The sequence below is a fragment of the Azospirillum picis genome (genome assembly GCF_017876115.1).
GTDB lineage: Bacteria > Pseudomonadota > Alphaproteobacteria > Azospirillales > Azospirillaceae > Azospirillum > Azospirillum picis.
The window spans coordinates 1-57,242 of sequence record NZ_JAGINO010000033.1; the positions used below are offsets into that span (position 1 = coordinate 1).

Below are 57,242 nucleotides of genomic sequence, written 5' to 3' on the forward strand. Positions count from 1 at the left end.
CGATCAACAAGGACGAGGAGGCGCCGATCTTCCAGGTCGCCGACTACGGCCTCGTCGCCGACCTGTTCAAGGCCGTGCCCGAGCTGCGGCAGGCGCTCTGATCGCTCCAGCCCCGCCGTCCCCGCCTCCGATCGCCGCCCCTCCCCCGCCGTCCGGCGGCGCGCGGGAGAAAGGGGAGCGATCGGAGGCAGCGGAGATCGGGCCTTGCCCGATCGACCCGCCTGTTCTATCGCTGGCGGCGAGGCAACCCGACAGCAGCAGGACGGCCATGAGCATCGACGGCACAACCGGACTCGACCATCTGGTCATCGCCACCCGCGACCTTGACGCGGCGCGCGACGCCTATGTCCGGCTCGGCTTCACGGTGACGCCGCGTGGACACCACACGGAACTGAAGTCGGCCAACCACACCGTGATGTTCGCCGACGGCACCTATCTGGAACTGCTGGGCATCGAGGAGCAGCGGCCGGCCAACGCCCATTACTCCGCCTTCCTGCGCGAGCGCCAGGGAATCGCCGCCATCGCGCTGAAGACCGCCGACGCTCATGCCGCCCGTGAGCCGTTGGCGGCGGCCGGCTTCCCGACCGAGCCGCCGGTCGACTTCGGCCGGCCGGTGGAGACGCCGGAGGGCAACCGCGACGCCCGCTTCACCATCACGCAGATCGATCCGGCCACCACCCCCGGCGGCCGGGTCTTCCTGTGCCGGCATCACACGCCGGACCTCGTGTGGCGCAAGGACAGCCTGAACCACCCCAATGGGGCAACCGGATTGGAGGCGTTGGTGATTGCCGCCGACGATCCCGCCGCGGTGGCCGCGACCTATGCCCGCCTGCTGGGCGGGTCGGTGTCGCAGCATGGCGCGGCGCTCCTTGTCGAACCCTCCGGCGGGGAGCAGGTTCGCCTGCTGGTCGCGACCCCCGACCGCCTGCATTGGGCCTGGACCAGCGACCCCGCCTTTGCCGCCCCCCTTCCCTTCTTCGCCGGCTTCGTCGTCCGCGTCGCAGATTTGGAGAAGACGCAGCAGACCCTGCAGAAGAGCAAATTCCCCACGGTGGTCGGCGGCGGCGTGTTGCGGGTCGGGTCGGCCAGCGCCTGCGGCGCCATGGTCGCCTTCGCCCGTGATTTCGACCTGAACGCCCTGATCCCCTGAGCCGGACTCCCGGATTGGATTTCCCGCCCTGATGCCAGCGGGAGCCGGCCCGCGCCTATGGGCGCGGGCCGGACATCACGCCACCGTCCGGCAGTCGCTCCACACGGGAGCCATCACCTCGGACACCGCCCGGCGCAGGTCGGCGGCCCGTACAGGCTTGTGGATGACCCGGAAATTCCCTGCCTCCGCCTCCTGCGCCCTGGCGGGCGCCGTATCGCCGGTGACGAGGAGCCCCGGAAGGATGCGGCCGAGGGCGAGGCGGACCTCGCGGATCGCTTCGGTGCCGGTTCGGCCGTCGCGCAGACGGTAGTCGGCGATGATCAGGTCGGGAACGGGCCCGCGGTGGGCGAGGTCGAGCGCCTCGGCGCAGGATCCGGCCGCCGACACGGTGCAGCCCCACTCCACCAGCATCGCGCGCAGCCCCTCTCGCACGATCTCGTCGTCCTCGATGACCAGCACGGTGGTGGGAACCGCCGGCCGGGCTGCGGCCGCGGTCGCGGGCGGATGGGCCGCCGGGGCCAGGGCGAGCGGCACCTCCACCGCGAAGACCGATCCCCGGCCCGGGCTGGAGCGCACCGTCACCGGATGGCCCATCATTTCCGACAGCCGGCGGACGACGGCCAGCCCCAGGCCGAGCCCCTGGTCGCGGTTGCGGCTGGCATTGCCGACCTGCACGAACTCCTGGAAGATGTCCGCCTGCTGGTCGGCCGGAATGCCGATGCCGGTATCCCACACCTCGATCCGTACCCGGTCGCGCAGGCGGCGGCAACCGATCAGCACGCGCCCCTGGGCGGTATAGCGCAGGGCGTTCTCCACAAGGTTCTGCAGGATGCGGCCCAGCAGCATAGGGTCGCTGTACACGTTGGCACGGCTGGGAACGATGTGCAGCAGCAGCCCTTTCTGAAGGGCGACGGGACGGCTGCTCGCGGCAACCCGTTCAAGCACCTCCCCCAGGGGAAAGGCCGTCATGTCGGGCACCACCGCCCCGGCATCCAGCCGGGAGACGTCGAGCAGGCCGTCCAGCAGCATCTTCAACGCACCGAGCGACCGGTCCATGGTCCCCAGCACATTGCGCGTCGGCCCGTCGGCGATGCGGCTGGACAGGACCTCCATCAGCAGCATCAGCGACTGCACCGGCTGGCGCAGGTCGTGGCTGGCCGCCGCCAGGAACTTCGACTTCGCGATGTTGGCGCGGTCGGCCTCGCGGCGCGCGGCGGCCAGTTCCGCCTGAGCGCGCTTGTGGTCGGAGATGTCCCGCACGATGGCGATCAGGCTGACCAGACGGCCGTCGCGATCGCGTACGGGCGACGCGCTCAGCTCCAGATGGCGGTCGCGCCCCTCCGCCGCGTCCGGGCGGCTCAACTCGATCCGGGCATCGCGGCCGACGACGATGGCGTCGCGCAGCGGCTGCAGCGCCCCGCGGTCACTGATCGCCCGCTCCAGCGACGCCAAGGCGCCGGACTCCATCAGCCCGGACGCCGGGGCGCCGAGCAACTGCTCGAGCGCCGGGTTGGCATAGACGATCGGCATCCCCGGCCGGCTGGCGTCGGCGATCATGATGCCGTCCTTGCTCCAGGCCAGCGCCCGGTTGCGGACCCGCAGCGCCCGTTCGGTGCGGCGGCGCCACTGCAGCTCGATGACGAAGGCGACCACGAACAGCAGGACGACCGCCGTCGTCACGCCGGCCCAGCCGATGTAGATGCGGGCGTTCTCGCGCCATGGGCCGAACACCGTCTCCACCGATTCCCCGACGACAGCCACCACCGGCAGGTCGTAGGCCGCGCGGTAGGCGGTGATCCGCTCGACCCCATCGACCGGGCTGACCATCCGCATGTGGCCTGCGGCATGCTGACGCATCACCCGCCAAAGCTCGCTGTCGGCGGTGACGCGGCTCGCCGCCGCGGTCTCGACGTTGCGGGCCAGGACGGTCCCGTCGGCCCGCAGCAGCGTCGCGACCGCATCCGTCGGCAGCCCGAGCACACGGTAGTAGCGCACGAAGGAATCGACCGGCACGTCGGCGACCGCGATGCCGGCGAAGGTGCCGTCGGATGTCTCCAGCCGCCGCGAAACCGGGATCAGCAGCTCCCCGGTCTGGGAGGAGGTATAGGGCTTGCCGATCACCGCGCCGCGGACCGACGAGTCGCGGGCGATGCCGAACTCGTCGCGATCGACGACCGCACCCTGGAAGGTGGCACGCCCGGCCCCGAGCGTGGGGACGCCCTGGCTGTCGTAGGCGCGCACGCCGACCACCAGCCCTTCCTCGAAGGCGCGGCGGGAGTCGATGCGCATCGGCTGGCCGCGTTGCGTGTTGGCGACCAGATCCAGCAGCAGGTCGTCGACCCGGCGGAAGGTCGACACCGCATGCTCCTCCACCAGTCGGGAGAGGACCGTGGTCTTCTCGTAGGCGGTCTGGTCGAGCAGATGCTCTTCCCGCTGCAGCCGGTCGAGCAGCACCCACCACAGGGCGGCGATCGCCACCGCCACGGCCAGTGCCGGCAGGACGAGGCGTCCGCCGAAACCTGAGAAAAGCCGGAGCGCCCGTTTCACGTGTTCTCCGAACGCTGTGAACCCGTTCCATAGCCTTGGACCGCCCTGGAACCGCGGCGGAATGGCAGTGGCAAGAATGCCGCAACGCAAATGGCGACGCAACGACGTTAGCGGCAAGGTGGAAACGCAATGACCTTGCTCCACCGGGGCGTACAGCCCTCCCCGTCGGCGCTGCCGCTGCGGAACCGCCTTACTGCGGTTGCTCCCCTCCCCCATCCGGCGGTTACCGGAACGTCCGATGCCGGCATTCCGGCCAAGCCTCCGCCGAAAGCGGCTTTCCGCCCGACCTGCCGCCCGCTATACCGCGGGCATGAACTTCGCCCGCGCCATCGCCACCGTCGGTGGCCTCACCCTGCTGAGCCGGCTGGCCGGCTTCGCCCGCGACATCCTGACCGCGGCGGTGCTGGGGGCAGGCCCGGTGGCGGATGCCTTCTTCGTGGCGCTCAAGCTGCCAAACCTGTTCCGCCGCCTTTTCGCCGAGGGCGCGTTCGGCGTCGCCTTCGTCCCGCTGTTCGCGGCCGAACTGCAGACCCGCGGCCGCGCCGCCGCCATCCGCTTCGCGGAGGAGGCCCTGGCGCTGCTGCTGACGATGCTGCTGCCCTTCACGGTGGCGGCCATCGTCGCCATGCCCTGGCTGATGCACGGGCTGGCGCCGGGATTCGTCGACGACCCGGCGAAGTTCGGACTGGCCGTCGACATGGCGCGGCTCACCTTCCCGTATCTGGCGCTCGTGTCGCTGGTGGCGCTGCTCGGCGGCGTCCTGAACGCGCTCGACCGTTTCGGCCCCTTCGCCGCCGCTCCGATCGCCTTCAACCTGACCCTGGTCGCCGCCCTGCTGATCGCTCCGCGCCTGGGGCTGGAACCGGGACGCGCGATGGCGGCCGCGGTCACCCTGTCCGGCGCGGTCCAGGTCGGCTGGATGGCATGGGCCTGCCGGCGCGCCGGCGTGACCCTGCGCCTGCGGATGCCGCGGATGACCGAGGGGATGCGCAGACTGTTCCGGCTGATCGGGCCCGGAGCACTGGGTGCCGGCGTCATGCAGATCAACCTGTTCGTCAATATCCTGCTGGCATCCCTGCTGCCGTCCGGATCGGTGTCCTTCCTCTATTACGCCGACCGGCTGAACCAGATGCCGCTCGGCGTCATCGGCATCGCCATCGGCACCGCCCTGCTGCCGGTGCTGGCGCGCCACGCCGCCGCCGGCGACGACCGGATGGTGCGTCATTACCTGAGCCGCGCCCTGGAGTTCAGCCTGCTTCTCGGGCTGCCGGCGGCGGTGGCGCTGGGGGTGGCGGGGGAACCGATCGTCGCCGTGCTGTTCCAGCGCGGCGCCTTCGGCCCGGCGGAAGCGCAGGCCACCGCGATGGCGCTCGCCGCCTACGCCGTCGGCATCCCCGCCTATGTGATCGTCAAGTCCCTGAACGCCGCCTTCTTTGCCCGCCACGACACCACGACGCCCGTGCGGGTCGCCGTGGTGGTGACGGTGGCGACGGCGGTGCTCGCGTTGGCGCTGATGCCCTGGCTGGAACATGTCGGCATCGCGCTGTCCACCGGGCTGACGGCCTGGCTCGACGTGGCGCTGCTGGTGGTGGCGATGCGCCGGCGCGGCCTGTTCGACCTGGACGAGCGGCTGAAGCGCCGCGCGCCGCGCATCGCCGTCGCGGCGGCCGGCATGGGAGCGGCGCTCCTGCTCGGATGCTGGTTGCTGGCGCCCTGGCTGGCGGCGCCGGCGACGGCGGTGCGCTTCGCCGCGCTGGCGCTCCTGGTCGGCGGCGGTGCGGCAGCCTTCGGCCTGCTGGCGGTGTTACTCGGCGGCGCCAGCGTCGGCGACCTCAAGGCGATGCTCAAATCCTCCCCGTCCGCCGGGCCGCGGGCCGAGGGGGGGCTTGGATGACCGGCCAGGGGCATCGCATATGGCGATAATTGCCCTCTCCCGCCCCGGGAGAGGGAGGGGACCCACGAAGTGGGGAGGGTGAGGGGTGGCCCAAGACGCTAGAACTGCAAGGTTTCTTGGATCACCCCTCACCCTTCCCATGCCCCGCATGGGCCCCTTCCCTCTCCCGGGGCGGGAGAGGGAGCCATATGCGATGCCCCTGGATGACCGGCTTACCCCTCTTGACTGGCGTCATAGACGGTCGTACAAGCGGATCCACGTGGTGATTTGGTCGACCGGCTTGCGGGCCACGTAAAACAACCCGCTAAAAAGGTCCGAGCCGCGCCTGCGCCTCGACCCGATCGGTCGGGGCTTTTTTGTTTGCGGCCGGCCTTGCCCCACCGGCGTACCATAGGGGAGAGCCGCGCAATGCCGCGCACCGACCATCGCAATCCGAACGTCTCGGGGCTGCGCCCCCGCTCCAAGCTGGTCCATGGCGGCATCCGCCGCTCGCAGTTCGACGAGACCTGCGAGGCGCTGTACCAGACCTCCGGCTACGTCTACGGCTCGGCCGAGGAGGCGGAGAGCGCCTTCGCCAACGACGGTTCGCGCCACGTCTATTCGCGGTTCCGCAACCCGACCTCGGCGATGTTCGAGGACCGGCTGGCCGAGTATGAAGGGGCGGAGTGGGCCTACGCCACCTCCAGCGGCATGGCGGCGGTGCATGGCGCGCTGCTCAGCGGCCTGCGCGCCGGCGACCGCATCGTGGCGCCGCGCTCGCTCTTCATCTCCTGCTACTGGATCATCAAGGAGCTGTGCACCCGCTTCGGCATGGAGTCGGTGTTCGTCGACGGCACCAGCCTGGCCGAATGGCAGGAGGCCCTGTCCAGGCCGACCAAGGCGGTCTTCGTCGAAAGCCCGTCGAATCCGGGCCTGGAGGTGGTCGACCTGGAAGCGGTCTGCGCGCTGGCCCACAAGGCCGGCGCGGTGGTGGTCGCCGACAACGCCTTCGCCACCCCCGTTCTCCAGCGTCCGTTCGAGTTCGGTGCCGACGTCGTCATCTATTCGGCGACCAAGCACATCGACGGCCAGGGCCGCTGCCTGGGCGGGGTGATCCTGGCCAAGGACAGGAAGTACGGCTCCGACGTGATCCATCCCTTCCTGCGCCACACCGGCCCGGCGATCTCGCCCTTCAACGCCTGGCTGCTGCTGAAGGGCATGGAGACGCTGGAACTGCGCGTCCAGGCCCAGTCGGCAGCCGCGTTCCAGGTGGCGCAGTTCCTGGAAAGCCACCCGAAGGTCGCCCAGGTGCTCTACCCGCTGGTGCCCAGCCACCCGCAGTACGACTTGGTGCGCAAGCAGATGAGCGGCGGCGGCAACATGCTGTCGATCTTCCTGAAGGGCGGCAAGTCCGAGGCGTTCAACACGCTGAACGGCCTGCGCATGGTGATGATCTCCAACAATCTCGGCGATTCGAAGAGCCTGATCACCCATCCCGCGACCACCACCCACTCCAAGCTGACCGACGAGGAGAAGGCGGCTGCCCGCATCGAACCCGGATTGCTGCGACTGTCCGTTGGTCTAGAGGACCCCCAGGACATCATCGAAGATCTCGACCGCGCGCTCGCCGAGGCGTAAAGATCGTGCCGGAACCTTATGCTGCAGTGCAGCGTTGACTGCGCGCCGAGGTTCCGGCACCGACACCAGAGCGAGGCGAAGCCAATGGCAACGAACGGCAACGGCAACAGCCACCCCACCGACAGGCTCATGGCCGTTGCCGGTCAGATGGCCAAGACGGGCATGCGCGGCAACGAGATGGGCGTCGCCGCCGCCCAGACGATCGGCTACCGCACCGCCATGATGGCGGCGGCCATGTCCAACCCCATCGACTTCGCCAATCCGGAATTCATCCGCATGGGCTCCGAGAAGGTCGAGGCCGCCGTGGAGGCATTCCACGCCGTTGCCACTGGCATCGGGGAGTTCGGGCAGGCCTGGTTCACCATGGTGACCAAGCAGACCCAGGCCGCCGCCGTCACCATCGGCGGCTTGGCGACCTGCAAGAATCCGGTCGAGATCGTCGACGTGCAGCAGCGGCTGCTGGCGGACGCGATGGATGCCGGCATTCACGCCAACCTGCGCCTGATCGAGGCGACGGCGGCCTTGACCGCCGCCAGCCTCATGCCGGCCTACCGCAAGGTCCGTGCGAACGCCCGCCGCCTCGCCCGCGCGCAGGGCTGAGCCCATCCGGGGCGCAGCCGCTACACCACATCGGCGGGGGCGAGTTCGCAGCAGCTCCCGTCCTGTTCGATCTGGACGGTCGCATGGCGGATGCCGAAACGCTCCCTCAGCGTTCCGGCGATCTCGCGCAGCAATCCGTCGTCCTGCCCCATGCCCGGACGCACGAGATGGGCGGTCAGCGCCGTCTCGGTCGTGCTGATCGGCCAGATGTGCAGGTCGTGCACCGCCGCGACACCGGGCAGACCGGCCAGGTAACGCTCGACGCCCGCCCGGTCGATGCCGTCGGGTACGGCATCCATCGCCATCCGCGCCGAATCCCGCAGCAGCCCCCAGGTCCCGACGACGATCACCAGGGCGATGACGATGCTGGTGGCGGGGTCCAGCCACAGCCAGCCGGTGAAGCGGATCGCCAGCGCAGCCACCACCACCCCCACCGACACCGCGGTGTCGGCGGCCATGTGCAGGTAGGCGCCGCGCAGGTTGATGTCGTGCTTCTGCCCGCCCATGAACAGCCATGCCGTCCAGGCGTTGATGACGATGCCGATGATCGCCACCACCATCACCGTGGTTTCGGCCACCGGTTCGGGAGAGAACAGGCGGTCCGTCGCCTCCAGCAGGATGGCCCCCACGGCGATCAGCAGGATCATCGCGTTCAGCAGCGATGCCAGGACCGAGGCATTGCCGAATCCGTAGGTGTAGCGCCCCTGCGGCAGCCGGCGGCCCAGCCATGCCGCTCCCCAGGCCAGCAGCAGCCCCATCACGTCGCTCAGGTTGTGCCCGGCATCCGCCAGCAGTGCGGTCGAGTTGGCGACCAGCCCGTAGCCCGCCTCCACCGCCACGAAGCCGATGTTCAGCAGCGCGCCCAGCGCGAAGGACCGGTCGTAGCTCACCGGCCCATGGTGATGGCCCCCGTGCGTGTGGCCGCCGGCATGCCCGCCATGGGAGTGGGAGCCATGGGGATGGGAGCCGTGGGAATGGACCCCATGGCCGTGCCCGTCCTCCCCGTCGCCCCTCCGTTCATGCGGGTCATGCCCGTGTCCATTACCGAACGCTGTGTCGGGGGCGCTTCGGTCGCCTTGCGGCATGATTGGAGACCTCGTCTCTGCACGATGGGATCGGATGCGCCGAATTCTGGGCAGCTCGGCCGGGCGGCGCAAGCCCGGCGCCCTTCCATCGCCGCCCTTGCGCCAGGTGGCTGCCGCGCCTAGCTTCGCGCGGTCTGCACATCAACCGCAAACGAAGGAAAATATCATGAAGGCGCGCGTCACCTGGGTGGACGGCAAGATGTTCGTCGGCGAATCCGGCAGCGGCCACGCCGTGGTGATGGATGGTGCGCCCGAGTCCGGCGGTCGCAACGCCGGCATCCGCCCGATGGAGATGCTGCTGATCGGCATGGGCGGCTGTACCTGCTTCGATGTGGTGATGATCCTGGAGAAGGGGCGCCAGCAGATCATCGACTGCGTTGCCGCCATCGAAGCCGAACGCGCGGACACCGATCCCAAGGTCTTCACCAAAATCCATGTTCATTTCACGGTCAGCGGCCGCAAGCTGGACCCGGCGAAGGTCGAACGCGCAATCGCCCTGTCAGCCGAGAAATACTGCTCCGCGTCGATCATGCTCGGCCAGACCGCGACCATCACCCATGATTTCGAGGTGCTGGAAGCGCCGTAAAAGCCGCTTTCAGCGGCGTCACCTCCGCCCGGAACGCCCGATACCGGCGGCATCCAGGTTGCGGAAAAGACCGGCCTCCCTTATGAGGTTGCATACGAGCGCATGAATCGCGTAAATCGGTTCATACCGGATTATCTGCGATCAAAGCGTGCGGCGGCTGATCTTCCTTCTTGGCATCCTCCCTGCCGCATCCGCGCTGGCCGAGGAGCCGACGGCGAGCCTGTCGGACTGGGGCGGCATCGGGCTGCTGCAGATGCCCAACGCACGGATGGCTCCGGACGGCTCAATGAGCGGCGGGCTGGCCGCGCTCGGCACCCTGCACCGCCATGTCGCCATCTCCGCACAGCCTCTGCCGTGGTTTGAGCTCACCGCGCGCAACAGCGCCTATCCCGGCTATTTCGGACTGAGCGAGCCGGGCCTCGACCTGAAGGTCCGCCTGCGGCGGGAAGACGAAGCCGGGCCGGCCCTCGTTGTCGGCGGCCGCGACGTCACCGGCTCGGGCTTGGACCTTCCGGGCAAGGGCCGCTTCGCCGGCGAATATCTGGCGCTGTCGCGCCGCTGGCGGGATTTCGACCTGACGCTCGGGTTCGGCTGGGGAGCCTTCGGCGAGGCGGGTCAGCTCCGCAATCCGCTGCGCGTCCTTGGCGGACGCTTCAAGCGTGACCGCGATCCCTCGGCGGTGCCGACCGTCCGCGGCCCCAAGGCATGGTTCGGAGGCGAGCGCATCGCCCTGTTCGGCGGCGTCGAATGGCACACACCGTTGGACGGGCTGAGCCTGAAGCTGGAGTCCTCCGGCGACCGCTTCCGTGCGCAACGGCAGGACGAACCCGGCTTCGAGCCCGGCAGCCGCTACAGCCTCGGCCTTTCCTGGCGTCCCGTGTCCTGGATCGACCTGGGAGCGGCCTACGAACAGCGCCGGCGCGTCATGCTTCGCCTGTCCATCCGCTACGATCCGGCCGTGGACGCCGACCTGCCGAACCGGCCACCGCCCGCCATCGGACCTCGCCCCGCCCCGGGAGTGGCGCTGTCGCCGGACGCCGTGCGGATCGTGGCCCGGTCCCGCGGCCTTCCGGCCCGCGCGGTGGCCATCGGGGGAGATACCGCGACGCTGTGGCTCGATCCGGCCGGCACCGGCCGGCAGCCGCTGGCGCGCGAAGCCGGCGACGCTGCCCGGCTGCTCGCCGACCTCGCCCCGGCGCAGGTGGAGCGGCTGCGGGTGGTCACCGGTGCCGGCGGACTGGAGGGTGCCAGCATGACGCTGCTGCGCCGGGACCTTGAGCGTGCTGTCATCGGCCGCGGCAGCATCGAGGAGATCTGGCGGACCGCGGAGTTCACGTCACCGGCAGCCCACCCGCCGGGATGGCGCCCCCGCCTCGACCTCTCGACCCGGCTGGTCGCTGCCTTCGACCTTGCGGAGTTGGGATCGCCGCTGGTCGAGCGCACCTACACGGACCTCCTGCTGCAGGCCGAACCCTTGCGCGGGCTGGTGGCGGGAGCGGGATTGCGGGTGAATGCCGGCGATACCGTCAGCCTGCTCGACACCAATGCCCTCCCGCCGGGCCGGCCGGTCCGCAGCGACCTGCCGCGCTACACCCGGCGGCGCCTTTCCCCGGACCACCTCTATGCCGCGTGGCTCGCCAGCCCGGCGACCGGGGTGACCACCCGCCTGTCGGCCGGATATCTGGAGGAGATGTATGCCGGCATCGGGATGGAGGCGCTCTACCAGCCGCAGGCCGCGCGATGGGCGATGGGCCTCGACGTGAACCGTGCATGGAAGCGGCGGCCCGATGACCTGTTCCGCATCGACCCCGCCGACGGGCATGCCACCGGACAGGCAAGCCTGTATTGGGAAGCGCCGGGCGCCGGCACCACCACGGCGCTGCGGCTTGGCCGCTATCTGGGCGGCGACTGGGGCGGGACGCTGGAGGTCATGCGCCGCTTCGACGGTGGGATCGGGCTGTCGGCTCACGGCACCTGGACCGAAGCTCCTGACCGTACGCGGAGCCGGTTCGGCGGGCGGCTGGACTGGGGCGTGTCGCTGGTCGTGCCGATCGCCGCGTCGGCCTGGATGCCGGTCGGCGGCACGGTCGAGACGGCGGTGCGGACGCTGGGGCGCGATGCCGGGCAACGGCTGTCGCAGCCGCTGCCGCTCTACGACCTGCGGGTGCCGGGCGGTTACGGGCGCCTCGCCGGCACATGGCGGCGCCTCCTGGAGTGACGGAGTACGGCAGGACCGCAGCCGGCGCCGGCTGTGGCCCGGAGCGCCTTTCGGTGTGATCGTTTCAGGCGGTACAGCTTGAAACGATCACACCGAAAGCCTGTCCGGGCAGGTTAGCGGCGCTGCGAGATGTCGCCGGTGTGCGGGTTCAGCACCACGGTGGACCACTGGCCCTGCGGGTCCATCGCGCTGGCAACATACATGTCGCCGTCCTTGCGGAAGTCACGGACCATGCTGTAGCCGGACGCGCTGAGGCGGTTCAGCAGGGTGGTCTGGGCCAGTTCGATCGGGCGCTGGCCGGGGCCACGGCGTCCGGCGAGGTCGGCCTGCGACATCCCCTGGCCAGCATCGCGCCCAGTCATGCGGTCGCTGCTCCGGGAATAAGCCGAGCCGGTGGCCGTGCGGTCCATCGCGCTGCCGGTGCTGCCGGACATGCCGGCCTGGTTATGATGGCTGCGGGCACGGGCGCCGTCCTTGTAGCCGCCATGGCCATAGTCATTCCGGTTGTGCATGGTGCCGTCGGCGGACGAGCCGCTGGTGGCGGCCGTACCGGTCCAGGGATCGTTCTGGACGCCGGGCAGGCTGTTGACCACGGGGGCTTCGCTGTTGCCGGCGGAGTTGGTCGATTTCTCGTAGTTGAGGTCGTCCGAGCGGCTGGCGCCCTGGGCCATCGCGGCCGGGGCGGTGACGAGGGAAGCGGCGAGAACCGCAAGGCAAAGCTTGGTCTTCATCTTTTCCTCCTGTCGTCCTGTCTGGTCCCCGTCTTGGGGAAGTCCCCCAGGACGGAATGCCGGCGGCTGGACCGCCGGCCTCTCGGACAAGCACAACACGCGATAGCGGACCTTGTTGCCCGAAAACCTCAAGGTCACCCCATCTGCGGGATGTCGGTGCAAGGTGCCGGGAACAACGTGCCGGTTAGGCTGTTCTGCACTTACGAATGCCGCCGCACCGGCTGCGCTTCCTCACCTTGGCCATACTTGGTAACGGGTACGGACCGGAGTCTCGAAGACAGTGTCATTGGTGAGGACGGTACCATCTTGTCTCATGCGCGACGCCCGAAATCCTTAACCAGGTCTTCGGCGAGCGAGGGAGGGTATGATGCTCTATTGGGCTCTCGTTTTCTTCGTCATCGCGCTGATCGCCGGCGCGCTGGGGTTCGGCGGAATCGCGTCGGCCACATCCGGCATCGCGCAGATCCTGTTCTTCCTCTTCCTGGTGCTGTTCGCCATCAGCCTGATCATGGGCCTGGTGCGGCGCCGATAGCCGTTCCGCCGGGTCTGGCAAGCCGTTCGTCGGTTTGCCAGGCCCGGCAGGGAACCATCACCGGCCCGTCCGGTTGGTGATGGCATCACCTTGATGCTGCAACACTCTCTTCTCCCCCCGATGTGACGCCGGGGTTGCCCCGACGGCGCTTCGATTGTCCCCGCCTATGGCGGCGTCCTCCCCCGGACGCCGCCATTCTTTTTTCCGGCCATCGGCGCCGATGGCGGACAGGTGCTCCGGAAAAAGCGAAGGGGGCGCCCGCGATCTGGACACCCCCTCGTTTCAGTCGCGTTCCACTCGGGCTTCCCCCAGCGCCCACTCGACGGATTTCAGCCAACCCCGAGCCGACCCCGCAGGGGCGATCCTGCTTGCGGACCCGCCAGCCGCCCGGCGGCATGGCGCGGTGGGCCTCAGGCGTCGCTGTCGTCGTCCGGGCTTTCCCCTTCCATCAGCAGGCGGAGTGCGCGGCGCCCGCGGGACAGGCGCGATTTCACGGTGCCGATCGAGATGCCGAGAATGTCGGCCGCCTCGTTGTAGGAGATGCCCTCCAGCCCGATCAGAAGCACGACCTCACGCTGCTCGTTCGGCAGCAGCCCCAACGCACGGCGCAGGTCGCGCAGTTCCATCCGCACGAACTGCGACCCGGGTGCGGCCCCGATCGCCGCCTGGGCCTCCGCGTCGATGTCGACCACCGGCTGGCGGCGACGGACGCCGTTGATGTGCAGGTTGCGCAGGATCGTGAACAGCCAGGCCCGCAGATTCGTCCCCGGACGCCAGAGATGCAGGCGCGACAGCGCCCGCTCCAGGCATTCCTGGACAAGATCGTCGGCAAGGGTGGCGTCGCGGACCATGGCGCGGGCGAAGCGGCGGAGCCGCGGAATTTCCTCTTCTATCTGGCGGATCACCGCCGGGTCGGGCGGTGCGTTCGGATCGGGGCGGTATTCGTCCTCGGCAACCGCAGCGCCATCCCGGTCCGCGGACGCATCCAGATCCTGTTCGCCGTCGAAATCGGCATCACCGCTGCTGCCGTTCGCGCTGGGCCGGCCAGCATTCGGGTCGGTGTCTTGTTCCGTGAAGTCCGGCGCACTGTCCGAGCGGGTCCGGCCGACGGCCTCTGCTCCGAAAGCTGCCGGCTCGATCGGAGCCGGGCTGCGCATTCGGTGGCTCACGGTGGTCGCGACGTGGTTCGCCATCGGTAAAACGATGCCTCCTTCAATGCCGTACGCCGCAGCGGCGCAGGTGGTTTTGCGCCGCCGGAGCCTCCGGCGCGACAGCCCCGGTACGAAGATTTGCCCTTCATACCGGGGTGTCGAATTTGCAGCCGATTATCTGGCCCGATCCGTACGTAATGAGCGGACAAAGCACCCGCCAGTTGGGAAAAAGGCTAGTGCGCTATTCAATGTGGCCAGAGTACCCCTTGTATCCCACCGCTGTCGCCGTTCGGGTGTTGGCACAAAACTTGTTCATTCGTTATGTCTCCAGCACCACTGGAGGACGCATGAACGAGATGAAAATAAAAAGACCGAACGGCAATCACCGGTCGGCCTGCGGATTTTCTATTGGCTGCGCCACATCAAGCACTTCCAGCGATGTATTACGGCGCCTTCCACTCGGCGGTTCAGCCTATACCGCATTCGACCGTCTCGTCTGTCGGTCAATCGCCGGGAAGTCGGCGGCTGTCCTTTCGATGTTCTCCGATCGCATCAATAAAATGATACAGGGGGGTCGCGTGGACCACCACATGAACCTTTGCGGTACGCCGTCCGCACCGCAGGCCGGCCGGGCCGGCACCCGGACCAGGGCGCGCACTTTCCGTTCGACGTGCATCGCAATGCTGGCGGCGGGCCTTCTGCTCCCAGGCCTTCTGGCGACGACACCGGCCCAGGCCGGCGTCGCCGAGCGGACGGTTGCGGCGTTACAGGCCCTGGCGGGCAAGGGAAGCGCGCGGGCACAATTTGAACTGGCGCAGCATTACGAGCGTGGCGACGGCGTCCAGAACGATTCAAGGATGGCGCTGGCGCTCTATTGCCGCGCCGCCCGGCAGGATTACGCCGACGCCGCGCTAATGGCCGGGCGCATGCACATCGGCGGGGTGGGAGGCGTCGGCAAGGACGCCGAACTCGGACGGGCATGGCTGCGCAAGGCCGCCGCGCTGGGCAGCGAGCAGGCCGTCCAGCTCGTCGGCCAGCCGAAGGCGAATGCGAAGGCACCGGACCGCTGCGAACCTCCCAGCATCCGCTGGGGCGTGATCCGCAAGCCTCCTGCGGAGATCCAGGCGATGGTGCAGAAGATGGCGCCGACCTACGGCCTCGACCCGGAGCTCGTGCTGGCGGTGATCGCGGTGGAATCCGGCTACCGCGTCGACGCGGTGTCAGAGAAGAGCGCCATGGGCCTGATGCAGTTGATCCCGGAAACCGCCGAGCGGTTCGGCGTCACCAAGCCCTACGACCCGGAACAGAACCTGCGTGGCGGCATGAAGTACCTGCGCTGGCTGCTGGCCTATTTCGACGGGAACGTGACCTTTGCGCTGGCCGGCTACAATGCGGGCGAAGGGGCGGTGCTCCAGTACAAGGGGGTCCCTCCCTACCGCGAGACGCAGGATTACGTGGCCAAGCTACACACCCTGTACGCGCGCAACTACCACCCCTTCAACCGTGACATCACGCAGTCGGCCGGGCTGGTCAGCAGCACGCGAGAGGAGGTGGCGGAACTGTCGCTTACCCCCAAAGCGCGCGGCGGCGGAAAGCGTTGAGAACGCAGGATTGCGAATCGGAAAAAAGCGACTCGGGGCGACTCGGAGGATGGTTGGTTAACACTTTGGTCATAAAGTGACCATTACCCTCGGGACTCGACGGATTTCGCGGGTGCCGGACGCCCCACGCAGTCCGGCGACACCCGCAGCGTTTCACTCGAACGTTCCCCGAGGACCCGCCCGATGCCCATGGCCGCCGACGTCGATACCATCGAACGCACCTCCATCGTCGCCCACACCCTTCTGAACGAACTGCACGACATCCTGGCCCTGCCCAAGGCGCCGGACGACGTCACCCTGGGCATCCTCATGGGCATGGCCATGTTCCTCGACGACAAGGTCGGGCCGATGCGCGCCAAGCGCCTGATGAGCGAGGCGCCCACCATCGTCCTCAAGACCGACGCCCACGTCACCGGCGACCAGGCCCAGCGCATCCTTCCCGTGCTCCGGGCTTTCGGCGACCACCTGAAGGAACTGCGCCTGAAGGTCGAGCGCCCCGTGAACGGCGCCGTGGGCTGACCCGCAGGTTCCGGCCCCCTCCACGCCCTCCGGCGTCAGGCGATCCGATGTCATGAAGGGCCCGGCGCCGCAAGGTGCCGGGCCTTTTTGCCGTCCGGGCCGGCCGATCAGGCAGCCGCGGGCGTTTGCCCGGCGCGCGGGGACCCGTTTGGCGGCTTGACCCGCCGGCGGATTGGGCGGAAGCTTCCGTTCCATGGACTGGTTTACAGGCCTCAGCATCGTCGCCATCGTGGCCGGCGTGACCATCAGCCTCGTGGTGCTGGCGGCGTTCGGCTCCATGCGCCACAGCCTGAACCAGACCGTGGCCCGCCAGTCGCAGCAGATCGGCCGCCTGTCCGACACCATGGCGGCCCTGTCGGCACAGCATCAGGCGGCACAAACCCGCATCCAGCAACTGACCGACGCGAACCGCAAGTTGTCGGACGAGATGACGGCGCTTGGCGAGCGCCTGAACGACAGCGACAGCGCACGACGTCCGGCAGGCACGGCAAGGCTCCTCCATTGACCGTCCACCCACAGCCCGGCGCCGCTCCTTCCGGGAGTCCCCCCGATCCGGATGGTCCGGACGCCACCCGCGAGCGAGAGCGCTGGACCGCCAGCGCCGATGCCTGGGACCGCTGGGCCGACCCGATGGCCGATCTCGCCGACAAGCTCAACCGGCCATTGCTGGATGCCGTCGGCCTCGTCGAGGGGGAGAGGCTGCTCGATCTGGCTTCCGGCGCCGGCGAACCGGCGCTGAGCGCCGCCCGTCGGGCAGGACCGGCCGGGCTCGTGGTGGGCAGCGACCTCGTGCCGGGCATGATGACCGGCGCCATCCGCCGTGTCCGCGGCACCGACGGTCCGGCGCCCTCCTTCGCGGCGGCGGACATGACGGCGCTGCCCTTCGCCGACGCGGCCTTCGACCGAGTCACCTGCCGCTTCGGCATCATGTTCGTGCCGCCGGTCGAAGCCGCACTGCGCGAGGTGCGCCGCGTGCTCCGCCCCGGCGGCAAGGCCGCCTTCATGGTGTGGGGACCGCGGTCGGGAAACGGCCTCTTCGCCGAGATCGGCGCCGTGGTGGCCGGTCACCTGGGCGAGGACGGCAGCCTCGATCCGCTGTTCCGGTTTGCCGGGCCGGGGCGGCTGTCGGCGCTCCTCCAGGCCGCCGGCTTCACCAGCACGGCGGAAAGCGACCTCACCCCGGTCCGGAAGGCCCCGGCGGACCAGCCCTTCTGGCGTGCCGCGCTGGAGATGAGCTTCGGCCATCGGCTCGACGGCCTGCCCCCGGACCGCCGGGCGGCGATCGAGGCCGACATCGCCCGCCGGTTTGCGGCGCAGGCGGTCGACGGAATCGTACCGGTGCCGTCGCACGCCCGCATTGTCGTCGGCGGGTAGCCGCCACCCGCCGCCTCAGTAGTCCCGTTCGAACGTGACGCCGAACTGGGTTTCGGAGTTGGCGCCGACCGTCGCCTGACCCTTGATGCTCTTGGTGATGTCGACCTCCACCTTGGCCCGGGTCTGGTTCGCGCCGATCCCCTGCTCGACGCCGACATAGACGCGGTCGCTGACATAGCGGCCGGCCTGCACCGCACCGCCCTTGCCGTTCTCGCCTGCGGTGAAATCGAGGCGATCGACGCCGAGGCCGCGGCGCACCTTGTCCAGGATGCCGCCGCCACCGCCGAAGCCGGCCAGCGCCGCTGCCGATTGGGCGAGCTGCACCGCTTCCCCGGCGCTCAGATCGCCGACCGACTTGCCGAACAGCACGCCGGCCAGTACCTCGTCCTGCGGCAATCCCTGGGGCGACGTCAGTTCGATCTTGGGGCGGCGGGAGGTGCCGCTCACCACCACGTCGGCGGTTATGCCGTTGGCCGTCGCCTCCGCCAGCAGGTCGAGGCGCGGGTCGATCGGCGTGGTGCCGTCGAAGTCGAAGATGCCGCGCTTGAACTCGAAGTCATGAGCGAGCAGGTTCAGGCTGCCCTTGAGGATGGAGAAGCGGCCGGTGACCGCCGGAGCGTTGGCGGTGCCGGCGATCTTCAGGTTGCCGCCCAATTCGGCATCCACCCCGCGCCCGCGCACGAAGATCTGGTTCGGTGCGTTCACCGTCATGTCGAGCGCCAGCACGAAGGGCGACGGCGGCGCCTCGGCCGCATCGGGGCGCGGCGCTTGCCGCGTGCCGTTGGCCGTGGCCACCTGGGTGGTGCCGCGCGGCCGTCCCTTGCCCACCTCCTTCACCTCCAGGGTCGCGATGTTGGCGGGCATGCGGTTGGGAATCTGGATCTCGGCGCGGCGGATGACCACCGGCCCGGCGAGCCGGGCATTGGTAAAGCCGCCGGTCAGCCTCAGGTCGGCACCGACTTCCGCCGTCGCCAGATCGATTTCCGCCAAGCGGGCGTTGTCGGCCTTCAGCGCGATGTCAAGCTGCTGGTCCGCGGCCGCGGCCGGACGGATCACGCCGCTGGCGCTGATGGCGCCGCCGTTGCGGGTGCGTCCGCGGAAGGACTGGATGGTGAAGACGTCCCCGTCTCCGACAAGCCGCGCCTCGATGTCGGTGATGACGGCGCCCGAGGCCCTGTTCTCGTAGCGTCCGCCGGCCAGCGTCACCGAACCGCCGAGCGAGGGTTTGGCGACCGTACCGCCGGCCCGCACGTCGAGCCGCAGGGTGCCGCGCGCCCGGTCGCCGGAGGAGGCGAGCAGGTCGTTGGCGAGAGACAGGTCGAGGGTGCCGTTCACGGCGGCTTCCACGGCGCCGTTCGGCGGCACGCCGACCGCGTAGTTGTCCGGGTTCATCACCAGCGGCAGGGCGGCATTGGCCGTCAGCACACCGGCGTTCCGCGGCATCCCCACCCGCCCGTTCACCACCAGCCGCCGATCGCGCCATTGCGCATCCACCGTCGCATCGATGCCCGGCAGCCCGGCCCGCGTGGTCTGCTGCGCCTTCAGGCCGCTGACGCGCAGCGTCGCGTCGGCGCGCGGGTTGCGCACCGTCCCCCCCAGCGTCGCCCGTGCGTTGGCGACGCCGTCGAGCAGAAGCGTCGGGCTCGCCAGCTTCGCCAGCGCCAGCGGAAGCCGGTCTACCGTCACCTCGCCATTCAACCGCTCGCCGTTCAGGCCGAGGTCGGCGGCCAGGCGGGCATTGCCCGAAGACAGCCGCAGCCCCTGCACTTCATAGCGGCGCTCGGCCAGCAGGACGGTGGCCGGGCCGGTCATCCGCAGGTCCTCGCCCGCATAGCGCGCCTGCAACCGCTCCAGCCGGATGCGCGTCGCGGCGCTCTCCTGCGCGAGGTTGCCGGCGAGGTCGAGACCGATCGGACGGTCGCCGGCGCCGGCGACATTGGCTTGGAAGGTCGCCTTGGACAGCGATCCCTCGGCCGAGGCGGTGACCGAGCGCAGCGGGTTTCCGGCCGCCGATCCGTCGCCCATCTCCAGCCGCGCCCGGCCGCTGGGGACCCCGAGCGCATCCGCGACCTCGGCCCGGGCGGCAAGGCGGCCGGCGGTCAGCAGCGGGCCGCCCTCCCCCTCCACCCGAAGGTTGCTGGCATCGGCGTTGAGCGACGCCGCCTGCTTTCCACTCTTGCCGTCCAACGCCAGGGTGAACTTGGCGCCGCCGCCGAGCGGTACGCCGGCCAGCTCCGACAGCCCCTTGAGATTCGGCAGGCTGCCCTCCAGGCGGCCCGTCGCCAGCAGGGTGTCGAGCGCCACCTGCGCCTCGCCGGTGATGCGGTTGTTGCCGTTGGCCACCGACAGCCCGTCGAGCCGCAGTTCCTGGTCGCGCAGGGCATAGCGTCCGTCCAGGGTCAGCGGCGTGTTGTCCAGATGCGTGCGCGCCGCCACCGTGCCGTTGGGCGTACCGGGCAGTCCGGCGGCGGTCGCCTTGACCTCGGTGGCGCCCAGCCGGCGGCCCTGCACCACGAGATCGCGGGCGTTGAGCGTCGCCTGCGCCTCGATGGCGTCGAGCGGACCACGGGCGGCGGCCTCCAGCGTCGCCGATCCCGCCATCGGGGTGCCGAGCGCGCCGCCCAGCGGCTCCAGCCTGGTCACGGTCAGGTTGGTCCGGGCATCGACCCGGTTGTCCGCCAGCGCCGCCGTCCCGATCAGCCGGCCGTTGCGGCCGTCCACCGTCAGGTCGGTCAGGCGCATCGCGCCATTCGGCTCCATCTGCGCCGCCAGCGACAGCGACGCCTTGTCGCCCAGCACGCCGTCGGCGGGCGTGCCGGTGGCAAGCCGCTCGGCGTCCCCCTTCAACTCGGCGGTCACGGTTCCGTCGGCGCCGCGCCGCACCGGCCCCGCCAGCGTCACCGCGCCGGCGAGCGGCCGCCCGGCAAGGCCGGACAATGCCGACAGGTCGTCGGCGGAGGCGGACAGCGTCAGGTCCGCCGTCTGGCCCCAGCCGCCGACGCGTCCTTCCGCCGACGCGCGGGCGGCGGCGGCGGTCAGGGTCAGCGTCTGCAACCCGATGCTGCCGCTGCCGGTATCGACCTGGGCACGGGCGGTCAGCACCGTTTCCGGACCGGTCAGCCGGGACAGCGCAGGGTCGTCGCCGGCGAGGTCGCGGAGCGTCGCGTTGACCGCCACCGTCAGCGCGTTCAGCGCGCCCTCGGCCGACCCCTCGATCACGCCCTCCCGCCAGGACACCGGCACCAGCGGGTGCAGCGTCGACTCCGGCCCGGCCTCGACGGTCCAGCGGAGGGCCATGCGGCTGAAGTCCGCGGCGATGTCGCCGCTCACCGTGGCGGTCGCCGCGGCGGCGGTGAGCGCCAGCGGCGACACGGTGATGGCGCCCGACGGCGAGCGGACGATGGTGGCGTTCAGCGCCGGACTGGGACCGACCAGGGGGACCACGGTCTCGCCCGCCAGCCCGGCGAGCAGCGGGGCGATGTTGCCGCCCGCGGTCAGCGTCAGCGCGTGGCCGTCGGGACCCTTCCGGATGGTGGCGTCGGCCGCGAGATTGCCGGTCGGATTGCCGGCATCGCCGGCCGCGGCGGTCAGGGTGCCCCTCCAGTCGTCGAGCGTGCCGTCCCCCTTCAGCACGATGTCGACCGGCGGCAGGCCGGGGAGCGCGAGCGCCCGGGCCATGACGCCGCCGGCCGGCTCGGACGCGGTGATGGACAGGTTCAGCGTGTTCTTCTCCGGGTCGAACAGCGCGACGACATCGGCCTGCCCCGGCTTGTCGTCGATCCTGGCAACCTGGAGCTTGGCATCGAGGGCGCCGCCGCTGCGTTCCAGCTTGGCCGAGCCGCCGATGCGCAGCACCGCCGGCTCTCCCAGCAGCGCCGGTCCAAGCTCCAGCCGCTCGACCACCAGCTTGTCCAGCTCGATCCCGACCGGCAGGTCGGGCAGGACCGATTGGCCGGGTTCGGCCGGCGCGGCCGGCTGGGTGCTGACCGGCGCGCGCGTCACCGTGATCGAGGCCGCCTCGAGCGCGTCGATCTTCGCCCGCCGCGTCAGCAGCGCCGAAGGGGACAGCACCACGTGCAGCTTCTCGATCGTCAGCCAGACGCCCTGGCTGTCGGCCAGCGTGGCCGTGGCGAAGGTGAAATCGGTCGGGATGCTGCCTTCGATGGCGCCCAGCTTCAGGTGCATGTCGGGGGACTCGACGGCCCCCTCGATCTTCTCGACCAGCCATTCCCTGGTCGAATCACCGAACAGCGAGAAGGCTTGCGCCCGCGGCGGGGCGGCGAGCAGACCGGCCAGCACCGCCAGCCCGGCCAGGAGGAAACGTACCGCCGTCACACCCTTCCCTTTCGAAAACGCCAACCCGACTTCAACATTCCCGACCTCAACATTCGCTGTCCCCGAACGTCCCCATCAAATGGGGCGGCACCATGGCACGGGCGCGTGCCTGGCGCCCGCCGCCCCCGGATGGAGACGGGCGCCATGTCAGAACGCCTGTCCCAGGCTGAGGTAGAGCTGCCAGCGGGCATCCCCGCTGGCCGGATTGAGGGGAAAGCCGACATCGACCCGCAGCGGGCCGAAATCCGTGTAGTAGCGCACGCCGACGCCGGCCCCGACGCGCAGCGGCTCGGAAAAGTCCGGATAGGCGGAATCATACACGGTGCCGGCATCGACGAAGGGGACCACCCCGATGGTCTCCGTCACCTTGATGCGCAGTTCCGCCCCAAGTTCCAGCAGGGACCGGCCGCCGGAGGGGTCGTGGAAGCGGTCGCGCGGTCCGGCCTTCTGGAAGCCGTAGCCGCGGACCGAGCCGCCGCCGCCGGCATAGAACCGGTGGTCCGGCGGGATCTGCGACAGCGACGACCCCAGGATGCTGCCGAGGCCGATCCGCGCCGCGGCGACGTAGCGCCCCTCGTTGCCGAAGTCGTAATAGGTCGAGCCGTTCAGCAGCACCGTGGTGAAAGGGGAATCGCTGTCGCCGCCGACCGGGAACCACGGCGTGAGCTGGAGCGACGCGCGCTGGCCCGACGTCGGGTTCAGAAGGTTGTCGGTGCCGTTCCAGGCGGCCCCCAGCGGCACGCCGATGAAGGCGGTCTGGTAGGTCCGGTCTTCCGTCTCCACCCGCCCGCGCTCGCCGCTGACGCCGTAGCTGATGGTCAACTGGTCGGTCAAGGGCCGCTCCAGCTTGACGGCGAGCTCCGAGGCGACGCGGCTGTAGGCCGGCGGCTGGTCGTTGACCACGGCGAAGCTGACCTTCAGCGACTGCTTCAGCGCCAGGAAGTCCGGCTTGGTGAAGTCGACGCTGAAGCGCAGGTCCGGAAGGTTGTTGCCGCTGCTCGCGGTGCCGCCGGACGAGCCGGCGACACGGGCGATGTCGACACCGACCCGCAGCCTCTCCGCCCCGCCGAACAGGTTGCGGTGCCCCCAGTAGGCGTTGGTGCCGATGCCGTCCTGGGTCGAGTAGGTCAGGCCGGCCCCGATGAAGCGGCGCTTGCGCTCGCTGACGTTGACGATCACCGGCGTCACCCCGTCGGGACCCGGCTGGTCCGCAAGGCGCACGCGCACGGTGTCGAAGACCTGCAGCGCCGCGATGTCCTGCCGCGCCTGGTCGGTGGCCGACGGATCGAAGACCTGCCCTTCCTTCCAGGCAAGGCGGCCGCGCACCAAGTCCTCGTCGACCTTGTCCAGTCCCTCGATGCGGGTGGCGCCGTAGTGCACGAGCGGGCCGGGATCGACCGTGTAGCTCACGTCCATCGTCCGCTCGGCGTGGTCGACCACGACCTCGCGGTCGGCCGCCTTGGCGAAGGCATAGCCGCGCTTGCTCAGCCGGCCGATCAGCTCCCCTTCCGCATCCAGCACCTTCTGCGCCAGCGCCGGCCCGCCCTTGACCAGACCCAGCCCGTCGGTCGCCACCTCCTTGGGCAGCGCCGATCCGCCGACGCCCTGAACGGCGATGGTATTGAAATGGTAGATCGGGCCCGGCGTGACGGCGATCGTGACCTTGACCGGCTGCCCGGCCACGGCGCCGTCCGCCGGCGGCGGGACGGCCCCCTGCGGAGATGCTTCCGGAGCCGCCGCCTGCGCGCCGCCCTGCGCCTCCGCCGGCGCATTGCCGATCCGGATGTCGAGCCGGGCATCGTAGTAGCCGACGGACCGCAGCGCCGCCTGCAGGCGGTCGCGATCGTTGTCCGCCCTCCGCTCCAGTCCGAGCAGCGAGGGGGGCGGGTCGTCCTTCAACTCCACCAGCGTCGAGGCGTCGCGCAAGGTGTTGCGCAGCCCGTCATCCTCGACCCCGGCGAACTCGACCTCATAGCGGACGCCGGCCGGCTTCGTCTCCTCCTCCGGCGCCGCCGCACCGGCGGCGGCATCGGGCGCGGGATCGACGGCGGCCTCCTGGGCATGGCCGGTGCCTGCCGGCGCCAGCAGCAGCGCGGCGATCAGGGGGACGGCGGCCAGCGATACTGCGGCCAGCGGCGCGGCACGGGCCTTGGACTGCCGGTCCGGAACGGGAGTTCCGGAGGGCGGCGAGCCGGCAAATCCTGCATCGGCTGGCCGTCCTTTGGACGATGGGCGTCGGAAAGCGGGAGCGAGGCGGGTCATCGCCCCCAATGTAAGTGCCGGACACGCATAGCTCCATCCCGGAAATTCGCGTTAGGCCAAAGGGCACGGCGCTTGCGTTTTTGTCGCGATTCCATATATTGCGCCGCAACAGTTTCCCCGACAGCGCCCACCGAATTCTTCGGCGGGCCTTTTTGTTGTTTGTGGCATGACGCTGCTGCGTGTCGGGGGTGCCCTTGCGAGACCGAAGGCTCCATGAATCTCCGTAACGTCGCCATCATCGCCCACGTCGACCACGGCAAGACCACGCTGGTCGACCAACTCCTCAAGCAGGCCGGCTCGTTCCGCGAGAACCAGCAGGTGGCCGAACGCGCCATGGACTCCAACGACCTGGAGCGCGAGCGCGGCATCACCATCCTGGCCAAGTGCACGTCGGTCCTGTGGAACGACCTGCGCATCAACATCGTCGACACCCCCGGCCACGCCGATTTCGGCGGCGAGGTCGAGCGCATCCTCTCCATGGTCGACGGCGTGGTGCTGCTGTGCGACGCGGCCGAAGGCCCGCTGCCGCAGACCAAGTTCGTGCTCGGCAAGGCGCTGAAGCTCGGCCTGCGCCCGATCGTCGTCATCAACAAGGTGGACCGTCCCGACGGCCGTCCGCACGAGGTGCATGACGAGGTGTTCGACCTGTTCGCCTCGCTCGACGCCTCGAACGAGCAGCTCGACTTCCCGACCCTGTTCGCCTCGGGCCGCAACGGCTGGGCGACCACGGACCTGGAGAACGGCGCCCGCGAGACGCTGACCCCGCTGTTCGAACTGATCCGCGACCACGTCCCGGCCCCGAAGGTCGAGGAAGACCTGCCCTTCACCATGCTGGCGACCACGCTGGAAGCGAACCCGTACCTGGGCCGCATCCTGACCGGCCGCATCCAGACCGGGTCGGTCAAGGTCAACATGGCCGTCAAGTCGATGAGCCGCGACGGCAAGCTGGTCGAGAACGCCCGCATCAGCAAGGTGCTGGCCTTCCGCGGCCTGGAGCGCGTTCCGGTGGACGAGGCGCATGCCGGCGACATCGTCGCCCTGGCGGGCCTGACCAACACCACGGTGGCCGACACCATCTGCGCGCCGGACGTCACCGAGCCGCTGGAAGCCCAGCCGATCGACCCGCCGACCCTGGCGATGACCTTCTCGGTCAACGACAGCCCGCTGGCGGGCCGCGAGGGCGACAAGGTCACCAGCCGCATGATCCGCGACCGCCTGTTCCGCGAGGCGGAAGGCAACGTGGCGCTGCGCATCTCCGACACCGAGGGCGGCGACGCCTTCGAGGTGGCCGGCCGTGGCGAATTGCAGCTCGGCATCCTGATCGAGACGATGCGCCGCGAGGGCTACGAGCTGGCGATCAGCCGCCCGCGCGTGCTGTTCAAGACCGATGAGCTGAACGGCCAGCGTCTGGAGCCGATCGAGGAAGTCGTCGTCGACGTCGACGAGGAGTTCTCCGGAACCGTCGTGCAGAAGATGGCCGAGCGCAAGGCCGACCTCGTCGAGATGCGGCCCTCGGGCGGCAACAAGACCCGCATCGTCTTCCATGCGCCGTCGCGCGGCCTGATCGGCTACCAGGGCGAGTTCCTGACCGACACCCGCGGCACCGGCATCATGAACCGGCTGTTCCACGGCTACGCCCCTTACAAGGGCACCATCGCCGGCCGGCGCACCGGCGTGCTGATCTCCAACAGCGACGGCACCGCGGTGGCCTACGCTCTGTGGAACCTCGAGGATCGCGGCCCGATGCTGATCGATCCGGGCGTTCCGGTCTATCAGGGCATGATCATCGGCGAGCACACCCGCGGCAACGACCTCGAGGTCAACGTCATCAAGGGCAAGCAGCTCACCAACATCCGCACCACCAGCAAGGACGAGGCGGTCCGCCTGACCCCGCCGATCCAGATGACGCTGGAGCGCGCCCTGTCCTACATCGGCGACGATGAACTGGTGGAGGTGACGCCGAAGTCGATCCGCCTGCGCAAGCGCTATCTCGACCCGAACGAGCGCAAGCGCCACCAGCGCGCCGCCGAAGCCAGCTAACGGGCTCCGGCGCCCCCTCCCTGCCGCCCTGCCCCCACCCCGACCCTTCCCCGCTGCTGCAGGGGAGGGTTAGGGTGGGGGCAATGCCTTGACCACCCCCACACACCACAGCGAGGACACCCCCCGCATGGCGATGGCGACCGACGCGAAGTCCCCTGGCTCCCCGTCCTTCTCCCTCCGTCGCCTGTGGTCCCGGATCGGCCTCTCCGGCCTGTTCGCCGCCCTCCTCGCCCTGCTGATCGCGGTTCCCATCCTCGCGGTCTTCGTCCAGGCCGCCGGCGTCTCCACCGACCTGTGGGGGCACATGGCGCGGACGGTGCTTCCCGGCTACATTCTCAACACCCTGATCCTGCTGGGCATCGTCGGGGTGGTCACGCTGGTGACCGGCGTTGCCTGCGCCTGGACCGTCACCATGCACGACTTCCGCGGCCGCGGGGTCCTGCAATGGCTGCTGCTGCTGCCGCTCGCCATGCCGGCCTACGTCATGGCCTACACCTACACCGACTTCCTCCAATATGCCGGGCCGCTGCAGTCGGCGCTGCGCGCCGCCTTCGGCTGGCAGCGGCGGGACTACTGGTTCCCGGACATCCACACCGCCTGGGGCGCCGGGCTGGTGCTCTCGTCGGTGCTGTACCCCTACGTCTACGTGCTGGCCCGCGCCGCCTTCCTTGAGCAGTCGGTGTGCGTGCTGGAGGCCAGCCGGACGCTCGGCTGCACCGCCTTCGGCGCGTTCCGCCGGGTCGCGCTGCCGCTGGCGCGGCCGGCGCTGGTTGCCGGCGTCGGCTATGCGCTGATGGAGACGCTGGCCGATTTCGGCGCCGTCCGCTATTTCGGCATCGATACCTTCACCGTCGGCATCTACCGCACCTGGTTCGCCCTTGGCGACGCCGCCGCCGCGGCGCAGCTCGCCGCCGTGCTGCTGTTGGTGGTGCTGGCGCTGGTCGGGCTGGAGAGGCTGTCTCGCGGCCGCATGCGCTTCCACCAGACCAGCAGCCGCTACCGCGCCCTGCCCGCCCCGCGCCTGTCGGCCGGCGGCACCGCGATGGCCTGGATCGTCTGCCTGACGCCGGTGCTGTTCGGCTTCCTGCTGCCGGGTGCCGTGCTGATCCGCATGATCCTGCGCGGTGGCACCGAACTGACGATGGCCCGCTTCACCGACCTGACGGTCAACACCTTCATCCTCGGGGCCTCGGGCGCCCTGCTGGTGGTCGGCGTGGCGCTGCTGGTGATCCACGGCGTGCGCCACGACCGCAGCGGGCTGGCCACCGGGGCGGCGAAGCTCGCCTCGCTCGGCTACGCCACGCCGGGAACGGTCATCGCGGTCGGCATCCTGATCTCGGTCGGGCTGGCCCACGACTGGGCCGGCTGGCCGGTCGGCGCCATCCTCGGCACCACGATCGCCGGCATCCTCTACGGCTATCTCATCCGCTTCTTCGTCGTCGCCTACGGCCCGCTGGAATCGGGCTTCGCCAAGATCGGGCCGAACCTGGAAGGGGCGGCGCGGTCGCTCGGGCACACGCCGCTGCAGGTGCTGCGCCGGGTGCACCTGCCGTTGCTGCGTCCCAGCCTGCTCAGCGCCGCCATGCTGGTGTTCGTCGACATCACCAAGGAACTGCCGGCGACGATGATCCTGCGGCCCTTCAACTTCGACACCCTGGCGATCGAGGCGTTCCGCATGGCCTCGACGGAGCGGCTGGACGATGCCGCCCTTCCCGCCCTGGTCATCGTGCTCGTCGGCCTGCTGCCGGTCATGTATCTCAGCCGCAGCATCGCCGCGTCGCGTCCCGGACACAGCGACTGACCGGGCGTACCGTCTGGCGCGATTGGGACGCCTCGCGTCCGTTTCAATAACAGGTCCGCATAAATTTCAGCCGAAGCCGCGCCTCGACAGCGGCGGCGGCACCTGTTATCCATTCCCGTGATTTTGAGAGTCGTTCGCAGTCCGGGAGTGAAGAATGTTCATGAGCAAGTTCGCGGGGATCGCCTTCGCCGTCGGCGCCTTGACCGCCGTGTCCGTCCAGGCACAGGAAGTCAACATCTACAATTCGCGTCATTACAACACCGACCGCGCGATCTATGAGAACTTCACCAAGAAGACTGGGATCAAGGTCAACATCATCGAAGGCAACCACGACGAGCTGATCCAGCGCCTGAAGTCCGAGGGCGGCAGCAGCCCGGCCGACCTGTTCATCACCGTCGACGCCGGCCGCCTCGCCGCCGCCGCAAAGGAAGGGCTTCTGCTTCCCGTCACCTCGCCCGAACTGGAGGCGGTGAAGGTCCCCGCGAACCTGCGCGATCCCGGCGGTGCCTGGTGGGGCCTGTCGACCCGCGCCCGCATCATCGTCTATGCCCGCGACCGGGTGAAGCCGGACGAGATCAAGACCTATGAGGACCTCGCCAAGCCGGAGTGGCACGGCCGCGTCCTGACCCGCAGCGGCACCCATCCCTACAGCCTGGCGCTCACCGCCTCGATGATCGAGGCGGACGGCGAGGAGAAGACCGAGGAGTGGGTGAAGGGCCTCGTCGCCAACCTCGCCCGCCCGCCCCAGGGCGGCGACACCGACCAGATCCGCGCCGTGGCGGTCGGCGAGGGCGACGTCGCGCTCGCCAACACCTACTATGTCGGCAAGTTCATCACCTCGGCCAAGCAGGAGGACCGCGAGGTCGCCAAGAAGATCGGCGTGATCTTCCCCAACCAGGCCGACCGCGGGACCCACGTCAACCTCAGCGGCGCCGGCGTCGTCAAGACCTCAAAGAATGCCGAGAACGCCCGCAAGCTCCTGGAATATCTGCTGAGCCCGGACGCCCAGAGGATGTTCGCCGACGGGAACATGGAGTATCCCGTAAACCCGGCGGTGCAGCCCCACCCGGAGCTGGTGGCGCTCGGCAGCTTCCGGCACGCCGACGTCAACGCCGCCGCCTTCGCCGCCTACACCCCGCAGGCGCTGCGCATCATGGACCGTGCCGGTTGGAAGTGACATGACGACCCCGACGACCTCCCCGCCCCCCGCTCCCTCCGTCGTCCTCTCCGGCATCACGCATCGGTATGGCCGGCTGACGGCGGTCGACGGCGTGTCGCTGTCCGTCGCCCCGCGCGAGGTGGTCTGCGTCGTCGGCCCGTCGGGGTGCGGCAAGTCCACCCTGCTGCGCCTCGTCAGCGGCCTGGAGGCCGTGCAGGCCGGGACGATCACGGTGGACGGGGCGGTCCTCGGCAGTCCCGACCGCTCGCTGCCGCCCGAGCGCCGGCCGGTCGGCATGATGTTCCAGGACTTCGCGCTGTTCCCGCACCTGACGGTCGCCGGGAACATCGCCTTCGGCCAGGCCGACAGGCCGCGGGCCGAGCGCAACCGCCGCGTGGCGGAGTTGCTGGAGACCATGGCGCTGTCGCGCTATGCCGACGCCTACCCCCACACGCTGTCCGGCGGCCAGCAGCAGCGCGTGGCGCTGGCCCGCGCCATGGCCCGCGATCCCAAGGTGCTGCTGCTCGACGAGCCCTTCTCGGCGCTCGACGAGCAGCTCCGGCGCTCGGTGCGGGAGGAGGTGGTGCGGATCATCCGCGCCAGCGGCATCGCCACCATCGTCGTCACCCACGACCCGGAGGAGGCGATGGAGATGGGCGACCGCGTGGTGGTGATGCAGGCCGGCCGCGTCGTCCAGGCCGACACGCCGGTGACGCTCTACAAGCAGCCGGCCAACAGCTTCGTCGCCCGGCTGTTCGGCGAGGTCAACCGCTTCGAGGCGCTGGTCCAGGACGGCCAGATCGTGACGCCGCTCGGGCGCATCACCGCCCCCGGCCTGCCGGGCGGCACGCGGGTGGAGGTGGCCTGCCGGGTCGAGGACCTCGAACTCGCGGCGCCGGGGGTGCGGCCCGACGCCGTGCCGGTGCGGGTGCGCCACGCGAGCTTCCTCGGCTCGGCGACGCGCGTGTGCCTCGACGTTCCGGGTGGCGGCACCGAGATCCACGCCCGCCTTCCCGGTCACGTCGACGTCCAGCCGGGCCAGGAGCTCGCTGCTGCAATGGCGGTGGAGCGGGTGATGGTGTTCCCGGCGGGGTGATGGGATAGGGCACGAGCCCCCTCCCTGGCCCTCCCCCGCCCTTGGCGGTGGAGGGGACTGCCGCCGCTTCGCGTAAGCACCCTCTCCCGCGTTAGCGGGGGAGGGTCGGGGAGCGGGCAGGCGAACCCCTCACGCCCCCGCCCGCACCTCGTCCTCGCCGAACTGCAGCCGGCTCAGCCGCGCATAGGTGCCGTCGGCGGCCAGCAGCGCCTCGTGGGTGCCCTGCTCGACGATGCAGCCGCCTTCCATCACCACGATGCGGTCGGCATTGCGCACGGTGGCCAGGCGGTGGGCGATCACCAGCGTGGTGCGCCCGGCGGTCAGCCGCTCCAGCGCCGCCTGGACCAGCCGTTCGGACTCGCTGTCCAACGCGCTGGTCGCCTCGTCCAGCAGCAGGATCGGCGCATCCTTCAGGAAGGCGCGGGCCAGCGCCAGCCGCTGGCGCTCGCCGCCCGACAGCTTGACGCCACGGTCGCCGATCACCGTGTCGTATCCCTCCGGCAGCTTCATGACGAAGTCGTGCGCGGCCGCCGCCCTGGCGGCGGCGACCACCTCGTCCATCCCGGCGTCGAGCCGGCCGAAGCAGATGTTCGCCCGCACCGTGTCGTTGAACAGCACGGTGTCCTGGCTGACGATCGACACGGCGCCGCGCAGGCTGCGCAGGGTGGCGCCGCGCACGTCCTGGCCGTCGATCAGCACCTCTCCCCCGGTGACGTCGTAGAGGCGCGGGATCAGGTTGAAGACGGTGGACTTGCCGGCACCGCTGCGCCCGACCAGGGCCACCGTGCTGCCGGCGGGCACGTCGAGGTCGATGCCCTTCAGCGTGTCGCCGCCGGCCTCGTAGGCGAAGCGGACGCCACGCAGCGCGACGGCGCCGCTGGTCAGGGCCAGCGGCTTGGCGTCCGGCCGCTCCAGGATGGTCGGCGCCTGGTCGACCAACTCGAAGATGCGCTGGGCGGCGGCCAGCCCTTCCTGCAGCGCGGCATTCAGGGTGCCGATGGCGCGCACCGGCTGGGCCGCCATCAGCAGCGCGCCGACGAAGCCGGAGAAGGCGCCGACCGACCCCTCGCCCATCGTCATGCGGTAGCCGGCGAAGGCGATCACCCCCGCCACCGCGACGCCGCCCAGCACCTCCATCATCGGGTCGATGCGCGAGCGGGCGCGCACCGCCTTCATGGTCAGCGCGTAATTGTCCTGGAAGGCACGGCCGGCGCGGGCGCGCTCGTAATCCTCCAGGCAGTAGGTCTTGACCATGCGCGCGCCCGACAGGCTCTCGGTCAGCAGCGAGGTCATGTCGCCCATCTGCGCCTGGGTGTCGCGCGAGACGCGGCGCAGCCGCTTGCCGATCCGCACGATCGGGACGGCGGCGATCGGGTAGATGACGAAGACGATCAGCGACAGCAGCCAGTCCAGGTAGAACATCGACCCCACCAGCGCGATCACCGTCAGGATGTCGCGGACCAGGCCGGTCATCACGCGGGTCAGCGCGTTGCGGATCAGGTCGACGTCGTTGATGAAGCGCGAGGTCAGCGCGCCGGTCGGGGTGGCGTGGAGCTGTGCCATGTCGGCCGTCAGCAGGTGGGCGAACATCGACAGCCGCACGTCGGCGATCACCCGCTGGACGATGTCGCTGGTCACCACGGTCTGGGCGTAGAGCGACAGGCCCTTGATGATCGTCACCGCGACGATGGCGAGCGGGATCGCCACCAGCATCCCGCGGTCCTGCGCCGCGAACATGGCATAGGACCGGTCGATCAGCAGCGGGTACGCGCCGGTGGTGGCGGCGACCACCGCCATCAGCAGGAAGCACAGCAGCAGCCGGCCGCGATAGGGCCGGACCCAGTCGCGCCACATCCGGCCCACCAGCCGCTCGGTCGCCGAATCCAGGCGCAGGGGCTTGCCGCTTTTGTTCGTCACGGGTCCTATCCGATCTCTTGGCTCAGATGCGGATGGCTTAGCCCATGGGCTTCGGCTTTGTCCACCGGTCGGCACCGGCCGACGCACGCCGGTTACAGCCTTCCTTTACGCGGGCGTGCGATCATGGTTCGGGGGCGCGGCATCGGGATACCGGCAGACCGCGCCCCGGCACGGCCTTCCCGGGGCCGGCAATCTGAGAACGGACGAGGAGTGCGGCATGGCCATCGCGGGTGAAACAGGCGCAGGCACGGGGCGGCGGCCCCGCGTCGGGCTGGCGCTGGGCGGCGGCGTCGCGCGCGGCTGGGCCCATATCGGCGTCCTGCGCGCCCTGAATCGCTACGGCATCGAGGCCGACATCATCTGCGGCGCCTCGGTCGGGGCGCTGGTCGGCGGCATGCACCTGGCGGGCAAGCTCGACGAGCTGGAAGGCTGGACCCGTGCCCTGACGCGGATGAAGATCGTCGGCTATCTCGACCTGCGGCTTCGCCAGGGTGGCGGGCTCATCAGCGGCGACCGGCTGATGGCCGAATTGCGCCTGCATCTCGGGGATGTCCGGATCGAGGAGCTGCCCTGCCCTTATGCGGCCGTCGCCACCGACCTCGTGACCGGACACGAGGTGTGGCTGCAGCGGGGCGAACTGGTGGATGCGATGCGCGCGTCCTTCTCGCTGCCCGGGGTTTTCCCGCCGGTTCAGGTCGACGGGCGCTGGCTGATCGACGGCGCGCTGGTCAATCCGGTTCCGGTGTCCGCCTGCCGGGCGCTCGGCGCGCAGATGGTGATCGCCGTGAACCTCGCCGGCGACATCCTGGGCAAGGCGCGCAAGCCCGGCGCCAGCGTGCCGACGGCGGCCGGCTTCGACCTGCTGCGGCTGGTGGATGAGGAAATGCCGGAGCAGCGCCGGGCGAAAGGCATCGGTGCGCTGTCGCGACGCATCTTCCGCCGCGACTACGACGGGCCCAGCGTGTTCGGCGTCATGGTGTCGTCGCTGGGCATCGTCACCGACCGCATCACCCGGTCGCGGCTGGCCGGCGAACCGCCGGACGTCCACATCGCGCCGCGGCTCGGCCATATCGGGCTGACCGAGTTCGACCGTGCCGACGACTGCATCCGCGAGGGCGAGGCGGCGGTGGAACGCGTCCTGCCCGATCTGCACGATGCGCTCGCGGTCTTCGCGACCGGACCACGCGAATCGCAGCGCGCGCCGGTGCGGGACTGACCGCCGAACGGCTGCGGGCGCTCACGCCCCCGATGGGGCGGAGCGCCCGCCACGACTGGATAGGTCCGCCCGGCGGCCCTATCGGTGCCTGCCCCTGGCGGGGCTCTCCATCAATGGTCGATGGCCGTGCCGAGTGCCGCGCCGCCGAGACCGCCGATGATCGCGCCGCGGGTGCCGTCAACAGCGTAACCGCCGGCCGCGCCTGCCGTACCGCCGACCACGCCACCAGTGGAGCAGGCGGCGACCGAAAGAAGCGCGCACACCGCGCCGATCAGACGCAAACGGGACATCATGCAACCCTCCTCGTGTTGACTGTTCATGCTCTAAACACGCGAGACGGCATTTTGCTTCCATGACCCCCGATCTTTTGCGTCGGGAACCTCGTGATCCCCGGTCCGTTGACCAGACTTTGTTCCTGATCGTTGAGAGGGGGGAATAACCATGCGGACCGCACCCAGCCACTCGCCCAATCGCCTGCGCACCGCCGCCGCCGCGGTCGTCGCGACCATGGCGGCGCTTCCGCTCGGCGCCTGCCAGAACACCAGCCTGGGCAACATGAACACGACGGAGACGGTCGGCACGCTGGGCGGCGCCGTTGCCGGCGGCCTGCTGGGCTCGCGCTTCGGCGGCGGCAGCGGCAAGCTGGCGACGACGGCCATCGGCACGCTGCTCGGCGCCTATGCCGGACAACAGTTGACCCGCCACTTCACCAGCGCCGACCAGAACAGGGCGTCGGATGCGGAGGAGCGTGCGGTCTCCAGCAACCAGACCATCACCTGGAACAACCCGCAGTCCGGAAACAGCGGCACCATCCAGCCGCAGCGCACCTACCAGGGCTCGTCCGGCCAGACCTGCCGCGACTACACCCACAGCGTCGTCATCGACGGCAGCACGCAGGCGGCGCGCGGCACCGCCTGCCAGCAGCCGGACGGGACCTGGAAGCTGATCTCCTAAGGCGCCCATCCTGTCCGTACGACCGCCTCCCGGTCCTACGCCTTGCGGATGTTCCGGACAGCCGTCAAACTCACCATGGCGGGAATCGAGGGGGGTTCGCTCCTGGTTGCCTTGGGACGGCTTGGCGGGCGTGGCATGCGGGGGTCATGGAGGCGGTCAGCTACATCATCCTGATCGGGTCGTCGTTGCTGATCGCCAGCGTGCTGACCAGCTACCTCGCCCTGCGCGTCGGCGCGCCTCTGCTGCTGATCTTCCTCGGCATCGGCCTGCTGGCGGGCGAGGACGGGATCGGCGGGATCTCCTTCAACGATCCCCAGGCCGCCTTCCTGATCGGCTCGATGGCGCTTGCGGTCATCCTGTTCGAAAGCGGCTTCGACACCAAGCTCGCCAGCTACAAGGCGGCGGCCGGGCCGGCGCTGTCGCTGGCGACGCTGGGGGTGACGGTCACCACCGGCGTGGTCGGCCTCGGCGCCCATTCCCTGCTGGGGCTCGGGTGGGTCGAGGCGCTTCTGGTCGGGGCCGCCTGCAGTTCGACCGACGCGGCGGCGGTCTTCTTCCTCCTGCGGGTCGGCGGCATCACGCTGCGCGACCGCGTGCGCTCGACGCTGGAGATCGAGTCGGGCAGCAACGACCCGGTCGCCATCATGCTCACCATCCTGCTGGTCGAGGCGGCGGGACATGGCTTCGCCTCGCCCGTCGCCATCGTCTCGGAACTGGTGCTGGCCTTCGCGCTGGGCGGGGTGATGGGGCTCGCCGGAGGCTGGCTGCTGGTCGCCTTCATCAACAAGGCGCGGTTCGAGGCCGGGCTCAACCCGGTGGTCACCCTGACCTTCGCCCTGTTCGTCTTCGCCGCTACCAACATGTTGGGCGGCAGCGGCTACCTGGCCGTCTACGTCGCCGGGCTCTATGCCGGGAACGTGAAGCTGCGCGGGGCGCTGGAGCTGCGCCGCTTCCATGCCGGCCTCACCTGGCTCAGCCAGATCGTGATGTTCGTCATGCTCGGCCTCTTCGCCACCCCGCGCGCCTTCGTCGGCATGGCGCTGCCGGCGCTCGGCATCGCCGTCCTGCTGGTCCTGGTCGCCCGGCCCCTGGCGGTCTGGCTCTGCCTGCTGCCTTTCCGCTTCTCGGTGCGGGAAACCAGCTTCATCGCCTGGGTGGGGCTGCGCGGCGCGGTGTCGCTGCTGCTGGCGCTGGTGCCGGTGCTCGGCGGGCTGGAGCATGGCCAGTTGATCTTCAACACCGCCTTCATCGTCGTGGTGGTCTCGCTGCTGGTCCAGGGCTGGACCATCGGCGCGATGGCGCGCGTCCTGGATCTGATCGTCCCGCCGCGGCGCGGCCCGGTCGAACGCGTCGAGCTCGAGCTTCCCGGCAACGCCGACCAGGAGCTGGTCGCCTATACCGTCCATGGCAAGAGCCCCGCCGCCCGCGGCCAGCGCCTGCCGCGCTGGGCGCGCCCGTCGCTGGTCATCCGGGCCGGCGCCGTCGTGCCGCTGCACAAGGCCAAGCCGCTGCAGACCGGCGACCACGTCTATCTCTTCACGCCGCAGCACCGTCTGCCGCTGATCGACAGGCTCTACGGCGGCAGCCGGGCGCTGGACCAGAACGACCGCGAATTCTACGGCGACCTCGCGCTCAGCCCCGACGCGACGGTGGAGCAGATCGCCGAGATGTACGGCCTGCCGTTGTCGCTGGCCAACGCCCGGCTGCCGCTGCGCGACCTGCTGCGCAACGAGTTCGGCGGAGCCCCCGAACTGGGCGACCGGGTGCGGATGGGGGGCGTCGAACTGATCGTGCGCGACATGGACGACGACGGCATCACCTCCGTCGGGCTGGCGCTGGAGCCGGCGCGGGTGACGCAGCCGCGCCGGCCGCTGTACCGCCGCCTCGATGCGATCGGCGGCCTGTTGCGCGACTGGTGGCGGCACCGCTCCTTCCAGCGCTGGAAGCGTCGCGAGAAACAACGCGGGCGGCGGCCGGACATGCAGCGGCTCGCCGCCCCGCCGCTGCCGGAGGAGTCGATGGAAAACGGCCGGGGCGACTGACCGCTCCCCTGACGGTTTCCCTCAGGACCCGGTGGGAACGCGCTGCCCGCGCACCATCGCCGCCAGCGCATCCGGTGCCATCGGGCGACCGAAAAGATATCCCTGCATCAGGTCGCAGCCGACGGACACGAGGAAGTCGCGCTGCTCGGCGGTCTCCACGCCCTCGGCGACCGTGACGAGGCCGAGGCCGCGGGCCATGCCGACGGCGGCCCGGACCAGCGCGTTGTTCTTGGGGTTCTCCGGGACGTCGATGACGAAGGCCCGGTCGATCTTCAGCTTGGCCACCGGCAACTGCTGCACGTAGCTGAGCGAGGAATAGCCCGACCCGAAATCGTCGATGGCCGCCTGGATCCCCAGTTCCGCCAGTTCGCCGAGGGTCCGTACGGCCACCTTGAGGTCGCGGACGGCCGCCTGTTCGGTGATCTCCAACCCGAGATGCCGCCGCAGCGACGGATGCTGCGCCAGCAGCTCCTCCAGACGCTGCGTCAGATTGCCCCGCAGGAACTGCTGGCCCGAAATGTTGAGGAACACGCGGTCAGGCAGCACGCCCTCGGCCTCCCACCGCGCCATCTGGGCGATCGCCGAGGTCAGCACCCAATCGGTGATCGGGACGATCAGGCCGCTTTCCTCCGCGACCGGAATGAACTCGCTCGGGGAGACCGGCCCGAGCACATGGTGGTTCCATCGCAGCAGCGCCTCCGCCGAACGGACCCTGCCCTCGGAGTCGACGATCGGCTGGTACACCAGGTGCAATTCCTCCCGCTCGATGGCGTGGGTCAGATGCATCGTCAGCATCATCCGCCGGGTCGCCGCCGCCGCCATTTCCGGCGTGTAGAAGCACACCGCGTTGCCGCCGTCATGCTGCACGGCCTGCAGCGCGAGCTTGGCCTTCGCGTTCAGCTCCTCCAGCGTGTGGACGCCGTCGTCCTGCACCGCCGCACCGACCGAAAGCCGCAGCCGCACCCAATGGCGGTCGGCGTAGATCGAGGCGGTCAGCCGGTCATGCAGCAGGTCCGCGAGCCTGCGGGCATGCCCGACGTCGGCGACGCGCGCCAGCGCGGCAAACTCGTCGGCGGCGATGCGGCAGATGATGGTGTTCGCCGGCAGCACCTCCGTCACGCGGTTCACCATCGCCTTCAGCGCCGCGTCGCCCACATGGAATCCGAACGCTTCGTTCACGTCGCTGAACTGGTCGACGTCAAGGGAGAAGAGCGCGAACAGCCCTCCGTCCAGGCCGCCGGCGGCGTCGGTGCGGCTTTCGAACAGCGCCTCGCACTCTTCCAGGAAGGCGGTCCGTGTCAGCACGCCGGTCAGCGGGTCGTGGCGCGCCAGGTAGGAGGCCCGCTTCTCGGCGGCGAGCCGTTCGGAAAGGTCCCGGATGATCCCGACGAAGGTCACGCTGTTCCCGGTCCTCGCCTCGCCGACGCTGAGATGGATCGGAAAGACCGTGCCGTCCTTGCGCTGCCCCAGGGTTTCACGGCCGATGCCGATGATCTTCGCCCGGTCGGTCTTCATGTAGCTGTCGACGAAGCGGTCGTGATCGCGCGAGAAGGGCGGCGGCATCAGCATCGTCATGTTCCGCCCGACCAGTTCGCTGTCCCGATAGCCGAACAGCCGGCAGCAGGCACGATTGATGGACCGGATGATGCCGGTGCGGTCGGAAACGATGATGCCGTCCACCGCGGCGTCCAGAAGGGTCGCCACGAAGGTATCGCGGCAGGCGGCGAATTGCGCGATGCGGTCCGGATCGCCGGTATCGTGGAACACGCCGAGATGGCCGAGCGTCGCTCCCCCGCCGTCGCGATGCGCCATGACCGTCCCGCTGAGGATGGCGGGATGGCCGTCGCGGCCGACGGACTGGCAGTCCAACGGCAACGCATCGACGTCGGGCATCCTGGTGACGGTTGCGATCGTCTCGGCCAGCGCCGACAGCACCGGATGGTCGAACCCCGCCAGCGCCTTTCCGATCAGGTCGGCCGGCGCCAGCGCCAGCGCCGCCGCAAAGCGATCGTCGGTGTGCAGGCACACCCCGTTGCGGTCCACATAGACCAGGGCGGCGACGCCCTGATCCAGCAGGCTCGAAGCCAGCGAAGCGAGGAACACCGGGTCGCGCGGCAGGCTGGCGCCCCCGTCGCGGCCGGAACCACCGCTCTGATCCGACGGTTGTAGGTCCACGAAACGCCCTGCTTTCTCTCTTCCGTCCCGCCCGGCCGCGATCAGCAATCCGATGTCGGCCGGAGGTATTATGATTCGAGCCGACATTTTTTTCCAACCATCCAGCAATGTCCGATCCCGGGACCGGTAACGCCGCAACCCGACAATTGCTTTCGCACTCTAACGATTGATCGGGCCAAAGCGTTTGACATGGTTCAATGCGCCAAGCCGGATTCCAGGGTAGCCGCGAGATGTGCGCCCGCCGATTACACCTTTTGCGCGCGTGATCTGCAACAAATCTGCGGCATCATGTGTGTACGCCTGGACTAGAGGCGGTATGATTGGCAGGATTTTCTTTCAGCCATCCGCCGAGTCGGCAAGGAAAGCGGCGAGGCATGCCGCGCGGACAGCGATGGGAGCGGCCTGCGGCCTCCTCCCGGAGCCTGGAGACGCTCGGATTGCTGCCCGGAAACGAATTCTTCCGGGGCCGACCGAAACCTGCGCCTTGGCAGAAAAAAGCCACCGGCGCCGTATCGAAAGGGGAATAAACCGGAGGCTTCCGGCGTTTGTCCGATTGGAACGGGAACTCGGGGACGACGCCCGCGGCAGCCGCACCGCGCAACAGGCCGTAGCAGACCGGCCGACAAGGGAAAGGGAGCATCGCGACATGACAAATGCATACAGCCAGATCCGCCATGCCGATGGCCGTGCCTACTATCAGGGCTCTCCCTTGACCCTGGCCGATGCGCAAATCATGCTCAACGACGATATCCTGAGACGTGCGGTGCGCGTTGGTGCCTATTTGCGCCTCGACAGGGGCAGCCTTGTGCTGGTGAACGGTCCGGCGCTCCGCCGGTCGGTCAATCGCCCGCCCTCTTCATGCCTCGCCGCGCCGGGCCTCAGCCTGTGCGCGGGCCGGCAAGAATAAGCACCGCACCGGCAAGGCAGAGCAGCCCGCCGGCCGCATCCCAGCGGTCGGGCCGCGTGCCCTCGACCAGCCACAGCCACACCAGCGACGCGCCGACGTAGACGCCGCCATAGGCGGCGTAGGCCCGGCCGGCGAAGTCCGCCTGTGCCCTGGTCAGCAGCCAGGCGAACAGGCACAGGCTCGCGACCGCGGGAACGAGCCACAGGGCGCTGCGCCCGAGACGCACCCAAGCCCAGAAGGCGAAGCACCCCCCGATTTCCGCCAATGCCGCCACGCCGTACAAAACCAGCGTCGGCCAGACCGTCCGCTCCATCAAAGCCTCTTGATCGCTGCCGTTTTTCAGAACATCCGTCGCCCGCCCTTGCTTTTCCGGATCGCCCCCCGGCCTGCCGTAACCAAAGCGAGATCTCTTGTGGACGAACGCGACGGTTCGTTTCAATTTGCTGCCGCCATATTACAGCGCTTTCATAGACTTCCGTTGGCACACAACATAAATTTGCCGGTGAAGGGGGTACACCGAAATGATCGTCGACGTGACCAACCCCATGCAGGACGCCCTCGACACCATCCGCGCGACCGACGTCATCTCGAACGAAAAGAAGCGGGCGTTGATCCGGGCATTGGAAGAGTTCCGGCGCCAGAACTGCACGCCCGCTCCCTCCTGCGAGGAATGTGCGACCCACGCGCGCTGCCTGTCGGCGATCGCCGACGTCCTGGGATCGTGACCCGAACGGCCTGATACCGGCCGCGACGCGTCCCGCCTCCTCCGCTTGCCGCCTCCGCGGTCCGGCGCAGGTACCGCTTCCGCTCCCTCAAACCCTTCGCTCATCCCTTTTGCTCAGTCCTGGACGGGACCCTTTTGTCTTCCGGCCTGTTGTCCTGCCATAACACACGATATGGAGGTTGCCACTATGGACAAGGATCGCATCGAGGGCGCCGCCCGTTCCGTCAAGGGCTCGATCAAGGAAGCCGCCGGCAAGCTGACCGGCGACACCAAGATGGAAGCGGAAGGCCGTGCCGACAAGGCTGCCGGCAAGGTGCAGAACACCGTCGGCGGGGCCAAGGACGCCGCCCGCGACGCCTTGAAGAAGTAACAACCGTTCCCCGGGAAGCCCCGGCACGCCATCGCAGGCGGGCCGGGGCTTTCGCATGTTCGCACTGTCGTGCGTGCCGGCGGCCTTGATGAGACGGGCCGGCGGAAATGGGCTGTTGCCGCCCCACCCTCCCCTATCTATGATGCGCCGCCCCGGCCGGAAGGCCGAACGACGCGCTTAGATTCGGGTCCCATGCTCCAGTTCATCCGCAATTTCGCCGGCTCCTGGGTCGTCAAGATCCTGTTCGTCCTGTTGATCCTCAGCTTCGGCATCTGGGGCATCGGCGACGTCTTCCGGTCCACCACGCCCACCACCGTCGCCGAAGTCGGAAAGGTGGAGATCGGCCGCGAAGCCCTGGACCAGGAATTCCGCCGCCAGATGGAACGGCTGCGCCCGATGCTCGGGGGCAATCTGACCACCGAACAGGCCAAGCGCTTCGGATTGCTCGACCAGTCCCTGCAGACGCTCATCCAGCGTTCGCTGTTCGATCAGGCCGCCGAGGACATGGGCATCTCGGTGGGACCCGAGGTGGTGCGGACACGCATCGCCGAGGAACCGGCCTTCCGCAACCCGCAGGGCCAGTTCGACCCGAACGTCTTCCGGACGGTGCTGCGGAACAACCAGTTGACCGAGGACGGCTATGTCGCCGTCGTCCGGCGCGAGACCGGGCGCGAGCTGGTGGCCGGTGCCTTCAGCGCCGCCGTCCCGACGCCGCCGCTGCTGGTGAGCGAGCTGTATCGCTACCGCGGCGAGAAGCGGGTGGTGGAACTGGTGACCCTGCCCAACGCCTCGATCGGCGATGTCGGCACGCCCGACGAGGCGACGATCAAGCAGTCGTACGAGGAGCATCAGGTTCGCTTCACCGCACCCGAATACCGCAGCCTGACCGTGGCGCAGCTCTCGCCGGATGCGCTGGCCAAGGACATCGCCATCGACGACGCCCAGCTCCGCAAGGCGTTCGAGGATCGTGCGAACGAGTTCGGCACCCCCGAGAAGCGCAACATCCAGATGGTCGTCGTCGATGACGAGGCCAAGGCGAAGCAGATCGCCGAGGCCGCGAAGTCCAAGGGCTTGGCCGAAGCGGCCAAGGACGCCGGCGTCGAGCCGGTGACGCTGGACAACATCGCCCGCAGCGACCTGCCGGAAATCGGGGATGCCGCCTTCGCCGTCGAACCCGGGAAGGTTTCCGACGCGCTGAAGAGCGGGCTCGGCTGGCATGTGCTCGCCGTCACCGGCGTGACGCCGGCCGCGACCAAGAGCTTCGACGACGTTCGCGACCAGCTCCTGGCCGAACTGAGGAAGGAACAGGCGCTGGACGCCGTCTTCTCCATCGCCAACCGGACCGAGGACCAGCTCGCCAGCGGCGCGCCGCTGGAAGAGGTCGCCAAGTCCCAGGGGCTGGTCCTGACCAAGGTCGCGGCGGTCGACAGCACCGGCAAGTCGCCCGACGGCCGGGACGCCGCGCCCAACCTGCCGGGCTTCAAGGCCCTGCTCCCCACCGCGTTCCAGCTCAAGACCGGCGCCGCCTCCAACCTGACCGAGGGCGAGGGCAGCGTCTTCACCGCCGTCCGGGTCGACAGCGTGATCCCGGCGGCCGTCCGTCCGCTCGACGCCGTCCGCGACGACGTGATCGCCGACTGGCAGAAGGAACAGCGCGCCGACCGTGCCGCCAAGAAGGCGGAAGAAATCGCCGCCAAGCTGAAGCAGGGCGCCGAGGCCGCCGCGCAGGACGTGGCGACCGCCGCCGGCGCCAGCTTCGCGATGACGACCCCGTTCACCCGCGACGCCCGCTCCGTCGACGGCTTGCCGGCCGACATGGTGCCCAAGCTGTTCGCCGCCAAGCCGGGCGAGGTCGTCACCGGTTCCACCCCCGACGCGCAGGTCGTCACCCGCCTGAAGGAGGTCATCGCGGCCGATCCCAAGGCCGCCGACGCCGACCTGTCGCAGATGCGCGCGACCGTGGACCAGGGGATCGAGAACGATCTGATCGCCGAGTTCACCAACGCGTTGCGTGACAAGTACCCGGTGCAGATCCATCGCCAGCGCATCGACCAGTTCTTCGCCAGCAACTGAAGCCCGCCGCTGAGAGCCCCGGCTTCACCGGCCGAGGCTTCCAGCGGGGGAAACAAGAGGTCCCGTGCCGTGAAGGTCCAGCCCGATACCACCGCCTTCGATGCCGCCTATGCCGCCGGTCGGCCGCAGGTGGTGTGGACCACGCTGGTCAGCGACCTGGAGACGCCGGTCTCCGCCTACATGAAGCTGGCCGACGGCCGGCCCTTCGGTTTCCTGCTGGAATCGGCCGAACGCGGGGCCGGGTCCCGGCGTGACCGCTATTCGGTCATCGGCTTCAAGCCGGACGTGGTCTGGCGCTCGCGCGGCAGCCGGGCAGAGATCAACTGCGACGCCCTGCACGACCGCAACGCCTACCGTCCGCTCGATGCGGCCCCGCTGGAGGCGCTGCGGGCGCTGATCAACGAGAGCCGCATCGATCTGCCGGCCGAGCTGCCGCCGATGGCCGCCGGCCTGTTCGGCTACATGACCTACGACATGGTCCGGCTGATGGAAACGCTGCCGGACGGCAATCCCGACGAGCTGAACATCCCGGACGCCATCCTGACCCGGCCCAGCATCATCGCCATCTTCGACAGCCACACCGATTCGATCACCCTGGTCACGCCGGTCTGGCCCAAGGCGGGCAAGGACGCCGCCAGCGCCTATGCCGATGCCCGCGAACGCCTGGTCGACGCGTTGGCCGACCTGGAGCGGCCCCTTCCCTATCGGCGCGAGCCGCGCACCGAACATGGGTTGCCGCTGGCCTGGACCTCCAACACGACGCGCGAGGAGTATCACGCGATCGTGGAGCAGGCGAAGGAGTACATCCGCGCCGGTGACATCTTCCAGGTCGTGCCGTCTCAGCGCATCCGCTTCCCCTTCAAGCCGTCGCCGCTGGCACTCTACCGCACGCTGCGCCGGCTGAACCCGTCGCCCTTCCTCTTCCACTGCGACTTCGGCGATTTGACGGTCGTCGGCTCCAGCCCGGAGATCCTGGTGCGGGTGCGCGACGGCAAGGTCACCGTCCGCCCGATCGCCGGCACCCGGAAGCGCGGCGCAACCACGGCGGAGGACGAGGCCCTGGCCGCCGACCTGCTGAGCGATCCGAAGGAGTTGGCCGAGCACCTGATGCTGCTCGACCTCGGCCGCAACGACGTCGGCCGGGTGGCGAAGATCGGGACGGTGAAGGTCACCGCGAAGATGATCGTCGAGCTCTACAGCCACGTCATGCACATCGTCTCCAACGTCGAGGGCGACCTCGATCCGAAATACGATGCGCTCGACGCGCTGGTCGCCGGCTTTCCCGCCGGCACGGTGTCCGGCGCGCCGAAGGTCCGCGCGATGGAGATCATCGACGAGCTGGAAAAGGCCCGCCGCGGCGTCTATGCCGGATGCGTCGGCTATTTCGGCGCCTCAGGCGCCATGGACACCTGCATCGCCCTGCGCACCGCCGTGCTGAAGGACGGCATGATGTATGTGCAGGCCGGCGGTGGCGTGGTCGCCGACAGCGACCCGGAATCCGAGTACCAGGAGACGGTCAACAAGTCGATGGCCCTGATCCGGGCGGCCGAGGAAACACTGCGCACCGCCGCCCGCGCTTAGCGGATCGAAGGTCCGTCCGATCTCGGGAGAGGCTTGTCGGCGCTCGGCGGCAGCCCCTCCCCCGCCCGGCGGGGGAGGTCAGGAGGGGGCAAGGCCGGCGCCTTTCGCGGCGATGACCGCATAGGAACGCCGCGATGGCGGCGTCAGAGATACCGCCGCTCCAGATGCCGCTTGAACACCGAGGCGTCCAGCGGACGGCCGGTGGCGGCTCTCAGCAGGTCGTCGCCGGATGCGTGATAGCAGCCGGTCTCATGCACATTGACCCGCAGCCAGGTCACGAGAGGCGCGAATTCGCCGCGCGACAGGGCCGGCACGATCTCCGGATCGGCAGTGCGGGCCGCCTCGAAGAGCTGCGCGGCGGTCATGGCACCGAGGGTATAGCTGGGGAAGTAGCCCCAGCCGCCGCCCGGCCAATGGATGTCCTGCAGGCAGCCCTGGCGATCGTCGGGCGGCACCACGCCCACCAGCTCGGCCATGCCGTCGTTCCAGGCGCCCGGCAGGTCGGGCAGCGTCAGGTCGCCGGCGATCAGCGCCTTTTCCAACCGATAGCGCAGGATGACGTGCGCCGGATAGGTCACCTCGTCGGCGTTGACGCGGATGAAGCCGCGCTCCACCCGGCTGTAGAGGCGGCGCAGGTTGTCCGCCTCCCAGGCCGGCCCCTCGCCGCCGAACGCCTCGCGGACCACCGGGGCGAGCCAGGTGATGAACTCCGGCGAACGGCAGGCCTGCATCTCCATCAGCAGCGACTGGCTCTCATGCACCGCCATGCCGCGGGCCTGCCCGACCGGCTGGCTCAGCCAGGCTCGTGGCCGGTTCTGTTCGTACAGCGCATGGCCGGTCTCGTGCAGCACCCCCATCAGCGCGTCGGCGAAGTTCGCCTCGTCGTAGCGGGTGGTGATGCGGACGTCGCCGGTGGCACCGCCGCAGAAGGGGTGCAGCGACACGTCGAGCCGCCCCCGGCTGAAGTCGAAGCCTAGCCGCTCCATCATGCGGACGCCGAGGTCGCGCTGCCGGTCGACCGGGAACGGCCCCGCGGGCAGCAGCGGCGCCGGCTGCGACGCCTGCCGGTCGAGAACCCGGCCGATCAGGTCGGGCAGGAAGGCGGCGAGATCGGTGAAGAGCGCGTCGATGCGCTCTGCCCGGGCACCGGGATCATGGGCGTCGAGCAGCGCATCGTAGGGGCTGATGCCCATCACGGCGCCCATTGCCTCCGCGCCCTCGCGCACGCGGGCAAGAACCTCGGTCAGCGAGGGCAGCAGCTTGGCGAAGTCGCTCTCCGCCCGTGCGGCGCGCCACGTCATCTCGCAGACCGAAACCGCCTTGCTGGTCGCCTCCACGAGGTCGGCGGGAATGGCGGTGGCATGGACATGGTGCCGGCGCATCTCGCGCAGGTTGGCGCGCTGCCAGGCGTCCAGGTCGCCGGCCCCGGCTTCCGCCTCGGCCAGCAGGTCGGCCATCCGCGGGTCGGTCGCCAGTTCGTGGGCGATGACGGACAGCGTCGCGGTCTGCTCGGCACGGCCGTCGTTGGCACCCTCCGGCATGATGGTCTGCGTGTCCCAGCCGAGGATGCCCAGCGCATCGCCGATGGCGGCGATGCGGGCGTGGCGGCGCTCAAGCTCCTGATATGCGGTCATCGGGTGGTCCGTCGGTTCCGGTGTCGGCGCGTCGCCGCTGCGACAGCACGTAGATCGCCGCCAGCGTCACCGCAAGCCCGTACCAGGTCAAGGCATACTGCAGGTGGTTGTTGGGCAGTTCCACCCGTGGCTCGATCCCGGCGGGCGAGCCCGACGCACCGCCGCCCTGCCCCGGCAGCATCTCCACCACCACAGGGGCGACCTCGCCCAGCGCCTGCGCCGCCGCCATCGCCGGCGGATCGACGCGCATCCACACCGCCCCCGGTGCCGGCGTGCCGTTGCCGGGCTGGAACAGGCCGGCGGCGTGCGGGAGACGGACGATGCCGCGGAGCGTCACCTCCCCCTCGGTCCGGCCGGCGGCACGGGTGGCCGGATCGCGGCGGTCCATCGGCACGAAGCCGCGGTTGACCAGCACGATCCCGGCACCGTCCGACCGCCGCAGCGGCGTCAGCACCTCGTAGCCCGCCTGCCCCGGATGCGGGCGGGCGATCAGCAGCATCTCCTTGTCGAGGAAGCGGCCGGTCAGCGTCACCGGCCGGAATTCCCAGGCCGCGGGATCGTCGATCCGCGCCGGCAGCGGCGCCGGCGGCGCCGCCATCCGGCGGTCGATCCGCTCGACCAGAGCGGTCTTCCACTGCAGCCGCTCGACCTGCCAGGTGCCGAGCCCGATGGTGACGGCCAGCCCGGCCAGGGTCACCAGCGTGGCGCCCAGGCTGGGCCGGAAGCGCCGGGCGGTCCCGGCGGACAGCGTTCCCTCCATCACCCTTACTCGACCTCGCTGCGGCGGTAGCGGTACTGCAAGGCGACGACATAGGCCTTGGCCGGCCGCAGCATCCCCAGCGTCAGGGCCAGCACGACGATGCTCCACACGATGGCATGCAGCCACAGCGGCCAGTCGACGTTCATCGACACCCACAGCGCCACCGGCACCACCAGGAAGCCGAGGATGAAGATCAGGAAGACGGCCGGACCGTCCCCGCTGTCGACCTTGGAGAAGTCCAGGCCGCAGACGCCGCAACGCTCGGCCACCGTCAGGTAGCCGTCGAAGAGCCGTCCCCGGCCGCAGCGCGGGCAGACGCAGCGCAGGCCCGCCGCGGCCGGCGAGACGGGGGGATGATGGTCGCTCACAGTAACGGCGGCTCCCGTCCTCAGTGGGCGGCGATCACACCGCCATGGCCGCCCCACCAGTAGACGGAGACGAACAGGAACAGCCACACCACGTCGACGAAGTGCCAGTACCAGGCCGCCGCCTCGAAGCCGAAGTGGCTGTTCGGGGTGAAATGGCCCTTCACGGTGCGGACCCAGCAGACCGCCAGGAAGACGGTGCCGACCAGCACATGGAAGCCGTGGAAGCCGGTCGCCATGTAGAAGGTCGAGGGGAAGATGCCGTCGGTAAACTTGAAGGCGGCGTGGACATACTCATAGACCTGGAAGAAGCTGAACATCACGCCCAGCAGCACGGTCAGCCCCAGCGCCTTGGCCGCCTCGCGGTTGCGGCCCTCGATGATCGCATGGTGCGCCCAGGTGACGGTGACGCCCGACAGCAGCAGGATCATCGTCATCATCAACGGCATGTCGAAGGCGTCGATGACGTGGATGTTCGGCGGCGGCCAATGGGCGTCGGGATTGACGGCCGTCGCCTTGGGCTCCAGCGCCGCGTGGAAGAAGGCCCAGAAGAAGGCGGCGAAGAACATCACCTCCGAGGCGATGAACAGGGCCATGCCGTAGCGCAGGCCGATCTTCACCACCGGCGTATGGGCACGTTCCACCACCGATTCACGGATGACGGAGCGCCACCAGCCGAACATCGTCACCAGGATGGCCAGCACGCCGAGCACCAGCAGGAACTTGCCGCCGCCATGCATGTACACGACCATGCCGGTGGCGAGCAGCCCGCCGGAGAAGGCGCCGATCAGCGGCCACGGGCTGGGTTTCAGCAGATGGTAGGGATGCGGAATGCCGGCGCCCGGTTGGTGGGCTGACGGTTCGGCATGCGGCATTTGCCCGTGGGTGATGTCGGCCATCGTCTCTCTACCCCTGTATGGTTAGTTAGCGGCGGTCGCTCCCGGCTCCGCCTTTTGTTTGCCTGTCCCGGCCCCGGCTGAGGAGGCGTCCGTCAAAGCGGCGGCCTGCCTGGCCAGCACCGCCTCTCCGTCCTTGGCGCGGAAGAAGGTGTAGGACAGCGTGATCGTGGTCACGTCGTCCATGTTGGGATCGTCGGCCATCGCCGGGTCGACGAAGAAGGTCACCGGCATGTCCACCGCCTGGCCGGGTTGCAGGATCTGCTCGTCGAAGCAGAAGCACTGAATCTTGTTGAAGTAGGCGCCCGCCTTCTCGGGCGTGACGTTGTAGACCGCGGTGCCCACCGTGGCCCGGTTCGCCCGGTTCTCCGCCCGGTAGGCGGCGAGCCCGGTCTCTCCCAGCTTCAGGACCAGTTCCTGCTGTTCCGGCTTGAAGGACCAGGGAAGGGCGCTGTTGGTGTCGGCGTTGAAGCGGATGGCGACCTTGCGGTCGAGGACCTTGGCAGCCGCCGCTTCGGCCCGCTGCGTCGTGCCGCCGAAACCGGTGACCGAGCAGAACAGGCTGTAGAGCGGCACCGACGCGTAGGTCAGCCCGATCATGCCCATCACCAGCCCGAACAGGGATCCGAGCAGGACCCGGTTGCGGCGGCGGATCTTGTGGTCGTCCCCGGCCATCGCTCAGTGCCCCGCGCTCATCCGCACCACGGTGATGGCGTAGAACAGGGCGACCAGCGCCAGCAGTGCGAACAGCACCGCCAGGTTGCGGCTGCGCAGCTTCCTGGCCCGCATCGCCGCCTGCCGCCGCCGGATCTCCTCCGGCGGGGCATCGGCCAGGTTGGCATCAACCGACGGGGTACCGGACAGATCGCGCTCCATCACCACCATGCCCCACCTCCGAATGCGAGCCGTTCGGCCATCATCACGGCGAACAGCAGGAACAGGTACAGGATCGAGAAGCCGAACATCTTCTTGGCCGGCTTGTCGTCCACGGCGCGCAGCACGCGCACCGCACAGCCGACGAACATCAGGCCGAGCACGGCGGCCACCGCCAGATAGACCGGACCGGCGATGCCGACGAAGGACGGGGCGGCGGCCACCGGCAGCAGGATCAGCGTGTAGGCCAGCATCTGCCGCTTGGTCGCCCGCTCGCCCGCGACGACCGGCATCATCGGCACGCCGGCGCGGGTGTAGTCGCTGTTGCGGAACAGCGCCAACGCCCAGAAATGCGGCGGGGTCCACAGGAAGATCAGCAGGAACAGCAGGATCGAGGCCGTGTCCACGCTGCCCGTCACCGCCGCCCAGCCGATCATCGGCGGGAAGGCGCCGGCGGCGCCGCCGATGACGATGTTCTGCGGGGTGCGCCGCTTCAGCCACATCGTGTAGACGAAGACGTAGAAGCCGATGGTCAGCGCCAGCAGCGCCGCCGCGGCCCAGTTCACCGCCAGCCCCATCACGACGACCGAGAAGACCGAGAGTGTGATGCCGAAGCCCAGCGCCTCGGCCGGCTCGACGCGTCCCGACGGGATCGGGCGCTTGGCCGTGCGGGTCATCACCGCGTCGATGTCGCGGTCGTACCACATGTTGATGGCACCCGAGGCGCCGGCGCCGACCGCGATGCACAGCACGGCGACCGCCGCCAGGAAGGGATGGATGTGGCCGGGCGCCAACACGACGCCGGCGAGCCCGGTGAAGACCACCAGCGACATGACCCGCGGCTTCAGCAGTTCGATGAAGTCGCCGGCCGACGCTCCTCCCATGCGGTCGAGCGTCAGATCATTGGTCACGTCCGTCATAGCCTGTCCTTGTTGTCCTCTAACCCCGGTTCCGTCGGCCGGGCGTCCCTTTGGCGGGCATCGTCTCGCGGCGACGCCCGCCGGTTAGCATGGTCACTTCACCTGCGGCAACGTCTCAAAGGCGTGGAACGGCGGCGGCGAGCTGACCGACCACTCCAGCGTGCCGGCCTGCGGGCCCCAATAGGCCGCGGGAACCCGCTCGCCGCTGCGCAGCGTCTTCCAGGCGATCCACACGAACAGCAGCGTCGAGGCGAAGGAGAGGTAGGCGCCGAGCGACGAGATCATGTTCCAGCCCCAGAAGGCGTCCGGGTAGTCCGGGATGCGGCGCGGCATGCCCGACAGGCCCAGGAAGTGCTGCGGGAAGAACACCAGGTTGACGCCGATGAAGGTCGTGTAGAAATGGACCTTGCCCCAGAATTCCGGATACTGGCGTCCCGACATCTTGCCGATCCAGTAGTACCAGCCGGCGAAGATCGAGAACACCGCGCCCAGCGACAGCACATAGTGGAAGTGTGCCACCACGTAGTAGGTGTCGTGCATATAGTTGTCGAGGCCGCCGTTCGCCAGCACCACGCCGGTGACGCCGCCGACCGTGAACAGGAAGATGAAGCCGAGCGCCCACAGCATCGGCACCCGGAACTCGATGGAGCCGCCCCACATGGTGGCGATCCATGAGAAGATCTTCACGCCCGTCGGCACCGCGATGATCATGGTGGCGGCGGTGAAGTAGGCCTTGGTGTTGACGTCCAGGCCGACCGTGTACATGTGGTGCGCCCACACGACGAAGCCGACGACGCCGATGGCGACCATGGCGTAGGCCATGCCGAGATAGCCGAACACCGGCTTCTTCGAGAAGGTCGACACGATGTGGCTGATGATGCCGAAGGCCGGCAGGATCATGATGTAGACTTCGGGGTGGCCGAAGAACCAGAACAGATGCTGGAACAGGATCGGGTCGCCACCGCCTTCCGGGTTGAAGAAGGTGGTGCCGAAGTTGCGGTCGGTCAGCAGCATGGTGATGGCGCCGCCCAGCACCGGCACCGCCAGCAGCAGCAGGAAGGCGGTCACCAGCATCGCCCAGACGAACAGCGGCATCTTGTGCAGCGTCATGCCGGGGGCGCGCATGTTGAAGATGGTGGTGATGAAGTTCACCGCGCCCAGGATCGAGCTGGCGCCGGCCAGGTGCAGGGCGAAGATCGCCATGTCCACCGACGGCCCGCTGTGGCCGAGCTGCGAGGACAGCGGCGGGTAGATGGTCCAGCCGGTGCCGGCGCCGGTGCCGACGAAGGCCGAGCCCAGCAGCAGCAGGAAGGCCGGCACGATCAGCCAGAAGCTGATGTTGTTCATGCGCGGGAAGGCCATGTCGGGCGCGCCGATCATCAGCGGCACGAACCAGTTGCCGAAGCCGCCGATCAAGGCCGGCATGACCACGAAGAACACCATGATCAGCCCGTGGGCGGTGATCAGGACGTTCCACATCTGGCCGTCGCCGACGATCTGCAGGCCGGGCGACTGCAGCTCGGCGCGCATGATGACGGAGAACAGGCCGCCGATCAGCCCGGCGATCACCGAGAAGATCAGGTAGAGCGTGCCGATGTCCTTGTGGTTGGTCGAATAGAACCAGCGCTGCACGAAGCCGGGAACGTGGTGATCGTCGTGCCCGTGCTCGTGCCCCTGTTCATGCCCGCTTGCCTGTCCGGCGTTTGCCATGTCTCAACCCTTCGTCACTGTCCCTGACCACCGCCTGCCCGCGATCTGGGCCTGCACCGGCGGCGGCTGGGTACGGTTTTTCTTATCGCGTGCGTCCCTGTACGGGCGGTGCGAAATCCGGCGTCACTGGATCAGCGTTCCGGTCTGGCGCTGCGCCACGTCGCGGTCGCCGTCCCTCGGCGCGAAGGCCGTCTTGGCCTTGGCGACCCAGGCGTCGAACGCCTCCTTGGACACCACCTCGACCGCGATCGGCATGAAGCCGTGGTTGGTGCCGCAGATTTCCGAGCATTGCCCGTAATAGACGCCCTCGCGTTCCGCCTTGAACCAGGTCTCGTTGGTGCGGCCGGGCACCCCGTCCTTCTTCAGGCCGAAGGCGGGGATGGCCCAGGAGTGGATGACGTCGCCGGCGGTGACCAGCACCCGCACGGTGGTGTTGACCGGCACGACGACCCGGTTGTCGACCTCCAGCAGCCGGCGCTGGCCGGGCTTCAGGTCGCTTTCCGGGATCATGTAGCTGGAGAAGGTGAAGCCGCCCTGGTCCGGATACTCGTAATCCCAGTACCACTGGTGGCCGGTGACCTTGATGGTCATGTCGGCCTGCGGGATGCGCTCGGCGGCGTACAGCAGCTTGAAGGACGGCACGGCGATCACGATCAGGATGATCACCGGCACCACGGTCCAGGCGACCTCCAGCAGCGTGTGGTGCGAGGTCTTGGACGGGACCGGGTTGGCCTTCGCGTTGAAGCGGACGGCGCAATAGGCCAGCAGGCCGGCGACGAAGATCACGATCAGCGTGATGATGACGGTCAGCAGGTCGTTGAACGACCCCATCAGGTGCTTCACCGGGGAGGCGGAGGGCTGCATGCCCATCTCCCAGGGGCGCGGCTCGTTCGCAAGCGCGCTTCCCAACGGCACGACCAACGATCCGACCATCGACAGGACCGCCGCCAGCCCGGCGGCGCACAGGCTTTGCCTTTTCATCCCCAACCCCTTCTTAGCCGCGACGCTCGTCATGGCCCGCGGTCGTCTCTTCCCGCCGACGCCCCCTCCGCCCCGCTTCGTTCGGACCGCGTCCTGTTCGCGTGGTCCATGGTTGGGCTTGTCAGCGAACGCCAGTTTATGCAGGGATCACGCCATCTTAGCGCGACATATACCCGCAGCCGGAGCTTATCCCCGTGCGCCGCTGGGTTACAAGCCTTTCCTCTCTCCCTTCGTATGCATAGACTTTTCCTCGTGTTCAGCCGTTCGGTGCAGACAAAGGTTGAGTGCGCGCGGGGGCCGGACCATGCGGCATTCCGTCGCAGTTGGCTTGGTCCGCAAATTTTACGCTGCCGCGGGTGGACGCAATGAAACGGCCGGCCGGCGGTCGGTCACGCATCATTGTTGCACTGCCCGGCCACGACTCCGGTCGCGGGTCCCGGCGGGACTCGGACGCCCCGGTCGAACAGGATGGTGGCGTTCCGGTGGCAGGACCAGATGCGCGAAGGTGTTAGGCGGTCGCTCGCCCCTGCGCGCACGGTCGCTGAGAGGTCGGCCTGGGCTTGGCGGCTCTCAATGCCCGCCGACCAGCACCTTGCGAATCCGCCGCACGCCCGACCAGACGAAGGCGATCACGACGGGGATCATCAATCCGACGAGCATGTCCGGATCGACCTTGAAGCCGAAACCCTTCATGCCCTTGGCGGCATAGCCGACGATGCCGACCAGGTAATAGCTGATCGCCACCACCGACAGTCCCTCCACCGTCTCCTGCAGGCGCAGTTGCAGGTGGGCACGGCGGTCCATCGACTGGAGGAGTTCGGCGTTCTGCCCCTCGACCGCGATCTCGACGCGGGTGCGCAGCAGGTCGCTGGTCCGCGCCACCCGCTGCGACAGCGACGACAGCCGTCCCTCCACCGCCTCGCAGGTGCGGATGGCCGGGGTCAGGCGCCGGTCCATGAACTCGGCGATGGTCTGCAGCCCCTCGATCCGGATCTCGCGCAGCTCCTCGATTCGCCGCAGCACCAGGTCGTGGTAGGCGCGGGCGGCGCCGAACCGGTAGGCGGTTTCCGCTGCGATCTGCTCGGTCTGCGCGGCCAGCCGGGTGAGCCGGTCCAGGAGGTCGCGCTCGTCCTGCAGCCCCTGCAGGGTGGCGACCCGCGCCGCGACCTCGGCCAGCCCGGCCTCGATCGGGCCGATCCGCGGCAGGACGCCGCGCGCCATCGGCAGCGCCAGCAGGGCCAGCACGCGGTAGGTCTCGATCTCCAGCAGGCGCTGGACGATACGGCCGGTCTGGCGCGGCGTCATCGAATGGTCGGCAACCAGCATCCGCGAGAAGCCGTCGCCATGGATGCGGAAGTCGGTCCAGGTGGTGGCGGCCCGGCCGGCGACGCGCGAGCCGACATAGCTCTCCGACCCGAACATCGCCGCCATCATGTTGGCCGAGGGCTCCGGCGTGCCGGGGTCGAGCACGGCGACGTGGATGCCGACCAGCAGCTCGCCCGGCAGCCCGGCCAGCCATTCGCGCGGCAGCGCCTGCAGCGCCGGCTCCAGGAAGGGATCGGCCAGCCGCCCGGCCGGCAGGGCGCTCGGCCGGAAGACGGTCCAGGTCGAGAATTCGGTATGGCGCTCCCATTTCAGGTGGAAGCTGCCGAAATCGGCGCTGTGGTGGGTGGCGCCCTGCGGCGGCCGGGCGACGCCGGCCCAGTCGCACAGCGCCTCCAGGTGGCGCCGGTCGGCCTCGCCGGCCGCTTCGCCGGACAGCATCGCCAGCATGGTGGCGCGCATCGGCGTCGCCAGCGATTCGGGCGGCCGGGCATGGACCTCGTTGGTCAGCGCCTGGCGCAGGGGATGGTCGCGCAAGGGGCGCGGGCCGCCGGCACCGTCGCGGGTCAGGGCATCCGTGCTCAGCCGCACCGCGCCTTCGGTCATGTCCGTCCCCTTCTCCGCCCGCCGCCGCTCCGGCCGCCGCGGACGCGCGGCAAGCCTTGCCGGATCGCCCGCGCGTCGCCACACTATATCCAACCGTTAGACCATATCGCACGGCCGGGCGCGAGAGCGCCGGCTATGACACTCTGTCCTACCTTGGAACGAGACCGCATCCCGGTCCCCGCTCCCCCATCAGACGTCCGGAGTTTCCATGAGCGCGCTTGCCGTCACCGACGATCTCTTCTTCAACCGCGCCGGCATGGACCGCGCCCGCGTGGAAGGCGTGGTGCAGGAGGCCCTGCACAGTGCCGACGATGGGGAGCTTTACCTGGAATACGCCCAGAGCGAATCGCTGGGGTGGGATGACGGGAAGCTGAAGTCCGCCAGCTTCGACACCACCCAGGGCTTCGGCCTGCGTGCCATCGCCGGCGACGCGACCGGCTACGCCCACGCCAGCAACCTATCGGAGGAGGCGATCCGCCGCGCCGCCGCCACGGTGCGCGCCGTGCAGTCCGGCCACACCGGCACGCTGGCCGAGCCGCCGGCCGGCACCAACCGCGCCCTCTACATCCCCGACAACCCGCTGCACCTCGTCCCCTTCGAGGAGAAGGTGAAGCTGCTGGCCGACATCGACGCCTACGCCCGCGGCAAGGACGAGCGGGTGCGGCAGGTGAGCTGCTCGATCAGCGGCGAGTGGCAGGCGGTGCAGATCCTGCGCGCCGACGGCGTGCGCGTCGCCGACCTGCGCCCGCTGGTGCGCCTGAACGTCTCGGTCGTGGTCGCCGAGGGCGACCGGATGGAGACCGGCAGCTACGGCGGCGGCGGCCGCGTCACCTACGAGCACTACATCCAGCCGGAGACCTGGCGCGGCTTCGTCGACGAGGCGCTGCGCCAGGCGCTGGTCAACCTGTCGTCGGTCCCCGCCCCGGCCGGCGAGATGACCGTGGTGCTCGGCAGCGGTTGGCCCGGCATCCTGCTGCACGAGGCGATCGGCCACGGGCTCGAGGGCGACTTCAACCGCAAGAAGACCTCGGCCTTCTCCGGCCTGCTGGGCCAGCGCATCGCCGCCCCCGGCGTCACCATCGTCGACGACGGCACCATCGAGAACTCCCGCGGCTCGATCAGCGTCGACGACGAGGGGACTCCCGGCCAGTGCACCACGCTGATCGAGGACGGCATCCTGGTCGGCTTCATGCAGGACCGCATGAACGCCCGGCTGATGGGCATGCGCCCGACCGGCAATGGCCGGCGCCAGAGCTTCGCCTACCACCCGATGCCCCGCATGACCAACACGGTGATGCGCAACGGCAACCACACGCCGGACGAGATCATCGCCTCGGTCAAGAAGGGCATCTACGCCAAGAATTTCGGCGGCGGCCAGGTCGACATCACCAACGGCAAGTTCGTCTTCTCGGCCAGCGAGGCCTACCTGATCGAGGACGGCAAGCTCGGGCCGGCGGTCAAGGGGGCGACGCTGATCGGCAACGGCCCGGACAGCCTGACCAAGGTCTCGATGATCGGCAACGACAGCCGCCTCGACCCCGGCGTCGGCACCTGCGGCAAGGACGGCCAGGGCGTGCCGGTGGGCGTCGGCCAGCCGACGCTGCGGCTGGAAGGACTGACGGTCGGCGGCACCGCCGCCTGACCCTCATCGGGGACGATGCCCCCGCGTGCCGGCGGCGCGCGGGGGTTTTCGCATGCGGACGACGATAATTCCGGGAGGAACGCCATGACGGCACTGGCCCTGGTCTCCACCTTCTGCCCCGACCGGGTCGGACTGGTGTCCGGCGTGACCAGCCACCTGTTCGAGCAGGGGATCAACCTGCGCGACGCCACCTTCGCCTCGCTCGGCAGCGGCGCCGAGTTCTCCGCGGTCTGCGAACTGCCGGAGGCGCTGACGGTGGCCGACCTTCAGGGCAGCCTGTCGGCTCTGCCCGTGCTGGCCGGCGCCGAGGTGAAGGTCACCCGCTTCACCTACGATCCGCAGCCCGGCCCCCAGGTGCTGGTCACCCACCGCGTCGAGGTGTCGGGCGGCGACCAGCCCGGCCTCGTGGCGCGGCTGTCGGAGATCTTCACCCAGTTCGACGCCAACATCGTCCGCCTCGACGCCCAGACCCTGCCCGACCGCTCGGGCGAGCGCTACGTCCTGCGCTTCGCCGTGTCGATCCCGCCGGAGCGGGCGGATGTCTGCCTGTCGGCGGTCGCCAACACCGCCGAGACGCTGGCGCTGACCTGCCGGGTCGAGGGGCTGTGAAGGGAAAGTTCACCCCCTCCCTAACCCTCTCCCGCGATAGCGGGGGAGGGATGGGGAGGGGGCATCCGCCTCACCCGTGCAGCAGCTTCAGCCCGACGATGCCGCCGACGATCGCCGCGACGCACAGCAGCCGCAGCGCGCCGGCGGGTTCGCCGAACAGCAGCATGCCCAGCACCGCGGTGCCCACCGTGCCGATGCCCGTCCACACCGCATAGGCGGTGCCGAGCGGCAGCGTCTTCAGCGCGGCGCCCAGCAGCAGGATGCTGGCCAGCATCGCCGCCCCGGTCACCACGCTTGGGACCACCCGCGTGAAGCCTTCGGTGTATTTCAGGCCGATGGCCCAGACGATTTCGAACAAACCGGCGAAGAACAGCGTGACCCACGCCATGACGGTGCCTCCGTCCTGGAATGGCGGGGTCGTCCCCACCCGGGAGCCCTTGCCGGGCGAAGCTGCCGGCGGCGGGGTCGTCCCCGCGGGTCAGCCGCTGATATGGCATCCCCTTGCCTTTGGTCAAGCAACCCGTGCAGGATGGGGTTCCCGAATGGTTCCCCCCTCCGCAATTCCCGCGCCGGGGGTTTTCGACGTTGGAATCCGATGACCGAGAACGGCATGCAGACGGCGGAGCAGAACGCCGAGGCCCTGGAAAACCGGCGCAAGCGCCTGCG

At 69.4% G+C, this 57,242-nt stretch carries 47 protein-coding genes, 1 pseudogene and 1 riboswitch (1 of these 49 running past the window's edge); of the genes and pseudogenes, 27 read left to right on the plus strand and 21 right to left on the minus strand.

Features of this window, described 5'->3' with window-relative positions:
- Positions 1 to 101, plus strand: a pseudogene (locus J2850_RS31920) (electron transfer flavoprotein subunit alpha/FixB family protein); the annotation flags it as partial.
- Positions 102 to 268: 167 nt separating this feature from the next.
- Positions 269 to 1,150 carry a VOC family protein gene (locus J2850_RS28880; protein ID WP_209990220.1) on the plus strand — a complete coding sequence of 294 codons (882 nt, stop codon included), beginning with the start codon at positions 269 to 271 and terminating at the stop codon, positions 1,148 to 1,150.
- 75 nt (positions 1,151 to 1,225) lie between these two features.
- Here J2850_RS28880 and J2850_RS28885 read toward each other — a convergent pair whose 3' ends face one another.
- Positions 1,226 to 3,697, minus strand: coding sequence for a hybrid sensor histidine kinase/response regulator (locus J2850_RS28885; RefSeq protein ID WP_307354576.1), 2,472 nt, complete (start codon positions 3,695 to 3,697; stop codon positions 1,226 to 1,228).
- A gap of 310 nt (positions 3,698 to 4,007) precedes the next feature.
- On the opposite strand from J2850_RS28885, the gene murJ reads away from it, so the two are divergent.
- The 3 genes from murJ (at position 4,008) to J2850_RS28900 (ending at position 7,808) form a co-directional block, all read left to right on the plus strand.
- Positions 4,008 to 5,591 carry a murein biosynthesis integral membrane protein MurJ gene (gene murJ / locus J2850_RS28890; protein WP_209990224.1) on the plus strand — a complete coding sequence of 528 codons (1,584 nt, stop codon included), beginning with the start codon at positions 4,008 to 4,010 and terminating at the stop codon, positions 5,589 to 5,591.
- A gap of 249 nt (positions 5,592 to 5,840) precedes the next feature.
- Positions 5,841 to 5,920: riboswitch (SAM riboswitch) on the plus strand.
- Positions 5,921 to 5,999: 79 nt separating this feature from the next.
- A complete protein-coding gene (gene metZ, locus J2850_RS28895; RefSeq protein WP_209990227.1) occupies positions 6,000 to 7,208 on the plus strand; it encodes an O-succinylhomoserine sulfhydrylase in 1,209 nt (402 codons plus the stop codon).
- Positions 7,209 to 7,292: 84 nt separating this feature from the next.
- Positions 7,293 to 7,808, plus strand: a complete 516-nt coding sequence (locus tag J2850_RS28900) for a phasin family protein (RefSeq protein ID WP_209990230.1) — start codon at positions 7,293 to 7,295, stop codon at positions 7,806 to 7,808.
- Between the two features lie 20 nt (positions 7,809 to 7,828).
- On the opposite strand, the gene J2850_RS28905 is transcribed toward J2850_RS28900, so the two are convergent.
- Positions 7,829 to 8,698 carry a cation diffusion facilitator family transporter gene (locus tag J2850_RS28905; RefSeq protein WP_307354577.1) on the minus strand — a complete coding sequence of 290 codons (870 nt, stop codon included), beginning with the start codon at positions 8,696 to 8,698 and terminating at the stop codon, positions 7,829 to 7,831.
- A 229-nt stretch (positions 8,699 to 8,927) separates the two neighbouring features.
- On the opposite strand from J2850_RS28905, the gene J2850_RS28910 reads away from it, so the two are divergent.
- Both J2850_RS28910 and J2850_RS28915 read left to right on the plus strand, forming a co-directional pair.
- Positions 8,928 to 9,479, plus strand: a complete 552-nt coding sequence (locus J2850_RS28910) for an OsmC family protein (protein WP_246513730.1) — start codon at positions 8,928 to 8,930, stop codon at positions 9,477 to 9,479.
- A 148-nt stretch (positions 9,480 to 9,627) separates the two neighbouring features.
- Positions 9,628 to 11,697, plus strand: a complete 2,070-nt coding sequence (locus J2850_RS28915; RefSeq protein WP_209990236.1) for a YjbH domain-containing protein — start codon at positions 9,628 to 9,630, stop codon at positions 11,695 to 11,697.
- A gap of 113 nt (positions 11,698 to 11,810) precedes the next feature.
- Here J2850_RS28915 and J2850_RS28920 read toward each other — a convergent pair whose 3' ends face one another.
- Positions 11,811 to 12,428 carry a hypothetical protein gene (locus J2850_RS28920; RefSeq protein ID WP_209990240.1) on the minus strand — a complete coding sequence of 206 codons (618 nt, stop codon included), beginning with the start codon at positions 12,426 to 12,428 and terminating at the stop codon, positions 11,811 to 11,813.
- Positions 12,429 to 12,795: 367 nt separating this feature from the next.
- Between J2850_RS28920 and J2850_RS28925 the strand changes: the two genes are divergently transcribed.
- Positions 12,796 to 12,960, plus strand: coding sequence for a DUF1328 domain-containing protein (locus tag J2850_RS28925; protein WP_109107371.1), 165 nt, complete (start codon positions 12,796 to 12,798; stop codon positions 12,958 to 12,960).
- Between the two features lie 410 nt (positions 12,961 to 13,370).
- Here the strand turns inward: J2850_RS28925 and J2850_RS31570 are convergent, their stop codons facing one another.
- A complete protein-coding gene (locus J2850_RS31570; protein WP_211114050.1) occupies positions 13,371 to 14,153 on the minus strand; it encodes an RNA polymerase sigma factor in 783 nt (260 codons plus the stop codon).
- A gap of 305 nt (positions 14,154 to 14,458) precedes the next feature.
- Here J2850_RS31570 and J2850_RS28935 point away from each other — a divergent pair, with 305 nt between their 5' ends.
- The 4 genes from J2850_RS28935 (at position 14,459) to J2850_RS28950 (ending at position 17,605) form a co-directional block, all read left to right on the plus strand.
- Positions 14,459 to 15,712: a transglycosylase SLT domain-containing protein gene (locus J2850_RS28935; protein ID WP_246513731.1), complete on the plus strand. Its 1,254-nt coding sequence runs from the start codon at positions 14,459 to 14,461 to the stop codon at positions 15,710 to 15,712.
- A 183-nt stretch (positions 15,713 to 15,895) separates the two neighbouring features.
- Entirely contained in the window at positions 15,896 to 16,231 is a 336-nt protein-coding gene (locus J2850_RS28940) for a hypothetical protein (RefSeq protein ID WP_209990243.1), read from the plus strand.
- A gap of 193 nt (positions 16,232 to 16,424) precedes the next feature.
- A complete protein-coding gene (locus J2850_RS28945; RefSeq protein ID WP_209990246.1) occupies positions 16,425 to 16,736 on the plus strand; it encodes a hypothetical protein in 312 nt (103 codons plus the stop codon).
- Positions 16,733 to 17,605, plus strand: a complete 873-nt coding sequence (locus J2850_RS28950; protein ID WP_246513732.1) for a class I SAM-dependent methyltransferase — start codon at positions 16,733 to 16,735, stop codon at positions 17,603 to 17,605. Before J2850_RS28945 ends, J2850_RS28950 begins: the two co-directional genes overlap by 4 nt.
- A gap of 15 nt (positions 17,606 to 17,620) precedes the next feature.
- Here the strand turns inward: J2850_RS28950 and J2850_RS28955 are convergent, their stop codons facing one another.
- Both J2850_RS28955 and J2850_RS28960 read right to left on the minus strand, forming a co-directional pair.
- Positions 17,621 to 21,940, minus strand: a complete 4,320-nt coding sequence (locus J2850_RS28955) for a translocation/assembly module TamB domain-containing protein (RefSeq protein ID WP_307354578.1) — start codon at positions 21,938 to 21,940, stop codon at positions 17,621 to 17,623.
- 147 nt (positions 21,941 to 22,087) lie between these two features.
- Positions 22,088 to 24,202 (minus strand): autotransporter assembly complex protein TamA, encoded by a 2,115-nt coding sequence (locus tag J2850_RS28960; protein ID WP_209990251.1) that lies wholly within the window; start codon positions 24,200 to 24,202, stop codon positions 22,088 to 22,090.
- Positions 24,203 to 24,415: 213 nt separating this feature from the next.
- On the opposite strand from J2850_RS28960, the gene typA reads away from it, so the two are divergent.
- From typA to J2850_RS28980, 4 genes are all read left to right on the plus strand, one after another.
- Positions 24,416 to 26,242 (plus strand): translational GTPase TypA, encoded by a 1,827-nt coding sequence (gene typA / locus J2850_RS28965; protein ID WP_209990258.1) that lies wholly within the window; start codon positions 24,416 to 24,418, stop codon positions 26,240 to 26,242.
- 88 nt (positions 26,243 to 26,330) lie between these two features.
- Positions 26,331 to 28,043 (plus strand): ABC transporter permease, encoded by a 1,713-nt coding sequence (locus J2850_RS28970; protein ID WP_246513733.1) that lies wholly within the window; start codon positions 26,331 to 26,333, stop codon positions 28,041 to 28,043.
- Between the two features lie 160 nt (positions 28,044 to 28,203).
- A complete protein-coding gene (locus J2850_RS28975) occupies positions 28,204 to 29,220 on the plus strand; it encodes a Fe(3+) ABC transporter substrate-binding protein (protein ID WP_246513734.1) in 1,017 nt (338 codons plus the stop codon).
- A 1-nt stretch (position 29,221) separates the two neighbouring features.
- Complete coding sequence (locus J2850_RS28980; protein ID WP_209990265.1) at positions 29,222 to 30,298, plus strand: ABC transporter ATP-binding protein; 1,077 nt, start codon at positions 29,222 to 29,224, stop codon at positions 30,296 to 30,298.
- A gap of 129 nt (positions 30,299 to 30,427) precedes the next feature.
- Here J2850_RS28980 and J2850_RS28985 read toward each other — a convergent pair whose 3' ends face one another.
- Positions 30,428 to 32,215, minus strand: coding sequence for an ABC transporter ATP-binding protein (locus J2850_RS28985; RefSeq protein WP_209990268.1), 1,788 nt, complete (start codon positions 32,213 to 32,215; stop codon positions 30,428 to 30,430).
- Positions 32,216 to 32,432: 217 nt separating this feature from the next.
- Here J2850_RS28985 and J2850_RS28990 point away from each other — a divergent pair, with 217 nt between their 5' ends.
- On the plus strand, positions 32,433 to 33,431 hold the full coding sequence (locus tag J2850_RS28990) for a patatin-like phospholipase family protein (protein WP_209990270.1): 999 nt from the start codon (positions 32,433 to 32,435) through the stop codon (positions 33,429 to 33,431).
- A 110-nt stretch (positions 33,432 to 33,541) separates the two neighbouring features.
- Here the strand turns inward: J2850_RS28990 and J2850_RS28995 are convergent, their stop codons facing one another.
- A complete protein-coding gene (locus J2850_RS28995; protein ID WP_209990273.1) occupies positions 33,542 to 33,724 on the minus strand; it encodes a hypothetical protein in 183 nt (60 codons plus the stop codon).
- A 148-nt stretch (positions 33,725 to 33,872) separates the two neighbouring features.
- Between J2850_RS28995 and J2850_RS29000 the strand changes: the two genes are divergently transcribed.
- Both J2850_RS29000 and J2850_RS29005 read left to right on the plus strand, forming a co-directional pair.
- The gene (locus J2850_RS29000) at positions 33,873 to 34,385 is read left to right on the plus strand and encodes an RT0821/Lpp0805 family surface protein (protein WP_209990276.1); all 513 of its coding nucleotides are present in this window, start codon (positions 33,873 to 33,875) and stop codon (positions 34,383 to 34,385) included.
- A gap of 146 nt (positions 34,386 to 34,531) precedes the next feature.
- Positions 34,532 to 36,427: a potassium/proton antiporter gene (locus tag J2850_RS29005; protein ID WP_209990279.1), complete on the plus strand. Its 1,896-nt coding sequence runs from the start codon at positions 34,532 to 34,534 to the stop codon at positions 36,425 to 36,427.
- Positions 36,428 to 36,448: 21 nt separating this feature from the next.
- Here J2850_RS29005 and J2850_RS29010 read toward each other — a convergent pair whose 3' ends face one another.
- On the minus strand, positions 36,449 to 38,602 hold the full coding sequence (locus tag J2850_RS29010; RefSeq protein ID WP_307354579.1) for a putative bifunctional diguanylate cyclase/phosphodiesterase: 2,154 nt from the start codon (positions 38,600 to 38,602) through the stop codon (positions 36,449 to 36,451).
- Positions 38,603 to 39,248: 646 nt separating this feature from the next.
- On the opposite strand from J2850_RS29010, the gene J2850_RS29015 reads away from it, so the two are divergent.
- Positions 39,249 to 39,509, plus strand: a complete 261-nt coding sequence (locus J2850_RS29015; RefSeq protein ID WP_209990285.1) for a hypothetical protein — start codon at positions 39,249 to 39,251, stop codon at positions 39,507 to 39,509.
- Here the strand turns inward: J2850_RS29015 and J2850_RS29020 are convergent.
- The gene (locus tag J2850_RS29020; RefSeq protein WP_209990289.1) at positions 39,481 to 39,822 is read right to left on the minus strand and encodes a YnfA family protein; all 342 of its coding nucleotides are present in this window, start codon (positions 39,820 to 39,822) and stop codon (positions 39,481 to 39,483) included. The two genes, J2850_RS29015 and J2850_RS29020, sit on opposite strands and share 29 nt — an antisense overlap.
- A gap of 208 nt (positions 39,823 to 40,030) precedes the next feature.
- On the opposite strand from J2850_RS29020, the gene J2850_RS29025 reads away from it, so the two are divergent.
- From J2850_RS29025 to trpE, 4 genes are all read left to right on the plus strand, one after another.
- Positions 40,031 to 40,234: a hypothetical protein gene (locus tag J2850_RS29025; protein ID WP_209990292.1), complete on the plus strand. Its 204-nt coding sequence runs from the start codon at positions 40,031 to 40,033 to the stop codon at positions 40,232 to 40,234.
- Positions 40,235 to 40,420: 186 nt separating this feature from the next.
- Positions 40,421 to 40,603 (plus strand): CsbD family protein, encoded by a 183-nt coding sequence (locus J2850_RS29030; protein ID WP_209990295.1) that lies wholly within the window; start codon positions 40,421 to 40,423, stop codon positions 40,601 to 40,603.
- A gap of 192 nt (positions 40,604 to 40,795) precedes the next feature.
- Positions 40,796 to 42,676 (plus strand): peptidylprolyl isomerase, encoded by a 1,881-nt coding sequence (locus tag J2850_RS29035; RefSeq protein WP_209990298.1) that lies wholly within the window; start codon positions 40,796 to 40,798, stop codon positions 42,674 to 42,676.
- A gap of 69 nt (positions 42,677 to 42,745) precedes the next feature.
- Positions 42,746 to 44,257 carry an anthranilate synthase component I gene (gene trpE / locus J2850_RS29040; protein ID WP_209990301.1) on the plus strand — a complete coding sequence of 504 codons (1,512 nt, stop codon included), beginning with the start codon at positions 42,746 to 42,748 and terminating at the stop codon, positions 44,255 to 44,257.
- A gap of 143 nt (positions 44,258 to 44,400) precedes the next feature.
- Here the strand turns inward: trpE and J2850_RS29045 are convergent, their stop codons facing one another.
- The 10 genes from J2850_RS29045 to J2850_RS29090 form a co-directional block, all read right to left on the minus strand.
- On the minus strand, positions 44,401 to 45,891 hold the full coding sequence (locus J2850_RS29045; protein ID WP_209990304.1) for a carboxypeptidase M32: 1,491 nt from the start codon (positions 45,889 to 45,891) through the stop codon (positions 44,401 to 44,403).
- Positions 45,869 to 46,651 carry an SURF1 family protein gene (locus J2850_RS29050; RefSeq protein ID WP_209990307.1) on the minus strand — a complete coding sequence of 261 codons (783 nt, stop codon included), beginning with the start codon at positions 46,649 to 46,651 and terminating at the stop codon, positions 45,869 to 45,871. Before J2850_RS29050 ends, J2850_RS29045 begins: the two co-directional genes overlap by 23 nt.
- Before the next feature lie 5 nt (positions 46,652 to 46,656).
- Positions 46,657 to 47,019 carry a DUF983 domain-containing protein gene (locus J2850_RS29055; protein WP_209990310.1) on the minus strand — a complete coding sequence of 121 codons (363 nt, stop codon included), beginning with the start codon at positions 47,017 to 47,019 and terminating at the stop codon, positions 46,657 to 46,659.
- A 20-nt stretch (positions 47,020 to 47,039) separates the two neighbouring features.
- On the minus strand, positions 47,040 to 47,915 hold the full coding sequence (locus J2850_RS29060; RefSeq protein ID WP_209990315.1) for a cytochrome c oxidase subunit 3: 876 nt from the start codon (positions 47,913 to 47,915) through the stop codon (positions 47,040 to 47,042).
- Positions 47,916 to 47,936: 21 nt separating this feature from the next.
- Positions 47,937 to 48,587 (minus strand): cytochrome c oxidase assembly protein, encoded by a 651-nt coding sequence (locus J2850_RS29065; protein WP_209990317.1) that lies wholly within the window; start codon positions 48,585 to 48,587, stop codon positions 47,937 to 47,939.
- 3 nt (positions 48,588 to 48,590) lie between these two features.
- On the minus strand, positions 48,591 to 48,797 hold the full coding sequence (locus J2850_RS29070) for a hypothetical protein (protein WP_209990319.1): 207 nt from the start codon (positions 48,795 to 48,797) through the stop codon (positions 48,591 to 48,593).
- Entirely contained in the window at positions 48,788 to 49,705 is a 918-nt protein-coding gene (gene cyoE, locus J2850_RS29075) for a heme o synthase (protein WP_209990322.1), read from the minus strand. The genes J2850_RS29070 and cyoE overlap by 10 nt, the downstream gene beginning before the upstream one ends.
- Positions 49,706 to 49,798: 93 nt before the next feature.
- Complete coding sequence (gene ctaD / locus J2850_RS29080; protein WP_209990323.1) at positions 49,799 to 51,415, minus strand: cytochrome c oxidase subunit I; 1,617 nt, start codon at positions 51,413 to 51,415, stop codon at positions 49,799 to 49,801.
- A 123-nt stretch (positions 51,416 to 51,538) separates the two neighbouring features.
- Positions 51,539 to 52,396, minus strand: a complete 858-nt coding sequence (coxB, locus tag J2850_RS29085) for a cytochrome c oxidase subunit II (protein ID WP_209990327.1) — start codon at positions 52,394 to 52,396, stop codon at positions 51,539 to 51,541.
- A gap of 570 nt (positions 52,397 to 52,966) precedes the next feature.
- On the minus strand, positions 52,967 to 54,325 hold the full coding sequence (locus tag J2850_RS29090) for a DUF3422 family protein (protein ID WP_209990329.1): 1,359 nt from the start codon (positions 54,323 to 54,325) through the stop codon (positions 52,967 to 52,969).
- Positions 54,326 to 54,533: 208 nt separating this feature from the next.
- Here J2850_RS29090 and tldD point away from each other — a divergent pair, with 208 nt between their 5' ends.
- Together tldD and J2850_RS29100 are read left to right on the plus strand one after the other, a co-directional pair.
- Positions 54,534 to 55,967: a metalloprotease TldD gene (tldD, locus tag J2850_RS29095; protein ID WP_209990332.1), complete on the plus strand. Its 1,434-nt coding sequence runs from the start codon at positions 54,534 to 54,536 to the stop codon at positions 55,965 to 55,967.
- Positions 55,968 to 56,051: 84 nt separating this feature from the next.
- A complete protein-coding gene (locus J2850_RS29100) occupies positions 56,052 to 56,576 on the plus strand; it encodes a glycine cleavage system transcriptional repressor (protein ID WP_209990334.1) in 525 nt (174 codons plus the stop codon).
- Positions 56,577 to 56,646: 70 nt separating this feature from the next.
- Here the strand turns inward: J2850_RS29100 and sugE are convergent, their stop codons facing one another.
- A complete protein-coding gene (gene sugE, locus J2850_RS29105) occupies positions 56,647 to 56,964 on the minus strand; it encodes a quaternary ammonium compound efflux SMR transporter SugE (protein ID WP_209990337.1) in 318 nt (105 codons plus the stop codon).
- 207 nt (positions 56,965 to 57,171) lie between these two features.
- Here sugE and J2850_RS29110 point away from each other — a divergent pair, with 207 nt between their 5' ends.
- Positions 57,172 to 57,242, plus strand: the beginning of a protein-coding gene (locus J2850_RS29110) for an FAD assembly factor SdhE (protein ID WP_209990339.1). It continues 238 nt past the right edge of the window; only the first 71 of its 309 coding nucleotides appear in the window; its start codon is at positions 57,172 to 57,174; its stop codon lies off the right edge, out of view.

Excerpts from the sequence above, each read along its gene's own strand:
- J2850_RS28910 (WP_246513730.1), top strand. The coding sequence starts at position 8,928 with ATGCGCCGAATTCTGGGCAGCTCGGCCGGGCGGCGCAAGCCCGGCGCC.
- cyoE (WP_209990322.1), bottom strand. The coding sequence starts at position 49,705 with ATGACGGACGTGACCAATGATCTGACGCTCGACCGCATGGGAGGAGCG.
- J2850_RS29060 (WP_209990315.1), bottom strand. The coding sequence starts at position 47,915 with ATGGCCGACATCACCCACGGGCAAATGCCGCATGCCGAACCGTCAGCC.
- J2850_RS29000 (WP_209990276.1), top strand. The coding sequence starts at position 33,873 with ATGCGGACCGCACCCAGCCACTCGCCCAATCGCCTGCGCACCGCCGCC.
- sugE (WP_209990337.1), bottom strand. The coding sequence starts at position 56,964 with ATGGCGTGGGTCACGCTGTTCTTCGCCGGTTTGTTCGAAATCGTCTGG.
- J2850_RS29090 (WP_209990329.1), bottom strand. The coding sequence starts at position 54,325 with ATGACCGAAGGCGCGGTGCGGCTGAGCACGGATGCCCTGACCCGCGAC.
- J2850_RS28975 (WP_246513734.1), top strand. The coding sequence starts at position 28,204 with ATGAGCAAGTTCGCGGGGATCGCCTTCGCCGTCGGCGCCTTGACCGCC.
- J2850_RS29050 (WP_209990307.1), bottom strand. The coding sequence starts at position 46,651 with ATGGAGGGAACGCTGTCCGCCGGGACCGCCCGGCGCTTCCGGCCCAGC.
- J2850_RS29025 (WP_209990292.1), top strand. The coding sequence starts at position 40,031 with ATGATCGTCGACGTGACCAACCCCATGCAGGACGCCCTCGACACCATC.
- murJ (WP_209990224.1), top strand. The coding sequence starts at position 4,008 with ATGAACTTCGCCCGCGCCATCGCCACCGTCGGTGGCCTCACCCTGCTG.
- tldD (WP_209990332.1), top strand. The coding sequence starts at position 54,534 with ATGAGCGCGCTTGCCGTCACCGACGATCTCTTCTTCAACCGCGCCGGC.
- J2850_RS28945 (WP_209990246.1), top strand. The coding sequence starts at position 16,425 with ATGGACTGGTTTACAGGCCTCAGCATCGTCGCCATCGTGGCCGGCGTG.
- J2850_RS28925 (WP_109107371.1), top strand. The coding sequence starts at position 12,796 with ATGCTCTATTGGGCTCTCGTTTTCTTCGTCATCGCGCTGATCGCCGGC.
- J2850_RS29065 (WP_209990317.1), bottom strand. The coding sequence starts at position 48,587 with ATGGCCGGGGACGACCACAAGATCCGCCGCCGCAACCGGGTCCTGCTC.
- J2850_RS28940 (WP_209990243.1), top strand. The coding sequence starts at position 15,896 with ATGCCCATGGCCGCCGACGTCGATACCATCGAACGCACCTCCATCGTC.
- J2850_RS28900 (WP_209990230.1), top strand. The coding sequence starts at position 7,293 with ATGGCAACGAACGGCAACGGCAACAGCCACCCCACCGACAGGCTCATG.
- J2850_RS29045 (WP_209990304.1), bottom strand. The coding sequence starts at position 45,891 with ATGACCGCATATCAGGAGCTTGAGCGCCGCCACGCCCGCATCGCCGCC.
- ctaD (WP_209990323.1), bottom strand. The coding sequence starts at position 51,415 with ATGGCAAACGCCGGACAGGCAAGCGGGCATGAACAGGGGCACGAGCAC.
- J2850_RS28920 (WP_209990240.1), bottom strand. The coding sequence starts at position 12,428 with ATGAAGACCAAGCTTTGCCTTGCGGTTCTCGCCGCTTCCCTCGTCACC.
- J2850_RS29020 (WP_209990289.1), bottom strand. The coding sequence starts at position 39,822 with ATGGAGCGGACGGTCTGGCCGACGCTGGTTTTGTACGGCGTGGCGGCA.
- J2850_RS28990 (WP_209990270.1), top strand. The coding sequence starts at position 32,433 with ATGGCCATCGCGGGTGAAACAGGCGCAGGCACGGGGCGGCGGCCCCGC.
- J2850_RS28935 (WP_246513731.1), top strand. The coding sequence starts at position 14,459 with ATGAACGAGATGAAAATAAAAAGACCGAACGGCAATCACCGGTCGGCC.
- J2850_RS31570 (WP_211114050.1), bottom strand. The coding sequence starts at position 14,153 with ATGGCGAACCACGTCGCGACCACCGTGAGCCACCGAATGCGCAGCCCG.
- J2850_RS29070 (WP_209990319.1), bottom strand. The coding sequence starts at position 48,797 with ATGGTGGTGATGGAGCGCGATCTGTCCGGTACCCCGTCGGTTGATGCC.
- J2850_RS29100 (WP_209990334.1), top strand. The coding sequence starts at position 56,052 with ATGACGGCACTGGCCCTGGTCTCCACCTTCTGCCCCGACCGGGTCGGA.
- metZ (WP_209990227.1), top strand. The coding sequence starts at position 6,000 with ATGCCGCGCACCGACCATCGCAATCCGAACGTCTCGGGGCTGCGCCCC.
- J2850_RS29015 (WP_209990285.1), top strand. The coding sequence starts at position 39,249 with ATGACAAATGCATACAGCCAGATCCGCCATGCCGATGGCCGTGCCTAC.
- J2850_RS29030 (WP_209990295.1), top strand. The coding sequence starts at position 40,421 with ATGGACAAGGATCGCATCGAGGGCGCCGCCCGTTCCGTCAAGGGCTCG.
- J2850_RS28995 (WP_209990273.1), bottom strand. The coding sequence starts at position 33,724 with ATGATGTCCCGTTTGCGTCTGATCGGCGCGGTGTGCGCGCTTCTTTCG.
- J2850_RS28980 (WP_209990265.1), top strand. The coding sequence starts at position 29,222 with ATGACGACCCCGACGACCTCCCCGCCCCCCGCTCCCTCCGTCGTCCTC.
- J2850_RS29035 (WP_209990298.1), top strand. The coding sequence starts at position 40,796 with ATGCTCCAGTTCATCCGCAATTTCGCCGGCTCCTGGGTCGTCAAGATC.
- J2850_RS28880 (WP_209990220.1), top strand. The coding sequence starts at position 269 with ATGAGCATCGACGGCACAACCGGACTCGACCATCTGGTCATCGCCACC.
- J2850_RS29005 (WP_209990279.1), top strand. The coding sequence starts at position 34,532 with ATGGAGGCGGTCAGCTACATCATCCTGATCGGGTCGTCGTTGCTGATC.
- coxB (WP_209990327.1), bottom strand. The coding sequence starts at position 52,396 with ATGAAAAGGCAAAGCCTGTGCGCCGCCGGGCTGGCGGCGGTCCTGTCG.
- typA (WP_209990258.1), top strand. The coding sequence starts at position 24,416 with ATGAATCTCCGTAACGTCGCCATCATCGCCCACGTCGACCACGGCAAG.
- J2850_RS28960 (WP_209990251.1), bottom strand. The coding sequence starts at position 24,202 with ATGACCCGCCTCGCTCCCGCTTTCCGACGCCCATCGTCCAAAGGACGG.